The following is a 57,671-nucleotide window of genomic DNA, read 5'->3' as shown; positions in this document are numbered from 1 at the left end:
AAGAACATCGAGCCCTGGGGCGGGAACTACGACGAGTACGAGGACCCCGCGGACTTCCGGGCCATGACCGATGAGCTCGGCCTGAACGTGCCCTCCTCCCACTACAAGACGGACGAGGACACCTTCGACGAGACCCTCGAGTACGTCAAGACCGTCGGCCAGGAGTACGTGGGCTCGGGCGGCTTCGCCGCTCCCGGCGTCGACACCTACGAGAACACGCTCGCGACCGCCGCCACGATGGACCGGCTCGGCAAGCGCTCCGTCGACGCGGGGGTGGGCAAGTTCTTCGGCCACAACCACGCCGGCGAGATGCTCACGAAGTACGTGCACGAGGGCGAGCTGCTCTCCGCCTGGGAGATCCTCGTGCGCGAGACCAACCCCGAGTACGTGACCTTCGAGGTCGACGTCGCCTGGGCCACCCACGGCCGCATGGACGTTCCGGCGCTGCTGCGCGAGTACGGCGACCGGGTCTCGATGCTGCACATCAAGGACGGCGACGGCCTCGGCATCGCGGACCGGCCGTCGTTCACCAACCTCGGTGACGGCGACAACAACCTGCAGGCGATCCTCGCCGCCGCGCAGGACACCGCGGTCGAGTACTACATCATGGAGTACGACGTCGCGGCCGACGGCGAGAGCTTCGTGACCGAGGGGTACGAGTACCTCACCGGCCTCGACGCCTACGCCCCGACCGCCGTGACGCCCGCGGAGGTCACCTTCTCCGACGACGACGCGACCTTCACCATCCCCGCGTCCGAGGGCGTGGAGTACCTCGTGGACGGCACGGTCGTCGAGGCCGGCGTCCACGCCGGTGAGGGCAGCGTGACCGTCACGGCCCGTGCCCTCGAGGGCTTCGTGCTCGCCGACGGTGCGACCGCCGAGTGGACCCACACGTTCACCGCGCCCGACACCGACGGTGGCGACCAGGACACGTCCGGCGAGTCCGGCGCGTCCGGTGACTCCGGTGCGTCCGACGATGCGGCCGCCGGCGACGGCGGTTCGGGCAGCCTGCCCGAGACCGGTAGCGACGTCGGCGGAGTCGCCGCAGCCTCGGCGCTGCTGCTCCTCGTCGGTGCCGCCATCCTGGTGACGCGTCGCCGCCAGCTCGGCGTGAACGCCGGCTAGTTCGGCCCGAGCGGGCCCGGCCCGCACGAACCGCGATGGGCGGGATCCTTCCGAGGGTCCCGCCCATCGTCGTCCCGCCGGCGGCTACTCTAACGATCTACTCTCACATTCGCGTGAGAGTAGCCTGCCCAGGGAGGTCGGATCACCGGAGCCGCCAGGTCGCGCGCGGGTCCCGCGCCGACTGACCGTCCCAGCGAACGATTCCCTCGGCTCGGAGCCGTTGCAGGTGGCGTATGGCAGTGGGTCGTGCCATGCCGGCGAGGTCGGCGACCTGTCCGGTCCCGAGCGGGCGTCCCTCGAGACGAAGGACGTCGAGGAGGAGCCTGGCGCCGGCTGGGAGGGAGTCGATCAGGTCGGCCGGAAGGGCATCGGCCGCCGAGAGCGTCAAGCGAACAGTGGAGCCCGATTGGGTGTAGATCGGATCAGTGAGGCCGACGGAACGCATCTCGGCGAAGATCCGCTTGATACCTTCCCCCAGTTCACGAGCGATTCCGAGATCGGAACAGACACGGATGATGCGGGGGTTGCGTGCGTAGCGGCTGATCGTCAACGGGTCCGTGGGATCGGCGATCCCGGGAAATCGGCCCGGACTGCTGATCTCGAGCCGATTCGGAAAGATCTCCACGCGTATATGGTCGCCCATCATGGAGTAGGAGCGATGAAGGACTGCATTGACGAGACCCTCGAGCCAGACGTTCCGCGGGATGATCGGGCGTGATTCGAAGCGGCCGCTCACGGCGAGGGCCTGGACGCTCGGAATCCACTGGTCGATCACGTCCGAGGCCTCCGCGATCTGGTGCGGGACCGAGCCCTCACACCGCACGTCTCCTCCCGCCATGAGAGTCATCCGCGCGCCGACGCCGCGGTCATCGGATGCATACCTGAGGATGCGAACCTGGGCGCTCGGGAAGAGTACTTGTGGACGCTCCGCGAAGAGTAGGACGCCGGCGGCGGTCAGCCGTCCGTCGCGGGTGCGAAGGTCACGGGCGGTGAGCATGGATTCGGCCGACGTCGCCCCGATCAGCGCGGCGTAGGCCTCGACCTGAGCGGTGTCGAGATCCTCGATGTCGGCTGTAGCCGCGGTTCCGTCGAAGGGGGCGGATCCCCGATCGAACTCGAGTTCGCGGCGCAGGTGGAAGGGGAGTCGGCGCGTTTCGTCGCCGATCCGCAGAAAGCAGTCGCCCTTGGTCGTCTCGTGCACGCGCTCGCCGGGGTGGACTCTCAGAACGAGCAGCGTCTGCGAGTCGGCCAGGGAGACCTCGAACGCGTCGGTTCGAACGGTGGGCGACGTGAAGTCGATCGGGGCTTGTCGCAGTGAATTGAGCTGTTGGGGCGTGACACCGTCGATCTGTCCGTCGTGAATGCCGATGACGACGTGACCGCCCTCGGCGTTCGCGAACGCGACGAGGGTCGATGCCAGGTCCCGAGCGTTGATCCGCCCGGACTTCCGTTCGTACCACTGGCCCTCCGGGAGCGTGGCGAGCTGTTCGACCGCGGCATCCGGTGAGTGGGTGAGGAGGCGTTCTACCTGCGGATCCACCATGCGCACTACTCTAACATTGTTAGAGTACGTGCGAGTGGCGTGGGGCGTCGGCGCATCCTGGTGTCGGGCGTATGTCGCGCGACATACTCGGGTGGCGGGCAATCCAGCTCGAGAGCTTCGTCAGGCTGCGGGCCTGAGCCGGGCCGAACTTGCGCGACGGTCCGGAGTTACTCAGCCGAATATTGCGGCCTACGAGGAAGGGCGGCGCACCGCCTCGGCGGAGATGCTGGAGCGGCTGCAAGCGGCCACACGTCCGCTGCCGCACGATGCGCTCGTCGCGCACCGCGCCGACCTGGTGAGCCTCGCCGGTCGCCGGGGCCTACGCAACCTCCGCGTATTCGGCTCCGCGGCTCGTGGCGCCGATCGTCCGGGCAGTGACCTGGTCACCCGCGCGCCCGGCACCGGGCTGCTCGCGATCACGGCGTCCGCTGCTGACGCGAGTGAGCTGCTCGGCGTCGAGGTCGACGTGGTGACCGACGGCGGCCTACCTGCCGACCATGAGATCGTGGCAACGGCTGTCGCGGTATGAACGAGCGGGATGCCGTGGCGCTGCGGGCGATCGTGCGGCCATGCGGGGTCGGGGCGGATCGCGTCGAGCGTGGGGATGAATGGTACCTGGGCGATCCCGACAGCGTGCCGGGCACTGCCGCGGCGTCGCTGATCATCAAGATCGGGGAGCACGTCGCTTGAGTGAGTGTCGACACGACCGAGCGGCATCCCGAAGTGCCATGGTTGCCGATCGAGCGGATGCGCGACTGCCTGGCGCATGAGGGCACCGACTATGGGCGGTCTGGAAACGCGGGTCTTCGGTCTGCCGACGATCAGCAGTTACATCCGCTCATTCCAAGCGAAGTAGCTTCGCGCCTCACCTCCAGGGTACGGGATGATTTTGGGCGAGCTCGACTTTCGGCCAGCGGCTACGAATGGTGTTGGCGTCGCCGCCGATCCGTGCGAGATGCTTGAGAGCCTGGACCCCGCGGGCGGGCTTGAGGCTCGCGCTCGCGTGTACGTCGAACTGGATCCGGATCGCCGAGATCGTCGTGACCTGGCCACAGGAATTCGACTTCGCTGCGGCTCGCAGGCTGTGACTCGAGGGCGACCGAGGCTTCGATTTGGTCGTCAGCCGAGACATGACGAGGAGTGCGGCGGTAGGCGCTGAGCCCGCTCCATGCCTACCTGCTGAAGCGGGTACGCACGTTGACGAGGTGGTCGCCGAGGGCCGCCAGTGCACCATCGTGATTGCGTTCCTCGACCCGGTTAAGGATCTGCTCGTGCTCGTGGAGCGTTTCGTCCAGGTCGAAGTTCTCCCGGCCTCCGGCCCACGTCTGGCGCATGCGATGGGCGTGGGCGCCGAGCGACTCGTGCATCGTGGTCAAGAACTCGTTCTCCGAGAATGTGAAGAACGCCCGGTGGAACTGAATATCAGCGTCGAAGTACTCGCGCATCCGACCATAATCCATGACGGTACTTGAGCGGATCCGTTCGGCTGCTTGGCTGTGGGCACGTTGCGCGCCCCGTAGCGCCTGCACGAACTGCGGCCAATCGGCGGTGAATGCGCGTGTGAGAGCCGCCCGCTCCACCACGAGCCGAGCGTCGATGAGCTGGCCGATCTGGTGCGGGTCCAATGGCGGCGCAACGACATAGCCGCGCTGGGCGCGGTACTTGATGAGGCCGGAACGCTCAAGCGCCACCATCGCCTCCCGCACCGGGGTCGGCGAGACCTTGAGCTCGCGAGCCAGACCGTCGATGCTCAAGTGATCCCCGGGCGCCCAGTGATTCGTGGTAAGCCGGTCGAATAGGGCGGAGTGGATGTCGGCCCGCAACGCACGCGGCTCCCGCTTGGTCTGCCCGTCCCGATTCATCTATCGCACTCTTTCCACTTCGGATCTCGAGGATCCAAGCCAACAGTATTAGAAGGTCGCGTCGGTCGGCGGCCGTTCACCGCTCCGCGCCCGGGGGCCGATCGACGCGCAACTGCGTTGGCACGAATCGGCGCCCCTCTTGGGCCAACGTGTTCTGGCCGCCCTTCGGATGGGCCGAGCAGAGACGCAACAGCCGCAGGAAGCCGGTCAGTTCCCAGGCGGCCCGGCCGACGAAGAGGCCGTCCACCTGCTCGATCGAGAGCAGCTCGTTGGCATTGCCGTAGTCCACCGACCCACCGTAGAGCAGGGCCGCGATCCGGCCGCCGTAGGCCTCGCCGAGCGCACGCAGGGGCGTCTCGAGCTCGTCCCCACTCGCGCGCCGTCCGGCGGCGCCGATCGCCCAGACCGGCTCGTAGGCCAGCAGGACCGTCGACATTTCCGCGTCGGACAGCCCGTCGAGGGCGCTGGCCGCCTGCCGAAGCAGGTAGGGCGAGGGGTCGCCGTGACGGTCGCGGATCTCGGCTTGCTCCCCGATGCACAGCAGAGGAATGAGGCCATGGGCGACGACGGCATGCACCTTCGCTCGGATCATCTCCTCCGTCTCACCGAAGTGCTCGCGTCGCTCGGAGTGCCCGAGCTCGACGATCCGCCCACCGGTGTCGGCGATCTGTGGCACGGAGACCTCGCCCGTCCACGCACCTTCGTCCTGCCAGTGCGCGTTCTGCGCTCCGAGCAGGATCGGGCTCGTCGGCGGCAGCTGCCGGTGCGCCTCGGCCAGCGCCGTGAAGGACGGCAGCACGAACGGTTGGATGCCCGCGGGGCCCTCCTGCGACCACCATTCGTGCAGGCCCCGCACGTAGCGGCGCGCCTCGGCGAGTCGCTTGTGCATCTTCCAGCTCGTGCCCACCCAGAGCTGCCGCATTCCGCCGTCCCCTCTCGTTCGAATCAGACCGTCAGAGCGTGTCGACGACGGCCGCCGACCCGCGTGCGCCGGTGTCGCCGGCGACGAGATGGTCGCTCAGGGCGGCCATGAGCAGTGCGAAGGACGTCGCGCCCGGGTCGGGTGTACCGATCGACTTCTCGCCCAGCACCCGCGAGCGGCCGCGCTGAGCCGCGAAAGACGCCGTGGCCTCCGCGGCCTCGCGCGCGCGCCGAACGCCCTCTCGGAGCGCCGCATACGGCTCTACGCCGGGGCGGAGCAGTTCCTCCCGGAACGGCAGCGCGGCGTCGATGAGGGTCTTCTCGCCCGGCTCGGCACCGCCGAGGCGGTGCATCGCCTCCACCCCGGAGCACAGCGTGGCGACGACTCGCGCGACGTCGGCGCCCTCGTCGTCCGAGAAGCCGCCGCCGACGGCGGTGAGCGCCGCACCCCACAGCGCTCCGGAGGTTCCGCCCGCGGCGTCGGACCAGGCGCTGCCCGCGCGTAGCAGGAGTGTGCGCGCGCCGGCTCCCGCCTCGAGGGCCGCCGCGGCCGCGTCGCAGGCCCCGCGGGATCCGTAGACCATCGCGTTGCCGTGGTCGCCGTCGCCGGCCACGGCGTCGAGGCGGCCGAGCTCGTCCTCATGCTCGGCGCAGACCGCCCGCAACTCGGTGAGCGCGGCGTGGATTCGGGCCGCCAGGGCGCGGGACTCCACGCTGGCCCGGGGCACGGCCTCATCGGCGGCAGTCCAGAGGGAAGTGCGCCGCTCGCCGGGCGCCCGTATCGAGCGCTGATAGCCCGGCGCCGTCGCGGGGGCGAGCCAGAGGCGCTCGAGCTCCTCGTCGAGGAAGACCATGGTGAGGGAGAGGCCGGCCATGTCGAGGCTCGTCACGAACTCGCCGACCTCGGGCGCGACCACCGTGAGACCGCACCCGGCCAGTTCAGCGGCCACTCGCTCGTAGACCACGAAGAGCTCCTCGTATTTGACGGTGCCGAGGCCGTTGAGGATGACGGCCACCCTGCCGCCGTAGGAGCGGCCGTCGCGGGCCGGTTCCTCGGCGAGCACGCCATCGACGAGGAGCTCGGCGATCTCGGCGGCGCTGCCGATCGGCACGTCGCGCACGCCCGGCTCGCCGTGGATGCCGAGGCCGACGGCCATGGTGCCGGGCTCCACGTGGAAGAGCGCGTCGGTCGACCCGGGCATGGTGCAGCCGTCGAACGCGAGACCGACGGAGCGGGTCGCATCGTTCGCCTTGCGTGCGAGGCGAACGGCGTCGTCGAGCGTCGCACCGGCCGCGATGGCCGCGCCGGTCATCTTGAAGACCGCCAGGCCACCGGCGACGCCGCGGCGCTCGCGGTGCAGCTCGGGCGGGTTCGACATGATGTCGTCGCTGACGCGCAGGATCCGTACGTCGTGGCCCTCGTGGCGCAGCTTCTCGGCGGCGGCCCCGAAGTGGAGCACGTCACCGGCGTAGTTGCCGAATCCCAGGATGATCCCGCCACCGTTCTCGGCGTTGCGCGCCACCGAGTACACCTGTGAGGCCGAGGGGGAGGCGAAGACGTTTCCGCACACGGCGCCGTGCGCCATGCCGTCGCCGACCCAGCCGGCGAACGCCGGGTAGTGGCCCGATCCGCCGCCGACGATCAGTGCCGGCTGCCCGGCCGGTGTCCGATCGGCGCGCACCACTCCGCCGGGAACGTGCAGCAGCGCGTCCGGATTGGCCGCGGCGAGCCCGCGCACCGCCTCCGACGCGAAATCCGAGGGGGTGTTGAAGACATACGTCATTGGTCATCCTCTCCCACGAGGGGTCTGCGTCCAGTGGCCGGGGCCGGACACCGGAGGGGTCGTCCACGGAGCATAATCCTATAGGATTAACGTCACAAGCTGTGGCGTGCGACACGGCGCGGGTGGGCTCGTGAGCCCGTTTGTTGGTACAAAACCGCGAAAATATCCGGTTAGTGGCCGTGCTTGACACGAGGCGAAACCTATAGGAACCTGAGTGGACCGCGAAAAGGAGACAAGGATGTTGACAGCCGAGAACTGGCCGATCGCCGCCAACATGCTCACGTTCGGCAGCACCGCCCCGGGTGGGGGCCACATAAAGGATGCGCCGGCGAGCGTGTGGGCCGTCCAACTGGGGCAGGTCAAGGCCCTGGGCATCGACCAGATCGATCCCACCGACGCGTGGGTGCCGCTCGCCGAGCTCCCCGAGGAGCGCCTGGCGCAGTTCTCCTCCGTGCTGAACGACCTGGGCATGACGATTCCCTCGATCTCCATGACGCGCCGATCGATCGTCGACCTCAGATCGGGTGAGACACACCTCGAGCAGGCACACCGGCTCATCGACCTCGCCCCGCGCTTCGGAGCGACGATCGTCAACATCGGCTTCATGCAGGGGCTCACGGGTGAGCAGGAGGACGCGATCTGGTTCTGGCTCGCCGACGGGCACGTGGACTCCGCCGAGTACCGCGATCTGGCGATCGAGCGCACGCGCATCCTCGCCGATCATGCCGCCCGCAACGGAGTCCAGCTGAGCCTGGAGATGTACGAGGACACTTACGTGGGCACCCCGGACGATGCCCTGGAGTTCCTGCGCGATATCGATCACGAGGCCGTCGGGCTCAACCCCGACCTCGGCAACCTCATCCGCCTGCACCGACCGATCGAGGACTACCGCACGATGTTCGAGCGCCTGCTGCCGCGCACCAACTTCTGGCACATCAAGAACTACACCCGCGATTTCGACCCGGCCACCGGCGCCTACGCCACGTCGCCCGTGCCGCTCAAGTACGGCTACATCAACTATCGCCAGATCATCCGCCAGGCGATCGAGCTCGGGTTCACCGGCCCGTTCTGTTGCGAGCACTACGGCTCGGACTCCCTCGGCGTCATCGCCGAGAACCACGACTACATCCGCGAGGTGCTCCACTCAGCGCTGAGCCCGGAGGCCGCCGTGCCAGCCCTGGCCCTCGCCGGCGGACCCCGGTGACGACCGCGGCCGCTCGCCCCGAACATACACCATCGGAAGGAATGCACATGAACGACATCAGCCGCGTCACCGTCGTCGGCGGCGGATACATGGGCGGGGGGATCGCGCAGGTCTTCGCGCTCGCCGGATACCGGGTGAGGATCGCCGATGTCTCCGTCGAGGCCGCCGACAAGGCGCTTGCCCGGCTGTTGCTCGAAGCGAAGGAGTTCGAGTCCCAGGGGCTCTTCGCACCCGGCAGCGCCGAGACCATCGCCGCCAACCTCTCGGCCGGGCTCGACCTCGAGCAGGCCGTCGCGGACGCGGACTTCATCGAGGAAGCGGTCTTCGAGGTCCTCGACGTCAAGCGGGACGTCCTCGCGCGGATCTCCCGCGCCGCCGCCCCCGACGCCATCATCGGCACGAACACCTCGACCCTGCCGGTACGCGAGCTCATCGGCGCCGTCGTCGGACCCGAGCGGTTCCTGACGGTGCACTTCTCCAACCCGGCGCCCTTCATCCCCGGAGTCGAACTCGTCGCGGGTGAGGCGACCGCCCCGACGACCGTCGACGCCGTCAAGGAACTCCTGAGCGCCATCGGCCGGCACGGAGCACTGGTGGCCGACTCGCCGGGCATGGTGCTCAACCGCCTGCAGTACGCGCTGCTGCGGGAGGCGTTCCTGCTCGTCGAGGACGGCGTGGCGACGGTCGAGGACGTCGATGCCATCGTGCGCACGACGTTCGGGTTCCGCCTCGGCTTCTTCGGCCCGTTCGCCATCGCCGACCAGGCGGGACTCGACGTCTACGTCGAGGGCTTCAAGACGATCGAGGGCGCCTTCGGCGAGCGGTTCTCCACCCCGGCACTCTTGACCGAGGCCGTGGCCGCGGGCAAGCACGGGCTGAAGAACGGCCATGGCCTGCTGCGCGACTTCGACGAGTCCGACCGGGAGCGGCTCGTGGCATACCGCAATCGGGCCTACGCCCGCATGCTCGGCCTCGTCGAGGAGCTCGGCCCGGCGCCACTCGCAGCCGAGGCACCGGCGTGAGGGGATGGACGAGCGATGCATTATTCGAGTATTGACGACGTCGCCGCGGCGATCCGCGCGCGGGACCTCTCCCCGGTCGAGCTGATCGACGCGACTCTCGAGCGGATCGAGCGCCATGACCCGGTGCTGCAGGGCTACGCCCGCGTCAGCCCCCAGGTGGCCCGCGCGGCCGCCCGCGCAGCGGAGGATGAGATCCGTGCCGGTGCCTGGCGCGGCCCCCTGCACGGGGTGCCCGTCGCCGTCAAGGATCTGTACGGCACGACGGATGAGCCCACCACGTTCGGCTCGAGCCACCTGGCGCAGTACCGTCTGGCGGGGGACGCCGAGGCCGTGCAGGGTCTGCGCCGAGCGGGGGCCGTGATCGTCGGGACGCTCCGCATGTCGGAGGCGGCCCTGACCGATCACGGGGTCGGTCTGCCCGTGCCGCTCAATCCCTGGGATTCGGCCACATGGGTCGGCACCTCCTCGAGCGGGTGTGCCGCCGCGACGTCCGCTGGCCTGTGCTACGCATCCCTCGGCTCGGACACCGGCGGCTCGATCCGAGGGCCGGCCACCGCGACGGGCCTGACCGGCCTCAAGACCACGCGCGGTGCCGTGCCCGCCGGCGGCACCCTGCCGCTTTCGCGCACCCTCGACACGCTCGGCCCGTTCGCCCGCTCGGCCCGTGACTGCCGGATCGTCTTCGAGGCGATCGCGCGGGCCGGGGCCCGGCCCGGAGGCACCCGGGGTGAGGGCCGCGCGCAAGGCCGGCGGATCGGCATCGACCCGAACCTGCTCAAGACCGTCTCCGGCGAGACCCGCTCGATGATCGAACAGACCGCGGATACGTTCGCCGAACTCGGCGCCGCGGTCGTCGAGGTGGCCACTCCGGACGGGGCCCACCTGGCCGCGGACTGGGTCGCCTTCGTCGGGGCCGAGGCCGTCGCGGACCTCGCCGACCTCTATCCGCCCTCGGCCGCGGATCGGTACGGCCCAGAGATCGCCTATGTGCTGGAGCAGGGCCGGTCAACCACACCCGCCGACCTCGACCGGATCACGGCCTCGGCCGACCGGTACCGATCCGACCTGGACGCCGCCCTCGACGGACTGGACGCGCTCCTGCTCCCCACCGTGGGCACGCCCTCACCGACGGTCGCGGACGTCGATCGCATGCGGCTGAGCTATGAGGTGTGGAACCACGAGGTGATGCGGCTGACCTGCCCGATGAACTACTCCGGACATCCCAGCCTGACCCTGCCGACCGGATTCACCGGCCGGGGCACCCCCGAGGGTGCCCAGCTGGTCGGGCGCCACCACGATGAGAACCTCCTGCTGACGCTGGGGGAGGCCTTTCAGGAAGCGACGGATTTTCACCGCCGACATCCGGCTTCATATCCGTGAACCGGCCCGTGACACCCACGGGTGAGCCGACTCCCCACGAGCACGCAATGGAAAGGACGGTTATGTAGCGACGGGCCACCGGCCACTCGCAATCGAGAACCACCGCGACGAGGACGTCGCCTACCGGGCCCGTCCAACGGAGCCCAGCCACGAATCGAGACCGAGGTTCGGGGTTCCTTCGGGATCGCGCAGCCCAGCCGCGCTGCCCAACACGCATCCGGGCGACGATGCCGGCGCCTTCGACACGGCCGGGGCACGCCATGCCCCGCGCCCGTGAACCGGCCGATGCGACCGGCAATTACCGGCGATCCGACGGCGATGTCGGACGCGACCCACGTCTCACCGACGTGAGGATCACCTGAGAAGGAGAGTTCTGATGATGAGAAATAGGAAATGGGCCGCACTGACAGGTGTGACTGTGGCGTCCGTCTTGGTCCTCACGGCGTGCGGATCCGGTGGATTCGGTGCCTCCGCGAACGGCGGAGACGGTGGCGAGGCTGGAAACGACGGGGTGAGCATCGACGTCATCGCCGTGAACCTGCCGGCGCAGGAGGATCTGGTCACGCTGACCAAGGAGCACTTCACCGCCGAGACCGGCATCACGGTGAACTTCACGCTGCTGCCCGAGAACGACGTGCGGGCGAAGATCACCCAGGAGTTCTCCTCCCAGGCGGGCGTGTACGACGTCGCGAGCCTGTCGAACTACGAGATCCCCTTCTATGCCGATAACGGCTGGGTGGCCCCGATCGACGACTTCCTGGCTGCCGACGACGACTTCGACCTTCCGGACATGCTCCCGTCGATGATGGACTCGATGACCGGATCGGACGGGAAAACCTACGGGATGCCGTTCGAGGGACAGTCGTCCTTCACGATGTACCGCAAGAGCGTGTTCGAGGAGCACGGGCTGACGATGCCGGACAATCCGACGTGGGACGAGGTGGCAGACCTGGCCAAGACCCTCGATGAGGAGTCCGACATGGACGGCATCTGCCTGCGCGGACTGCCCGGCTGGGGCCAGCAGCTCGCGCCGCTGAACACGGTGATCAACACCTTCGGTGGCACGTGGTTCGATATGAACTGGGATGCCCAGCTCACCTCCGCCGAGACGGTCGAGGCGGTCGAGTTCTACGTCGACCTCATCCAGGAGCATGGCGAGCCCGGCGCTGCGCAGGCCGGTTACGCGGAGTGCCTCAACCGGTTCCTCCAGAGCGACTCCGCTATCTGGGTCGACGCGACGAACTCCGGCGGCCCGGTCGAGGCCGAGGACTCACCGATCGCCGGAGACGTCGGCTACGCCCAGTCCCCGGTGAAGGAGACCGACGCGTCCGGTTGGCTGTGGACCTGGGCCTGGGGCATCCAGGCGGCCTCCAAGAAGCAGGAGGCCGCTTGGGAGTTCGTCTCCTGGGCGAGCTCGCAGGAGTACGAGGAGCTCGTGGCCGAGACGTACGACTGGTCGCGCGTGCCCTACGGCAAGCGCCAGTCGACGTTCGACAACCCAGAGTTCCAAGAGGGAGCGCCGTTCTACGCCGCTGCCATGGAGGCTATTCTGGCCGCCGATCCGAATGATCCGGGCGTGCAGCCCCGCCCCTACAAGGGTGTGCAGTTCGTGGGAATCCCCGAGTTCATCTCGCTCGGTACCGCCGTCTCGGAGGACATTGCAGCCGCAATAGCCGGAAACACCACGGTGCAGGAGGCGCTTGAGAAGAGCCAGGCCGCGGCCCAAGAGGTCGGCGACAAGTACAAGTAGGTTTCGCTGCTGACGCACGGGTTCCGGTGGCTTCCCATCCGTGGGGAGCCACCGGGCCTGGCGGCAGCCGAGTGAATGGGAGATCCACCCGTGACTACGAACCTGCAGTCCGCACCCGAGACAACGGCTCGACCAGCGGCCCTGGTGCGGCCCGCGCCCGGCAGGTCCCGCGCTTGGGCCCGGCGGGCGCCACTCCTGCCCGCCCTCATCTTCACGATCGTGCTGACCCAGCTCCCGTTCGTCGGGACGATCATCGTTTCGTTCATGAACTGGAACAGCCTGCTGCCGAGCGAGCGGGGGTTCGCCGGCTTCGGCAATTACACCCAGGTGCTGACGAACGCCGAACTTCGCAGCACGATCAGTTTCACTGTCCAACTCACGGCGATCGTCGTCATCGCCAGCATGGTCCTTGGCTTCGCGATCGCGATGCTCGTGAATGAACGCTTCCTCGGCCGGGGCATCGTACGCACCCTGCTCGTGCTGCCGTTCCTCGTGGTGCCTGTGGCCGGCGCACTCTTCTGGAAGCACGCGATCCTCAATCCATCCTACGGGCTCATCAACGGCACGCTCACCGCGATCTGGAACCTGTTCGGCAGCGACAATCCGCCGCAGCCGGACATCCTCTCGACGGCGCCAACCCTGGGTATCGCACTCTCCCTCATCTGGCGGTGGACGCCGTTCATGATGCTTATCCTGCTCGCAGGGCTGCAGTCCCGGAAGCAGGACGTCATGGAGGCCGCGGCAGTCGATGGGGCCGGGCACTGGGCGATCTTCCGCTATATGACCCTTCCCCATATGCGCCGTTACCTCGAACTCGGAGGACTCTTCGGCAGTATCTACCTCGTGCAGGAGTTCGATGCGGTGTTCATGCTCACCGCCGGCGGGCTCGGCACGACCAACCTGCCTTACGCCGTCTACAAGACCTTCTACCTGGCGAACGACTATGGCCTGGCCTCCGCGCTCGGGGTCATGGTCGTGATCGGCACGATTGTCATCGCGCTATTCACTCTTCGCGTGCTGCTCTCCCTGTTCAAAGAGACCGCCAGATAGGCCTGAAAAGGAGTTCATGTCATGGCTACCCTGACCGTGTCCGCGCGCAGTGCGCAGCCAGGCACCCGGAAGAGGAGCGTTCCCAAACGGGTGCTGCTCGCCGCTTCGGCCTGGATCGTGGCGCTCGTGTTCGTGGCACCGATCCTGTGGATGGTGCTCACCTCCCTTCACGCAGAGACCGATGCGGCCACCAACCCGCCCTCGATCTTCGCCCCGCTCACCCTCGACGGCTTCCGCGCGTTCTTCGGCGGATCCGGTCTGAGTCCGTGGCCACCGATACTCAACTCGATGACAGCCTCGGTGCTCTCAGTGATCTTCGTGCTGCTGCTCGCCTTCCCGGCGGCGTTCGCCCTTTCGATACGGCCGGTGGAGAAGTGGCGCGACGTGATGTTCTTCTTTCTCACCACGAAGATGCTGCCGATAGTTGCCGCACTGTTGCCGCTCTACCTGTTCGCCAAGGCGATCGGCGGCCTCGACAACATCTACTTGCTCGCCGTCTTCTACACGGTAATGAATCTGCCGATCGCGGTGTGGATGTTGCAGTCCTTCCTTGCGGAGGTGCCGGTCGAACTAATGGAGGCTGCGCAACTCGATGGGGCAGGCCTGGCCACGATCCTGCGTAAGGTCATCCTTCCTGTCGCGATGCCCGGGATTGCCGCTACGGCGCTCATCTGCTTCATCTTCAGCTGGAACGACCTGCTTTTCGCCCGGGTGCTCACGGGCACGGCGGCCACCACGGCGCCGGTCTTCCTCACTGGCTTCGTCTCCAGCCAGGGCCTGTTCCTAGCGACGGTCTCTGCCGGCGCCCTCGTCGTCTCCCTGCCGGTCATCGCGGTCGGGATGGCGGCCCAGGACAAGCTCGTGCAGGGCCTGACGTTCGGAGCGGTGAAGTGATGGACTCGCTCATCGTCGTGGTCGGCTCCGATGACGCCGGATTCCAGTACAAGGAGGCGCTCAAGGCGGACCTAATGGCCCATTCCGAGGTCTCCGCGGTCATCGATGTCGGTGTCGACGCGAGCGCTCACACGCCGTATCCCGAGATTGCGATCGGGGCGGCCGAGGTGGTCGCGCGCGGCGAGGCCGACCGGGCGTTGCTCGTCTGCGGAACAGGTATGGGGATGGCGATGTCCGCCAATAAGGTGCCCGGCGTGCGAGCGAGTACCGCGCACGACAGCTTCTCCGTCGAACGCCTGGTCCTGAGCAACAACGCCCAGGTGCTCACCCTCGGTGAACGCGTCATCGGACTGGAACTGGCCCGCCGCCTCGTCGCCGAGTGGCTCACCTATCGGTTCGACGACACCTCGGCCTCGGCAGAGAAGGTCGGCGTGCTCACACGCTACGAGTCCCGCAGCGCGTGACGGGCGTCCGGTGACCTGGGCGCCGCTGACACGGTCAGGGAGGGCTGGGGGCGCCCAGGTCCGGCGGTGCCGGTGAGCTGGGTGCCGTCGGCACGGTCAAGCAGGGTCCGGGGCGCCCACAGGTGCGGCGACCAGGGCGCCGGGGCGAGCGACGCCGTCCCTAATCAGTGATCCTCTTCGAGGGCCACCACAGGCGATGCGCCAGCTCGTGGCCGAGGTCAGGTACGAGCACCGAGCGTACGAGAAGGGTGTCGATCAGTACCCCGAACGCCACGATGAACGCGATCTGGACGAGGAACAGGATCGGGATGACCGCCAGCGCCGCGAAGGTCGCCGCGAGCACGAGGCCCGCGGAGGTGATGACCCCGCCGGTGATCGCCAGCCCGCGGCCGAGCCCGGCGTGGGTGCCGTGGCGCACCGACTCCTCCCGCACCCGCGTCATGAGGAAGATGTTGTAGTCGATCCCGAGCGCCACGAGGAACACGAACCCGAACAGCGGCACGGCCGGATCGGCGCCGGGCATGTGGAACACGTGGTTGAACACGAGCGCCGCGATCCCGAGCGTGGCGGCGAAGGAGAGCGCCACGGTGCCGACTGGATCTCATCCGCACGGGCCTCGGCAGAGTCCGCAAGTTGACTCCTGGTGTGGATGCCGTCGGGTGGTCCCGCGAGCCTCATGAAGGAATAGCGCAGCCGGATGGCACGCTATTCTCACGGTTTACTCCAACAATCGTGTGAGAGTAGCCTGCGGGCGTCGGATGTCCGGTCGCCCACCGCGGGCCGCGCCGGCCGATCGGCAGAGGCGGGCTTCAAGGGGGGTCGAGTGCCTGGCCTCGGTGTCTGTCGAGTAAAATCAACGCGGCCGAGGCACCGGTCCCGCCGGGCGACACGACACGAGGAGGGTGCGGCGTTCCGTATGCCGCGATCATGGTGAAGCACCGACGAGAAGAGCGGCCGCGCGCCCTCCCGCGGCGCGAGGGACTGTCACTCAGGAGCAGGATCCTGGTCATAGTCGCCGTTGGCTTCCTGGCGCTGGGGCCGGTCGGGTTGCTGCTTTGGGGGGCCACGTGGACGGCGGATCGGCTCACCATGAAGGACATCACGTGCACTGTCACGGCCGTCGACTCCTGGCGCAACAGCGGGAGGCGCACGAGCCAGGGGCTGAGCATCTACAGCTCGAACTGCCCCACGATCGCCGCCAAGCCGCACGTGAGCAAGGAGGAGCAGGACGCCCTGGCAGCCGGCTTCGAGCTCGGTCGGGACTACACGTTCACGGTCGGTGGATTCGCCTACTTTCTGGCCGACGATCTCGGCTGGGGAGCAGTCGACCTGCTGGGCGAGCTTCCCACCGAACCCGCGAACTGACTCCGCCGCAGGGCCGAGGGTCGGCCGTAGCGCGGGGACCTGGGTGCGGTGGACACGCCCTGGCGGGCTGGACGCACCCAGGTGCGGCCCGTGTGCACGAGGCGACCGGACGCCGTCCCTAGTCCGTGATCTTCTTCGAGGGCCACCACAGGTGTCGGCCGAATTGGTGCCCGAGGGCGGGCACGAGGATCGAGCGCACGAGGAGCGTGTCGAGGAGGACCCCGAAGGCCACGATGAACGCGATCTGGACGAGGAACAGGATCGGGATCACCGAGAGCGCCGCGAACGTGGCCGCGAGCACGAGGCCCGCGGAGGTGATGACCCCGCCGGTGATCGCCAGCCCGCGGCCGATCCCGGCGTGGGTGCCGTGGCGCACCGACTCCTCCCGCACCCGGGTCATGAGGAAGATGTTGTAGTCGATCCCGAGCGCCACGAGGAACACGAACCCGAACAGCGGCACGGCCGGATCGGCGCCGGGCATGTGGAACACGTGGTTGAACACGAGCGCCGCGATCCCGAGCGTGGCGCCGAAGGAGAGCACCACGGTGCCGATGAGCATGAGCGGGGCCACCACGGAACGCAGCAGCAGCATGAGAATGCCCAGGATCACCACGAGCACGATCGGGATGATGAGCGTGCGGTCGCGGATCGAGGCGTCGTTGGAGTCCACGTCGGTGGCGCTCACGCCGCCGATCTGGGCCCGATCGCCCAGCTCGGCCCGCAGGTCGCGGACCACGTCGCCGGCGGCCGCGGAGTCTGCAGCCACCGTGAGCGTGGCCTGCAGCAGCACGTCGCCGTGCGAGACGGTCGGGTCCGGGGCGGGGGAGCCGGGAGGCCCGGCCGGTTGGACGCCGTCCGTGGTCACCGGAGCGGAACCGCTCGGCGATTCGGCGGCCGCCACCGAGACCGCCCCGATGTCGTCGTCGGTGAGCAACACCCCTGCCACCTCCTGCAGGTCGTCGGCGGAGGTGATGACGTAGACGGGGCTGCCCGAGCCGCCGGGGAAGTGCTCGGCCAGCGCCTCCTGCCCGGCACGGGCCTCGGAGGCGCCGAGCACGAGGTCGCTCTGCGGCACGCCCTCGGCCTTGAGCTGGCCCAGGCCCACGCACGCCCCGAGCAGGAGCACGACCACCGTGATCCACACCGGCCGGTGCCGCCGCTGCACGAACGCCGGGAGGCGTGCCCACACCCCCTTGGTGGGCAGATGCGCGTCGCTCTGCTCGCCCGCAGCCCCCGCGGCGAGCACGTGGGGTCGGCGCGGCCAGAACGCGGTCCGGCCGCAGGCCATGAGCAGCGCGGGCAGGAACGTGAGGGCGGCGAGCATCGCGAACACGATGCCGATCGCGGCGATCGGGCCCAGATCCCGGTTCGAGGCGAGCTCGCTCAGCAGCAGGCACAGCAGCCCGGCGATGACCGTGCTGCCGGAGGCCGTGATCGCTCCGACGGAGCCGCGCCAGGCCTCGCGCGTGGCCTCCCACCGGCCGTGGTGATCGCGCAGCGCCTCCCGGTAGCGCGAGACGTACAGCAGCGAGTAGTCCGTGGCCGCGCCGATCACGAGGATGAACAGGATGCCCTGGGTCTGGCCGCTGAGCAGCACGACGCCGGCCTTCGCGAGCCACCACACGGTCAGGAGCGCGACGCACAGCGCGAACAGGCTCGTCGACAGCACGATGAGCGGCAGCAGCGGGGACCGGTAGACGATCACGAGGATCACGAACACCGCCGCGATCGCCACGAGCAGCAGGAGCGTGTCGATGCCGCCGAACGCCTCGACCAGGTCGCCCAGGAATCCGGCCGGGCCCGTGACGTAGCTCGTCAGGTCGGCGGGAAGCGTGCTCGCCAGCTCGGAGCGCAGCGCCTCGACCGCGGCGTCGACGTCCGCATCCGCATCGAGGGGGACGAAGATCTCGACCGCGCGCCCGTCCTCGGAGGGGATCGGCGGGGAGACGGCGCCACTCACCTCGGGCAGGTCGCCCAGCCCGGTCGCCAGGTCGGCGAGCGTGTGCAGCTGCTCCTTGGTGAGCTTCTGCTCGCCCGTGATGACGACGACGGCCGGGATCGCGTCGTCGCCGAGGAACTCGGGCAGGCGGTTCTGCACCTGGGTGGCCTCGGCGCTCGTGGGCAGGTACGCGGTGGAGTCGTTCGAGGAGACCTCGCTCACCTTGCCGAAATAGGGCCCGCCGATCGCGGCGCCGACGAGCCACGCGACGATGACGAGCGCGGGGATGACCACGCGAGCCCACGCGGCGCCGCGGCGGGCCGAGGCCCGGTGCTCGGGCGGCGCGGAGGTGCCCGGCTGCCCGGGCGTGTCGGGCTCCGGCGAGCCGGACCTCCCGCGCCGGGCGGCGCCGTCCCCGCTATTCGGGTCGTTCGGCTCGTTCGGCGGCTGCAGATGAGACATCGTGACCTTCCTCGCGCGGCTCCGGCCAGGGTAGCGCCCGCCACCTCGGCCAGTGGGCAGGTTCCGGGCGACCTGGTGACCCCGATCCGGCCCGTCGGCGGAATCGGGGCCGTCCGCTCCCGAGGTTACCGAGTAACTGCTAGGGTCGACCCGATCGGTTACCGAGTAAGTGAGCCGGAGGCGAGATGTCGGTCAAGCAGGGAATCCTCGCGCTGCTGAGCGTGCAGCCCATGGGCGTGGCTCGGCTGCGCCGGGAGTTCGAGGCCCGCACGGGCGGCACCTGGCCGCTCAACATCGGGCAGGTGTACACCACGGCGCAGCGGCTCGAACGCGATGGGCTCATCACCCGGGTCGCCGCCGAACCGCCGGGCGGCGCCGATGCGGGCCCCGCTGCCGATACCGGCGCCGCCCCGGCCACAGGTGCGAATACGGGCCACGGCGCGCCCGGCGAACCGGAGGTCGAGCAGTACACGCTCACCCGGGCCGGTCGCTCGGCCGCAGCCGAGTGGTGGCACACCCCCGTGAACCGCGGCACGCCCGAGCGCGACGAACTCGTGATCAAGATCTCGCTCGCCGTCACGATGCCCGGGGTCGACGTCCGTGAGGTGGTGCAACGGCAACGCTCCGAGACCATGCGCGCACTGCGGGACCTGACGAGACTGGTCGCCCGAACCGATCCCGACAGCGACCCGGACCTGGCCTGGTCGCTCGTGCTCGACCATCACGTCTTCACCGCGGAGGCCGAACTCCGCTGGCTCGACCACATCGAATCCCGCGCCGAACGGGCCGCGAGCCGGCCACGCGTCGTCCATACGCCGGCGCCGAAGGCGACGAACACCCCCGACCGGAAGGCGACGAATCGATGACCGCCCCGGCCGAACCGATCGTGCTCACCCTGACCGACCTCGTGCGCGTGCACGGGCACGGCGCCCAGGAGGTGCGCGCCCTCGACGGCGTGAGCCTGACCGTGCGCATGGGCGAGCTCGTGGCCGTCATGGGGCCCTCGGGCTCGGGCAAGTCCACGCTGCTCAACCTCGCCGGCGGGCTCGACAGTCCCACCGCCGGCAGCGTGCGCGTGACCCGGGACGTCCTCTCCAGCCTGGACGCGAAGGGGCGGGCCGCGCTGCGGCGGCGGCGAATCGGCTACGTGTTCCAGGACTTCAACCTCATCCCCGCCCTCACCGCCGCCGAGAACGTCGCCCTGCCCCGCGAGCTCGACGGTCTGCGCGTGCGTCGGGCCCGCCGCGAGGCGCTCGACTCCCTCGCCGACGTCGGCCTGGCCGAGCTGGCCGACCGCTTCCCGGACGAGCTCTCGGGCGGGCAGCAGCAGCGGGTCGCGATCGCCCGGGCACTCGTGGGCCCGCGCCGGCTCATCCTCGCCGACGAACCGACCGGGGCGCTCGACTCCGCCACCGGGGAGGCGGTCATGCGGGTCGTCCGCGCCCGCGTCGACGCCGGCGCGGCCGGGCTGCTGGTGACCCACGAGCCGCGGTTCGCCGCCTGGGCCGATCGCACCGTGTTCCTCCGTGACGGCGTGATCGTCGACGCCACCGATGCCGACGATCCGGGGCAGCTGTTGACCGGCAGCGGACCGCGATGACGGCCCGGCTCGCGCGCTGGCGCGTGGCACTGCGGATCGCCCGCCGGGACGCGCTGCGCAGCAAGGGCCGCACCGCGCTCGTCGTGCTGCTCATGATGCTCCCGGTCGCCGCGGGCGCGTTCGTCGTGGGCGGGATCCGCACGAGCACGCCGACTACCGAGACCCGGATCTCCTGGCAGATGGGCTCGAGCGCCCAGGCCCGGCTGAGCGTGGGCTGTGGCGACGTGCGCGCGCCGATCGAGCAGGATCCGTTGGGCACCGCCGGCTGCGACAGCTCGGCCGCCGACCTCGGCGCGGTGGACCCGGGCGACCTCGCGTCGCTGCTGCCGCGTGGGGACGACGTCACCCCGGCCGGGCGGGTCGGCCTGCCCATCCGTAGTGGGCGGGCCCTCGTACGCTCGGCCGAGTTCCTCGTGCTCGACGCCGCGTCCGTGCCCGGGCTCCTCGGCGAGGTCGAGGGGAACGCCGGGCCGGGGCCCGGACAGATCGTGCTGCGGCGCCAGATCGCCGACCGGCTCGGCGTGGGAATCGGCGACCGCGTGGAACTCGACTCGGTGGAGGTCGAGGTGGTCGGCATCGGCGACTCGAGCTCACCCGTGGCCGGCCTCGTCGGCGCGTCCACGGTGGGTGGGAGCGAGCCGATCTGGTTCGTCGTCGGCGATGCGCCGGTGACGTGGGGCGACGTGCAGAACCTCAATGCCATCGGGATGGTGGTGACGAGTCGGGCCGTGTACGAGGATCCGCCGCCGCCGGAGCAGGTTCCGGCTGCTTCTTACGGCGACTCCGGTGACACGGCCCGGGTGGTCGGGGTGATCGCGGCCGTGGTCGCGCTGGGGCTGCTGGAGATCGTGTTGCTCGTGGGGCCCGCGTTCGCCGTGGGCGCCAAGCGCAACGCCCGCATGCTGGCACTGGTGGCGGCCTCGGGCGGGGCACCGGGCGATGTGCGCCGGATCGTGCTCGCCTCGGGACTCGTGGCCGGCGTGATCGCGGGCGTGGTCGGCCTGGCGGTCGGCAGCGCGGGAACGGTGGTCTGGTTCCTGACTCGGCAGGGCTCGACCTATCCGTTGCCGAACCTCGTGATCCCGGTGCTCGAGCCGGCCGGCATCGCCGCGATCGCGTTGCTGCTGGGGTTGGCCGCAGCGTGGTTCCCGGCCCGGAGCGCCGCGTCGGCCGACGTGGTGATGGCGCTCGCGGGGCGCCGCGGTGACGTACCGGCCCGTAGGCGGGTTGCCTGGACGGGGCTGAGCCTGGCGGGCGCCGGCGTGGCGATGGGGGTGGTGGCGGCAACCGTGAGCGAACCGGTGCTGCTCGCCGCCGGCGTGATCGTGATGGAGATCGGGCTCGTCATGGCCGCGGGGATGCTCGTGGAACTGGTCGGCCGGCTCGCTCCGATGATGCGCCTGCCCGCCCGGTTCGCGCTGCGTGATGCCCGTCGGCACCGCAGCCGGACGGCCCCCGCGGTGGCGGCCGTGTTGGCAGCCGTGGCCGCGGCGACCGTGGGGCTCGTGTGGATCGCGAGCGATGCCCGGGTGCAGGAGGCGATCTGGCGCCCGGTGGCCGCGGACCAGGTGGGACTGGTCAGCCTGAGCACGTGGGATCAGGACGCCGAGGGCCTGGTGGAACAGTACGACCGGGTCGAACGCGCGATCGGCGGCGTACTCCCGCAGGCCCGGATGGTCCCGGTGCGCCTGCTCGAGTCGACGACTCACACGGGACCGAACTCCTCCTGGTCGGCGGCGGCGCTGCCCGATCCGGCCACGGTGTGCCCGGAGGATCAGGAGTACTCGGAGGACGCCGCCGACGAACGGTGCCGGGTCGTGCCGTCCGCGTCGGCCGGCTTCACCTGGGGATCCGGCGCCCTCGTGGACGACGGCTCGATGGTCGGCGCGCTCGGTCTCGACGGGGCCGCGGCGGCCGCCGACGCGCTCTCGCGCGGGGAGGTGGTGGTCAACGACCCGGAGGCGATCTGGCCCGACGGACGGGTGCACATCACGGTCATGGACGACGACTACCAGCCGGCCACGGCGGAGGTGACCGCTCGTGGACACCTCGTGGAGTGGGCCTCGCAGGTATACGACCTCGTGGTGCCGCCGGCCCTCGCCGAGGATCTCGAGGGTGCGGCCCAGGTCGCCCTGGCCGATCGCGGGGAGCGGGCGGGGGATGCCGACCCGGGCGGTACCGATGCGGGCGATCCACTGTTCGGCATCCGTACCGTTGGAGCCGTGGTGACCGGTGTGGACCTCGACCAGGCCGATGTGGACTCGCTCAACCGGGACCTGTCCGATATCGATGCGAACGTGCGGCTGACCTATGAGGGGGAGATGGGCGGCAAGCGCAGCGACGCGGACCTGGCAGCCATCATCGTCGGTGCCGCCCTCGTGGTGGCGCTGCTCGCGACCGGGCTGAGCGTGGGGCTGGCCGTGACCGACTCCCGCGCCGACCTCGCCACGCTCTCGGCCGTGGGCGCGAGCCCGCGGGTTCGCCGGCGGATCACGAGCGCCCAGGCCGGGGTGGTCGCGATCGTCGGCACACTCGCGGGCGTGAGCACCGGGCTCCTGCTCGCCTTCGTGATCGGCCGATGGCAGCAGACGGACCGGTTCACCGGCTACCTCTGGGAGACGATCGTGCCGTGGCCTCATGTCGGCGCGCTGGCCATCGGGCTGCCGCTGCTCGCCGTCGCCGGCGGCTGGTTGCTGAGCCGCTCCCGCCTGCCGGTGCGGAGGCGCCTGGCGCAGTGACGTGGGTGGCCTGCGGGCTCCCGTGCAGGCCGGGCGAGCTGCGCCGGATCGGGGATCGCGGCTCTCCCGGGGTGCCGCTCGCACGGGGTCCGCGGTGGCTTCGAGATCGGATTGCGAGGGGGTGGTGCGGCGGTCGGTGCGCGTCGGTAGCGTGACAGACACGGCCTCGACCGGTGCGACCAGCGCCCGCGGGACGAATGGAGGAGGACCGATCATGTGGCTCACACTCATCATCGTCGGCATCGTGCTCGCGCTGCTCGGCGTCTTCATCGCGGCCGCGAAGTTCCTGATCTGGCTGGGCATCATCCTGCTGGTGATCTCGGTGATCATGTCGCTCGTCACGCGCGCCAGGAACCGCGCATAGCGTACGTCCGGCCCGGGTGGCGCCCGCACGGGGAGGGCGGTGCCCGGGCCGTCACATGTCTTGGGCCTGTGACGACGGGGTCGGTCCGCCTCAGCCGAGGAGGGCCGCGATGGCCGTCACGACGCCGATCGAGAGCGCCGTGGTCACGAGGATCGTCGAGCGCGCCGCGGCCGCTCCGCGTGGTGGACCGGGGTGTGTGGGTGTTGGGGAACAGTCGAGATTGCCTGCCGTAGTCAATACCGTACTAGAACTGGTACGGTATTGACGTGGAGGTGGCGCGTTGACGTATCGGCGTGATCTGTGGGAGGTCGCCGTATCCCACCACGGCGTGGTGACCGTTGCGTCCGCCGACGACGCCGGGGTGCCGCCGGTGGAGGTGCGCAAGCTCGCCTCCCGTGGTGCGCTTCGCCGCTACGGTCACGGGGTCTATGTGCATCGGGGAGCGCCCACGTCGCGACTGACGGAGCCTGCCGTGGCTGTGGCGCTTGGAGGCGCGGGGGCATTCCTTCAGCGTGAGTCCGTGTTCGACCTCCTGGGCATCGGCCAGTTCAATCCGAAGAGGATTCGGGTGGGGACGCGCCGTCGCGTCCGGCGGGCACTCCCCGAATGGATGGCGCTCGAGTCTCGTGTCGACGTGCCCGACGCGGACATCACGAGGTATGACGGCATTCCCGCGACGACAGTTCGGCGGGCACTCGAGGATCTCCGTCCTCGGATGCCGCACGAGCGCTGGCGGGCACTGCTCGACGAGGCGGAGCTACGAGGCCTGATCAGTGCCACGGAAGCACATGAATTGAAGGGAGGGTGGAATGGCAGGCGCGAGTCCGCCGCGGAATATCACGCAGCTCAATGAGCGACTGGCCGAGGTTGCGGAAGGGCTGGTGATACCGGTGGCCCGGGCTCGGGTCATGCTGTGCACGCTCGTCGTAGCGCAGATGCTCCCCGAGGCCGTTGCAGTCAAGGGAGGGATGGGCATCAAACTGAGACTTGGGGAATCGGGCACACGAGCAACGTCGGACCTCGATGTTTCTACGCGCGCTCGCGGGGAGGAATTCGCGCAGGCGTTTCGAATGCGACTCTCGGAGGGCTGGGGGAGGGTTCCGCCGTCGAAGCGTGAGGCTCGACGGAATCCCGGGGCGATGAGCCGGATCGCCTTCACAGCGACAGTGAGGGCGCGGCGGATCCACGATCCGGGACTCGCCCGGCCGGAATACGTCATGCACCCGTACCGGGTGTCGATCGCGTTTCTGGACGTCCCGTGGGGTGGGCTCGACGTCGAGGTCTCCGATCCCGAGATCGATCCGTACGCCTACAGTCGACGAGAGGTCGACCGCGACCTCACACAGTTCGGTGCGCATTTCGGATTCGGTGAGTTTCGGCCCGTCGCGGTGGTCGATCTCGAATACCAGATTGCGCAGAAGCTTCACGCCGTGACCGATCCCGCGTACATGCGCGCACACGACCTGGTCGATCTGCAGCTACTCTGGCAGGCGAAGCCGGATTTGCCGAGTCTCCACAGTCTCTGTGTGCGGACGTTTGCGTGGCGAGATCAGCAGCCGTGGCCGCCGCTTCCGTTGCGTCCGATGGATGGCTGGGCGTTGGGCTATGCCGACGCACGCGAAGAGACTCGAGTGGCCGGGCGCACTTCGATCCTGCCCGACGTCGCGGAAGCACGGCTGTGGCTCGCCGAGATCATCGACGTCATCGGAACAACCGGGATCGACGACTGACGGCTATCGGCGCCCTCAGCCGAGGAAGGCCGCGATGGCCGTCACGACGCCGATCGAGAGCGCCGTGGTCACGAGGATCGTCGAACGCGCGAGCGCGACCCCGGTGGAGTACCGGAGCGCGTACACGTAGACGTTCTGCGCCGTCGGGAGCGCCGCGAGCACGGTAAGGGCGAACAGGTCGGGCGCCTCGAGGTGCAGCACGAAGCGACCCAGACAGTAGGCGAACGCGGGATGCACGACTGCCTTGAGCGTCGTCCCCAATCCCATCTCGGCGGAGGGACGCACGCCGCGAAGCCCGCCCGAGCCCCACAGCGAGATGCCGTAGGTGAGCAGCGCGAGCGGCACGGCGGCCCCGGCCAGGAGCGAGATCGGATCGTGGATGACGGCGGGCAGGCGCCAGCCGGTCGCCCCGAGCGCGAGGCCCGCGGCGGAGGCGAGGATGATCGGATTGAGCAGCGGGCGCAGCCAGGAGCGCGGGGTGAGCGTGGCGGCCGTGGTCAGATCGAGGATCGTGAGCGAGATCGGCGCGAGCACGAGCAGCTGGGTGAACAGCACCGGGGCCACGTAGGAGGCGTCGCCGAGCACGTATGCCGCGATCGGGATGCCGAGGTTGCCGGCGTTGACGTAGGACGACGACAGTGCCCCGATGATGAGGTCGCCGAGCGGCTGCCTGCGGCGGAGGCGGGCGAGGAGCAGGTAGACCAGCGCCATCGCCAGGCTGCTCACCAGGATCCCCACGAGCAGCGGGGAGAACACCCGGGCGGGGTCGGCGTCCATGAGCGTGAGGAACAGCAGCGCGGGCATCGCGATGCTGAAGGAGATCCGGGCGAGGAGTCGGTCGCCGTCGCCGGGCACGATCCCGCGCCGGGCCGCGAGGTAGCCGACGGCGATGACCGCCACGATCGTGGCGAATCCCGTGACGACGCCATTCATGTGGCGGCGGGGATGGAGGTCGGGTGCACGGGCGGGTTCCGGGTGGGGAGCGGGTCGCTCGATCATCCCAGAGTCGGCGGGCGGCGGGCTCTCCTCGCGACCGGGGTCGACCCCGGCTTCCGGTCGCCGACCAGGGTCGAATCCGGCTTCGAGCCAGCGACCAGGGCCAAACCCGGCATCTGGTCGCCGACCAGGGTGGTTTCCGGGGAATCCGGCTCCGGAACCGGGGTTTCGCCCTGGTCGGCTGGGGGGTCGCCGGTAGGCCACCCGGATGCGCCGCCCGTGGCCGGGGCAGAACCCGGCATCCGGCCGTTGACCAGGGGCAGATCCGGCGTCTGGTCGTCGACCAGGATCCAACCGAGGTTTCGGCCGTCGACCAGGGCCAAACCCGGCGTCTGGTCGTCGACCAGGGTCGTTTCCGGGGAATCCGGCTCCGGAACCGGGGTTTCGCCCTGCTCGGCCGGAGGGGTGTCGGTCGGCCACCCGGATGCGCCGCCCGTGGCTGGGGCAGAACCCGGCATCCGGCCGTTGACCAGGGGCAGATCCGGCGTCTGGTCGTCGACCAGGGTCCAACCGAGCTTCCGGCCGGCGACCAGGGCCAAACCCGGCTTCTGGTCGTCGACCAGGGTGGTTTCCGGGGAATCCGGCTCTGGAACCGGGGTTTCGCCCTGCTCGGCCGGAGGGTTGTCGGTCGGCCATCCGGAGGCGTCGACCGTGGCCGGGCCAGACCCGGCTTCCGGCCGGCGACCAGGGCCAAACCCGGCTTCCGGCCGGCGACCAGGGTCGTTTCCGGGGAATCGGGCTCCGGAACCGGGGTTTCGCCCTGCTCGGCCGGAGGGTCGCCGGTCGGCCACCCGGATGCGCCGCCCGTGGCCGGGTCAGAACCCGGCATCCAGCCGGCGACCAGGGCCAAACCCGGCTTCCGGTCGCCGACCAGGGTGGTTTCCGGGGAATCCGGCTCTGGAACCGGGGTTTCGCCCTGCTCGGCTGGGTGGCGCCGGGCCGAGACACAACGGTGCGGTCGCGATCCGGATCGCGACCGCACCGTTGTACCGGAGGCAGTGCCGAACGGAGTGGCTCAGCCCACCAGGTGGCGCAGCGCGAGCTGGTGCAGGCGCACGAGGCCGTAGTCCCGCTCGGCCGCGGCGTCGACGTCGAAGGTCTCCCGCGTGGTCGGGTCGGCGAGGAACTGCTCGAAGGTCTCCCCGGCGCCGAGCGTGGACTCGCCCAGCTCGAACACGCCCGCGTGGGCGAGGGCCTCCTGCACCTCGGGGTCGGCCCGGTACTGCTTCGACTTCGCCGCGAGCATCGAGTACATCTCCATGTTCGCCTTGGCCGATTCCCACACGCCCTCGGAGCCCTCGGTGCGGGAGGGCTTGTAGTCGAAGTGGCGGGTGCCCTCGAACGCGGGCCCGCCGCCGGGGGAGCCGTTCTCGAGCAGGTCCACCGTGAAGAACGCCGAGAGCAGGTTGCCGTGGCCGAACACGAGGTCCTGGTCGAACTTCGGCCCGTTCTGGCCGTTCAGGTCGATGTGGAACAGCTTGCCGGCGTACAGCGCGAGCGCGAGCCCGTGCGTGTAGTTGAGGTTCGACATCTGCTCGTGCCCGGTCTCGGGGTTGAGGCCCACGATGTCCTGGTGGTCGAGGGTGGCGATGAGCCCGAGTGCGTGCCCGATCGTGGGCAGGAAGATGTCGCCGCGGGGCTCGTTCGGCTTCGGCTCGATCGCGATCCGCAGCGAGTAGCCGCGCTCCTTGATGTACGCCGCGACCGTGTCGATCCCCTCGGCGTAGCGGGCGTGGGCGGCGTGCAGGTCCTTCGAGTTGTCGTACTCGGTGCCCTCGCGCCCGCCCCACATGACGAACGTCTTCGCGCCGAGCTCGGCCGCCAGGTCGACGTTGCGCAGCACCTTGCGCAGCCCGAAGCGTCGTACGCCGCGGTTGTTCGAGGTGAACGCGCCGTCCTTGAACATCGGGTGGGTGAACGTGTTCGTGGTGACCATCTCGATCGAGAGCCCGGTCTCCTCGGCGGCCCTGCGCACCGAGTCGATCCGCGCCCGGCGGTCGGCGTCGTCCGCGTCGAACGGGAACACGTCGTTGTCGTGGAAGGTGAACCCGTACGCCCCGATCTCGGCGAGCTTGCGCACCGAGTCGGCCGGGTCGAGCGGGGGCCGGGTCGCCTCGCCGAACGGGTCGACGGCCTGCCAGCCGACCGTCCAGAGGCCGAAGGAGTACTTGATGTCGTCGGTCATGGGTGAAGCTCCTCGTCGAGTCGGACAACGCGATTAGTTGTACGGATTAACATACTCATGCGGCGCTGCTAGGGTCAAGGCGTGACTACGACCACCGCCGCCGGGCAGCACAGCCTGCGTGAACTCAACCTCGCCGCGGTGGTCGATGTGATTTATGACGACGCAGCCCCGCCCTCGCGTGCGGGCGTCGCCGCCCGCACGGGGTTGACGAGGGCGACGGTCTCCACCCTCGTGGATCGGCTCATCTCCGCCCGCATCGTGCGCGAGCTCCCGTTGCCCGCGGCCCGCGGGGTGGGCCGGCCGGGGGTTCCCCTGGCCCCTGCGCCCCGATCGCTCGTGGGCCTGGGCCTCGAGGTGAACCTCGGCTACGTCGGGGCGCGGATACTCGACCTCACCGGCGAGGTCGTGGCGCAGGAGATCCTCAGCGGCGACTTCGCCGGCTCCGAGCCCGGCCAGGTGCTCGGGCAGCTCGGGCACCTGGCGCGCGAGCTCGTCCGCGGGGTCGAGGCCGGCGGAATGACCGTGGCGGGCGCCCGGCTCGCGCTGCCCGGACTCGTGCGCGCGAGCGCCGGGCGGCTCGAGATCGCCCCGAACCTGGGCTGGCGCGACCTCGACCCGCTCGCACCGCTCGGCCTGTCCAGCATGGACGTGGGGGTGCGCAACGAGGCCAAGCTCGCCGGCCTCGCCCAGACCCCGATGCGGGCCGCGGCGCGCACCCGGGGCGAGGTCGAGCTCCCCGGATCGTTCGTCTACGTCTCCGGCGGGGTCGGGATCGGCTCGGCGATCCTGTTCGACCGCGAGCTGTTCGAGGGCCGGCACGGGTGGAGCGGCGAGATCGGCCACGTGGTCGTGCACCGGAGCGGGCCGGTGTGCCGGTGCGGCAACCACGGCTGCCTCGAGCAGTACGCGGGCCAGGGGGCGATCCTCGCCGCTGCCGGACTCGCACCCGCTGCCGGAATCGAAGCCGCCGCCGGACTCGCACCCGCTGCCGGACTCGCACCCGCTGCCGGACTCGCACCCGCTGCCGGACTCGCACCCAGTGCCGGACTCGCACCCGGTTCCGGACTCGCACCCGGTGCCGGACTCGCACCCGGTGCCGGACTCGCACCCGCCGCCGGACTCGACGACCTCACCGCGGCCCTGCGGTCCGCGGGGGAGCAGGGGGCGCGGGCCAGGTCCGCCGTGGCCACGGCCGCCGATGCGCTCGGGCGGGCCCTGGCCGACTACGTCAACATCGTCGACGTCGAGGCCGTCGTGCTCGGCGGGATCTACGCCCCGCTGTTCGAGCAGCTGCGGCCCGCCATCCGGGAATGGCTCGACCGCGGGGTCCTCTACGCCCCGCACGAACCGGTCGACCTGCTCATCGCCCCGGTCCGAGACTTCGCCGCGCTCACCGGCGGGGCCCGCGAGGTGCTGCGGGGAGTGCTCGCAGACCCGAGCCCCTGGGTCAACGGCGCCGCCTAGTCGGCTCGGCCCGCCGAGGATCCGCCGGCCCCACGGCAGTGCGGTGGCCGGCGAGCCCTCGGCGAGCGCGGCGATCGGCCGCCCCTGGGAGAGGCGAGCCCCTGAGTCCCTGGGAGAGGCGAGCCCCTGAGTCCCTGGGAGAGGCGAGCCCCTGGGAGAGGCGAGCGGGCGCCGTCCATACGCCGGGGCGGATACGCCGGGGCGGATACGCCGGCACGGATACGCAGGGCCGGATACGCCGGGATGGGCGGGTCGTGCGGACCGGACGGGCCGGCACGACCCGCGTGGACGGGCCTCAGCCGGCGCGGCCGCCGACGAGGTCGAGCAACAGGTCGCGCACCTCGACGGCCCGCACCTGGGTGCGCGGCGCGGCCGGGTCCGAGCACAGCAGCACCGGCCCGTCGAGCGGGTCGGCCGGGAGCCTGCCGTGGCTGCCGCGCAGCGGCGCGGGATCGAGGGGGACGACGTCCATCATGTAACGCATCCCGAGCTTCTTCCGCGCGAGGGCCGCACCCGCCCGGAGCTTGACCCAGCGATCCTGCGGATCCATGAACAGCTCGACCGGGTCGTAGCCGGGCTTCTTGTGGATCTCCACGAGCCGGGCGAAGTCGGGGGCGTTCGCGTCGTCGAGCCAGTAATAATAGGTGAACCACGAATCCGGCTCGGCCACGAGCACGAGCTCGCCCGAACGGGGATGGTCGAGCCCCTGCTCCCGCTTGCCCTCGGCGTCGAGCACCTGCCCGACCCCGGGAACGTCGGCGAGGAGGTCGCGCACCCGGGGGATGTCGTCCTCGTCGCGCACGTAGACGTGGGCGACCTGATGATCGGCGACCGCGAAGGCCGGTGAGGTCCAGGTGTCGAGGATCTCGCCCGTCTCGTTGTGGTGCACGTGCAGCAGTCCGGCCCGGCGCAGCACCCGGTTGACGTCGACCGCGCGGGAGACGTCGGTGATCCCGTATTCGCTCAGCACCACGACCCGGGCGCCGAGCCGGTCGGCGTCGTCGAGCAGCGGGGCGAGCGCCCGGTCGACCTCGCGCGCGGCCCGGATCGCCTCCGGTCCGGAGGGCCCGAAGCGCTGCAGGTCGTAGTCGAGGTGGGGCACGTAGGACAGGGTGAGGTCGTGCTCGGGCATGAGCATGCGGGTCGCGCCGATGATCCACTCCGAGCTGGCGATCGAGGCGCCCGGGCCCCAGAACGTGAACAGCGGGAACGGGCCGAGTTCGGCCACGAGCCGGTCGTGGACCGAGGGGGGCCAGGTCCAGCAGTCGGGTTCCTTGCGCCCGTCCGCGTAGTAGGCCGGTCGGGGCGTGACGGTCGTGTCGACGGTCGCGCCCATGGCGTACCACCAGCAGATATTCGCCACGGTCAGGTCCGGACGGGTCGCCTGGGCGGTCTCCCACAGCTTCTCGCCCTCGACGAGGCCGTTGTGCTGGCGCCACAGGAGCACATCGCCCAGGTCGCGGAACAGCCAGCCGTTGCCCACGATGCCGTGGTCGGTGGGCAGCAGCCCGGTGAGGAACGTCGACTGGGCGGAGCACGTGACCGCCGGCAGCACGGTCTCGAGGGTGGCCTGGTAGCCGCGGTCGGCGACCCGGCGCAGTCGGGGCATGTGCTCGAGCAGGCGGGGGGTCAGCCCCACGACGTCGAGCACCAGCAGCTTGGTCATGCGTTCTCCAGTCCGAGGTCGTGGGCGTGGCTGCGGGCCTGGGCGAGCTCGGCGGCGATGCCGGCCACGAGGCCCGCGTCGTCGGTCGGGCGCTGCCCCTCGGGCAGCACGGTCCAGGTATAGGTCTCCACCTCGAGGTGGTCGGTCAGGGGCCGGTCGCCGCCGACGAGTGCACGCATGGTCTCGACGAGTTCGGCGCCGGTTCCTGCCAGCGGCGCGCTCGGGGCGGCGTGCAGCGGCAGGTGGAAGTGGATCCGCCAGGGTTCGCTCGCCGGCAGGGCGTCGCCGGCGAGCGCGTCCGGCAGGTCGTCGCGGTGCAGCAGGCCCCCGCCCGGGGCCGGCTCGCGCACCTGGTGCAGGAAGCGCTCCTCCACGAACTCCTCGAGCAGCTCCCGGGTCGCGGCCGCGGCCGGGTCGGCCACGTGCAGCGCCGCGGACAGCTGGGCCTTGACCACGGGCAGCCCGGCCGAGGCCAGGGCCGCGACCGCCGTCCCGGCGTCCTCGAACGCGGTGGCGAGGTGGCAGGCGTCGACGCACACCCCCAGATGGGTGGTGTCGACCCCGGCGAGTTCGGCGATCGCCTCCTCCGTCGTCTCGATCACGCAGCCCGGCTCCGGCTCGAAGCCGACGCGGATGTGCCGGCCGGTGCGCTCGCGCAGCCGCTCCAGGCCGACGGCGAGGGCGTCCAGATTGGCCCGGGCGAGGCCGCGGGCGTCGTCGGACCAGGGCGTGTGCCAGGCGAGCGGGAGCGTGGAGATGCTCCCGCGGGCCGCATCGCCGGGCAGCAGCCCGGCGAGCACGGTGGCCGCGTCGAGGGTGAAGGCGAGCCGCTCCGGCTCGGTCCAGTCCGGCCGGTACACGCGGTGCTTGACCACCCGGTCGTGGAATCCGCCGTAGGGGAACGCGTTCAGGGTGACGACCTCGAGGCCCTGCTCGTCGAGCACGGCCCGGAGCGCGTCGAGCTTGCGGGCGTCGGCGGCGAGGAGGGCGGCGGTGGCGGCGGGCAGCCACAGCCCCACGCCGAGCCGGTCCACGCCGAGGCGCTCGCGCACCGGCCCGGCGAAGCGCCGCAGCTGGGCGTGGATCCCCTCCGGATCCTCGGCGGGGTGGACGTTGCTGCAGTAGGCCAGGTGGATGAGGGAGCCGTCCGGGTGTCGAAGGCGCATCCGGTCAGTCCTCGTCGCTCTTGCGCTCGCCGCGCAGGATCGAGTTGCCCTCGAACGCGGCCGCGGGCTCCTCGACGCGGTCGAGCATGAGCCGCCCGCTCTGGGCGAAGAACTCCACGGGGTTGCGCCAGAGCAGCCGGTCCACGTCGTCCTCGCTGAAGCCGCCCGCGAGCATCGCCCGACCGGTCTTGAGGGGCTTGAGCACGTCGGCGCGGCCCCAGTCGGCCGCCGAGTTGATCATCACCTTCTCGAGGCCGTGCTCGCGCAGGATCGCGACCATCCGATCCTCGTCCATCTTCGTGTCGGGGTAGATGGAGAACGCGAGCCAGCAGCCGGCGTCGGCGACCATGTCCACGGTCGTCTCGTTCAGGTGGTCGACCACGACCATGCCGGGGTCGATCCCCGACTCCTCGACCAGGTCGAGGGTGCGCCGGGTGCCCACGGCCTTGTCGCGGTGCGGGGTGTGCACCATCGCGGGCAGGCCGTGCTCGATCGCGAGCTCGAGCTGGCGGGCGAAGGCGAACTCCTCGGCCGTCGTCATCGAGTCGAACCCGACCTCCCCGACGGCGACCACGCCGTCCTTGGCCAGGTAGCGGGGGAGGAGATCGAGCACGCCGACGCAGCGGGGGTCGTTCGCCTCCTTCGGGTTGAGCGCGATGGTCGCGTGGTGGGCGATGCCGAACTGCGAGGCCCGGAACCGCTCCCAGCCCAGGAGCGAGTCGAAATAGTCCACGAAGGACTCGACGCTCGTGCGCGGCTGCCCGAGCCAGAACGCCGGTTCCACCAGGCCCCGGACCCCGGCGGCGTGGAGGGTCTCGTAGTCGTCGGTCGTGCGGGCGGACATGTGGATGTGCGGGTCGAAGATGCGCATGGGTGCTGCTCCTGGTTCAGGCTGGTGCCGGCGGATCGGGGGTGATCGGACAGGTCAGGGCGCCGGGACGGTCGGCAGGGCCGCCGCGACGTCGGGGAAGCGGGCCGCGACCTCGGGGAAGTGGTCGAGTACGAGGCGCGAGTCCGGGGGGATGGGCCGGCCCGCGGCGCAGCGCTCGTGCCCGAAGGCCGCGACCATCCGCGCGAGCTCGGCGTCCGCCCGCTCGCGCAGGCGCTGGACGGCCGCGAGCGGCACCCCGATGAACAGGCACTTGAGCACGCCCTGGCGCCACGCGTCGTCGTCGAGGTGCTCCCCGGCCCAGGCGCCCATCGCCGCGCCCACGAGGCGCAGGTCGTTCGTGCGCAGGGCATCGGTCACGAGCGCCCGGGCGCCCTCGCCGACGTCGAGGGCGGGCAGGGAGCGCAGGATCGCGCGCTTCTCGTCGCCGTCGCCGTATCGGTACAGCGCCGCCACCTCGGCGGCGCGCTGCTCGTCCGGCTGCGCCGAGGCGAGGGTCTCGAGCAGAACCGCACGGACGGCGTCGTCGAGGGTCGGGCCGGTGATGCCGGTCGGATCCGCCTCGTCGAGCGGTCCGCGGGCGACCTCGCGGGCCGCCGCCGGGAACAGGCGCCCGATCGCGGCCGGATCGGCGGCGATCGCCGCGGTCATCTCGGTGAGTCGGTCGGCGGCGGCGGGCGTGAGCCGCCCGTCGAGTGCGGCTCGGGCTCGCTGGGTCATGATGCCTCCTCGGTGGCGGGGGATGGGGAGCGGGGGAGCCGGTCGAGCGCGTCGCGCAGGGCCCGCATCGATCGGGCCGCGGTGGCGGGGGCCGTGGGGCTGTGCCGGGCGAGCTCGACCGAGACGAGGCCGCGGTAGTCGATCTCGAGCAGCGCGCCGAGCGCGGCCGGCAGGTCGAGTTCGCCCTCGCCGAACTCGAGGTGCTCGTGCACGCCGCGGCGCATGTCCTCGATCTGGACGTGCAGCACGTCGCCGGCGGCGCCGCGGATGCAGTCGGCCGGCGACTCGTCCTCGATGCACACGAGATGGCCCACGTCGACCGTGGCCCCCAGGGTGGGCGGTGAGCCGAGCCGGCGGCGCAGCTCTCGCAGGTCGGCGAGGGTCTCGATGAACATCCCCGGTTCCGGCTCGAACGCGAGCCGGACCCCCGCGGCCTCGGCGTGGGGCACGAGCTCCGACATCCCGGCGAGCAGCCGCTCCCAGCCGGCCCCGGGGGAGTCTGCGGCGGGGAGGATCCCCGACCAGAGGTGCACGACGTCGGCGCCGAGGTCCCGCGCGATCTCGACCGCCCGGCGGGTCAGCTCGAGCCGCGGCTCGCGCCCGGCGGCCGAGACGAGGGTCGGCTCGTGCTTGCGCCAGGGGTCGAGTAGGTACCGGGCGCCGGTCTCGACGACCACGCCGAGGCCGCGTTCGGTGAGCATGGCCCGGGCGGCGTCGACCCGGGCGGGCAGGCCCGGCGCGAACGGGTCGAGGTGCTGGTGGTCGAGGGTGAGGGCGACCCCGTCGTAGCCGAGGCCGGCGATGACGTCGAGCGCGGCGGGCAGCGGGTGGTCGCCGAAGCCGTTCGTGCCGTAGGACAGCCGCAGGCTCATGTCGGCGACACCAGCTTCGCGCCGGCGCGCAGCGCGGGCCCGGCAGCCAGGAGGGCCGCGGCCGCCGCGACCGCGCCCCGGCCGGCCATGAGCGCCGCCTGGAGCGGGACGAGGCCGTGGATCCCGCTGCGGGTCGCCCGCCGCACGGTGCCGGCGTCCGGGCTGCGGACGGCGGCGGCCTGGGCGCGTCCGACGCTCGCCGCGTATCCCGCGGCGCACCCCGCCGCGGCCAGCCGCGCCGGCGGCCGGCCCGAGCGCAGGGACGACGCGGCGACCGTGGCCGTGACGGCGGCGGTCACCGAGAGCGCGGCTCGGGCGGTCGCCGGGGACGAGCCGTGCACCTCGCCGCGGCTCAGCGCGGTGACGGCCGTGACGTGGGTGCCGACCGCGAGTGCGGCCGGCAGGCCCGAGCGCCGGCCGCGCGGGGCGGTGGACGCGCCGAGGAGCACGTTGAGGAACCGGGCCGAGCCCATGACGAGCGGGCCCGCCGGGGTCGGCTTCGCCAGCAGGTCGTATGCCCAGACGGCGCCGGCGAGCGGGATCGCGGTGGCGAGCGGGCGCCGTCCACTCGCAGCCGCCAGGGCGAGGCCGGTGGCGGTGAGCCCGCCGGCGAGCCGCAGCGCGGTGGCCGGGGTCACCCGGCCGGAGGGGATCGGCCGCTCCGGGCGCTCGACGGCGTCCAGGTCTCGGTCCGCGTAGTCGTTCAGGGCCATCCCGGCCCAGTAGAGGCAGACGGAGGAGGCCGCGAGGGCGGCGGGCCGCCAGCCCCGCAGGGCCCCGGCCGCCGCCGCTCCCGAGAACACGTCCCCGGGAGCGGTGAGCGCGGCCGGGAGCCGCACGAGTTCGGCGAGGTCGCGCAGCGAGGTCATGCGGGCAGCGCGAGCTTCGCGCACCAGTCGGTCAGGGCGGTCCACTGTGCGGAGATCGAGTGCTCACCGCTGCCCATCGGCTCCTTGAAGAAGAACGACAGCGCGCCGATGACGCCGACCTGTCCGGCCTCGTGCGCCCGGGCCACGAGCCGCACGAGGTCGAGCACGAGGGGCGCGGCCAGGGCGGAGTCGCAGCCCTGCCAGGTGAACTGCATAGTCATCCGGGTGCCGAGGAATCCCTCGAAGGAGACGTGGTCCCACGCGGTCTTCCAGTCGCCGAGGTCCTCGACGTAGTCGATGCGCAGGGGGCCGTCGACGTGGTGTCCGAGGATCGCGTCGACGCCGGCGCCCTTCGTGGCGGTCTTGCTCGCCACGGCCACCGGGTCGGCGAGTGCCTGGCCGTCGCCGCCCCCGAGGAGGTTGTAGGACGCCCACGACCGCACGGCGAGGTTGCGGGTCGCGAACATCGGGGCCAGGGTCGTCTTGACGAGGGTCTCCCCGGTCTTGCCGTCCCGGCCGGCCCACGGCAGGCCCTGCTGCTCCGCCAGTTCCCCGAGCGCCGCCGGGGCCGGGCCGGGGCTCGGGGTGAAGGCGACGAGCGGGCAGCCGGCCCGGTAGGCGGCGTAGGCGTAGGCCGAGCTCTGCGGCAGGGGGGCGGCGCCGGCGTCCAGCGCGCTCTCGAGCGCCGCGAGGCTGTCGAGTTCGGGCGTGGAGGCGGCCGGGGCCTCGGTGTTGCTCACGTCCACGACGATGACCCGGGCGAGGTCGTTGTCCCGCTGGAAGGCGCGGATGTCGGCCTCGATCGCGTCGAGGACGGCGCGCTGGGTCGCCTGCTGCGGGGCGAGCCGGATGCGGGCGTCGGCGGCGCCGAGCTCGGCGTCCAGGGCCCGCACGAGCGCGGTCGGGAAGACTCCGGAATCGGCGAGCAGCTGCGCGCGTTCGGTCAGTGGGGTGCTGCTGACGTCGTGGCCGCCGGTCACGAGGGTGCCGACGTCGAGGAGGCCCGCGGCCGCGACCGGCTCGAGCTCGGAGACCAGTCCGGTCCGGTCCGAGAGCCCGGCGCTCACGGCGAGGGTTCCGATCGTCGCGGTCGTGGCCACCGAGCCCCGGGCTCCGACGAACCAGATGCCTGTCCGGGCCGTGCCTGCCTGCGTGCCCACGTTGTCACGTGCCTGGCTTGTCGTCATATCTCTCACCTCTGTGATGTGACCGTCGCGCCGTGGCAGCGGCGATCGGCTGTGATCTATCTGTATCGACGAGGGTGCAACGAAGTGTCCGACTTACGTTAGTCGCGGCTTCGCGTTCGTAAGTGCGGCAACTTGCGTCACTCTCTCAGGTCAGGTTATATGAAAGTCGTCACTATGCAAGCCACCCCGGTGAAGCCGCCGGCAGGCGCCGACGGTCGCCGGGGGCTCCTCCGAACGGAGACCGTGGGCCCAGACCGTGGGCCCGGAGTGCGTGAGGATCGGGAAGGTGCCGAGATGAACAACGATGCGTACCCGCAGGGCCCCGCTCCCGAGGTCGGGGCGGTGCTCGAGGGGCTCATGGCCGAGAACCGGCGCCGAGCGGCCGGCCACGGCGCGGCCTGCGACCTGCTGTGGCGGGAGTTGCGACGCGCGGTCGCCGGCGGCAAGCACTTCCGCGGCCGGCTCGTGATCGACGTGCACCGCGGCCTCGGCGGCGGCGATCATCCGGCGGCCGCGCGGCTCGGCGCGGCCTTCGAACTCCTGCACGCCGGCTTCCTCGTGCACGATGACCTCATCGATCACGACACCGTGCGCCGCGGGGTGCCGAACCTCGCCGCCGGCATGCATGCGGCCGCGGCGGCCGCCGGCGCGGGGAGCGCACCGGCACAGCACTTCGCGGAGGCCTCCGCCGTGCTCGCGGGCGATCTCGCGATCGGGCTGGCCCACCGGCTCGTGGCGGAGGTGGACGGCCCGGCCCGGCTCCGAGGGGAGCTCGCCGAGCTGCTGTGGGACACGATCTTCGTGAGCGTGGCCGGTGAGCTCGACGACGTCGCGGCGGGCCACGGGCTGTGGGAGGTCTCGCACGAGAAGGCGATGTCGATCGCCGCGGAGAAGACCGCCTTCTACTCCTTCCAGGCCCCGGTGCGGGCCGCGGCGATCCTGGCGGACGCCCCCGCCGGCGCGCGCGAGCTGCTCGACGAGATCGGGCACGGCCTCGGGGTCGCGTTCCAGCTGGCCGACGACCTGGTCGGGCTGTTCGCGCCCGAGGAGGTGACGGGCAAGAGCTCGCTGTCCGATCTGCGGGAGGGCAAGGCGACCTCGCTCATGCTGCACGCGCGCACCCTGCCGGTGTGGTCGAGCCTGCGCGATCACCTCGGACGCGCGGACCTCGACATGGCCACCGCCGAGGCGATGCGCACGGAGCTGGCCCGATCGGGTGCGCCGGTGGAGGTCGACCGGCAGGCGCGGGAGGTGCTCGCGCGCCTCCGCGAGACGCTGGCCGGCGCGGCGCTCGGGCCGGCGGTGACCCGGGTACTCCTCGGCGCCGCCGGGATGATCGAGGCCTCCCTCGACGGCGCCGCCGAGTATGTGGCCCGCACGGCCCGCACGGCCCGCACGGCACCGGCGGCCGGCACGGCCCAGGGCGCCCAGGACGCGGAGGTCACGCAGGGCGCCCAGGACACACGGGACGCTCAGGACACACGGGACGCTCAGGACACACGGGACGCTCAGGACACACGGGACGCTCAGGACACACGGGACGCTCAGGACACACGGGACGCTCAGGACACACGGGACGCTCAGGACACACGGGGCGCCCAGGACACACGGGGCGCTGAGGACGCCCAGGCCCGCCCGGCCCGGTGTGAGCGCTGAGTCGGCGCTGCGGATCGTGTCGGTCGTCGGGAGGCGACGGACGCCGCGTGGCCGGTCCGTGTCGGCGCGCTCCGGGCCACGGGTGGTGAATGGCCGAGGAATTCGATTCGACGAAAGTGACTTCGGGATAAGCCGATAGTCTATTAACGGGAATGCGGATCGACATATGGCCCGAGGCTTTGGGTGATGTCGTACGTGCGGTCGGTCGGATCATCCGAATGGTCGTCACCGATCGGGAGGTTCGGCGTTCGACCGGAGGATGGCGTTCGATGCTCGTTTTCGGCGCAGAACGCGCGCTCGTCGATCGGCATGACGCTCGTTTTCGTTCATCACGCACCGGAACGCGACTTCTCTGTGCAGAAGTGTGACATTTGAGCGAGTCTGCACTCCAGACTTCATGGTTGACGATTACAAAACTGCGACTAGGGTGGGACACATCACGGTAATCAGGGCCGGTGGCCCGCCGCATGTGGTGTCCACGCCGCCCCCGTGACCAACCGACGCTGCTCACGTCGCCGTGCTGCTGTGCCATCTCGCGATCTGGGCGCGCAATTTCGAGGAGGAAATGTGGTCAGAAGGAGAAGGGCCGGCCGATGGTCGGCCCGAGGCGCGGCGGCGGTCATGGCCGCCGGCTTGGTGTTGCCGCTCGCGATCAGCGGGGCGAGTGCTCATCCTGGGCACGACGGCGACACCGACCCGGCCGGTACCGCCGCCCTCGCAGCGGAGGATCCCGCACTCGAGTGGGACAACTACGAGAAGATCCTGCTCACCAAGAACACCGGTGAGCCGATCGACCTGGCGGTGCTGCCCGACTCGCGCGTGCTGCACACGGCGCGCGACGGCGTCGTCCGCCTGACGGACCCGTCGACGGGCCTCACCCGTGAGGTCGCAGACATCGACGTCTACAACAACTCCGAAGACGGCCTCCAGGGCATCGCCCTCGACCCGGACTTCGAGGAGAACAACTGGGTCTACCTCGTCTACGCCCCGCGCGTCATGGCGGGGACCTCGCCGACCGGGGTCGCCTACCCGGAGACGACACCGCAGGGGAGCGCCCCCGAGCAGCTCCCGGACGGAGCCGACGCGGACACGTACTGGGACCAGTGGCTCGGCTACAACGTGCTGTCCCGGTTCCAGTGGGACGGCGCCTCGAACACCCTCGACCTGACGAGCGAGCAGGAGATCATCAAGATCACCGCCCAGCGCGGTCAGTGCTGCCACGTCGGTGCCGACATCGCCTTCGACGGGGACGGCAACCTCTATCTGTCCTCGGGCGACAACACCCCCGCGGGCACGCCCGGTGCGAACGGGTTCACCCCGATCAACAACGCCCCGGGCATGAACCCGGGCTTCGACTCCCGCCGCGGCGCGGGCAACAGCAACGACCTGCGCGGGTCGATCCTGCGGATCGACGTTCTGGACCAGATCGCGCAGGGCGCCGAGCCCGGTCCCGGGAGCACGTACGACATCCCGGCCGGGAACCTCTTCGACTCACCCGAGTACGACCCGGACCTCGTGCGCGAGGAGATCTACGTCACGGGTCTGCGCAATCCGTTCCGGATGGACTACGACCTCGAGTCCGGCGCGCTCATGTGGGGCGACTACGGCCCCGACTCCGGTTCGGCCCAGGCCGACCGCGGCCCCATGGGGTATGTCGAGTGGCAGGTGACGACCGAGCCGATGAACGGCGGCTGGCCCTATTGCCACGGGCCGAACGACGGCGGCGCCTACAACGAGTGGGACTACGAGACCGGCACCCCCGGTGAGTTCTTCGACTGCGCCGCCCCGGTGAACAACTCCACCTGGAACACCGGCCTGACCGAGCTCCCGGCGGTCACGCAGCCGCAGATCTGGTACGGCGACAACGCCGGGGACCAGCCCTGGGACGAGTTCGTGACCTTCTCGAGCCGCGGCGGTCAGGCCCCGATGGGCGGGCCCGTCTTCCGCTACGACGAGACCAACCCCTCACCGACTCAGTTCCCGGAGTACTGGGACGGCAAGGCCTTCATGGCCGAGTTCTCCCAGGACTACGTCGCGGCCATCGAGATGGACGAGCTCTCGAGCGCCGGGGAGGTCACCGGCGTGACCAACTTCCTGCCGAGCTCGGCTCTCTACGAGCAGGCGGCACCCGAGTGGTCGGGAATCATGGACATGGAGTTCGGGCCGGACGGCTCCCTCTATGTGCTCGAGTACGGCAAGGGCTTCTTCCGGCAGAACCCGGAGGCGGGCATCTACCGCATCGACTACAACCCGGAGAACAAGACCCCCCGGCCGGCGATCTCGGTCGACAAGGTCTCCGGCAGTGACGCCCCGCTCGACGTGACCTTCGACGCCTCCGGCTCCTTCGATCCGGAGGGCGAGGCACTCACCTACGAGTGGGACTTCGACGGCGACGGCGTCATCGACGACCAGGGCGAGACGATCACCCACACCTACTCCGAGCTCGGCCAGTACAAGGCGATCCTGCGCGTGACGGATCCGGAGGGCCTCTTCGGCCTGGCCGTCCAGCAGATCACGGTCGGCAACACCGCGCCGGAGATCACCCTCGACGTCGACGACGGTTCGTTCTTCGACTGGGGCGACAGCGTCGACATCACCGTGTCCGTCACGGACGCGGAGGACGGCGACACACCGGACTGCGCGCGGGTCGGGCACACCTTCGGGCTCGGCCACGACCAGCACGCCCACCCCGAGGTCACCGGCACCGGGTGCGAGTTCACGATCCAGACGAGCGAGAGCGCGAAGGACCACGGGGCGGGAGAGAAGATCTTCGGAACCCTCGTGGTGAGCTACACCGACGACGCCCAGGGCGACGTCCCGGCGACGACCGGGGAGGCCACGCTCATCCTCACGCCGACGCTGCAGGAGGCCGAGTGGTACGACACGGCCGAGGGCATCACGGTGGTCAACGACGCCGGCGCCAGCGGTGGCTCGTACGTGACCGAGTTCGACGACGGCGATTCGCTCACCTTCTCGCCGATCGCGTTCACGCACGCTCCCAGCGGTGAGGTCATGGACTCCGTGACCGCCACGGGCACGGGCACGGGCACGATCTCGCTGGGCTGGAACGACGAGCCGGCACCGTTCGCCGAACTGGCGTTCACCGGAGCCGACGGCTGGCAGAGCGTCGAGGCGGCCCTCGAGACCGTCCCCGCGGGTTCCGGTTCGCTCGTGGTGACCAGCACCGGGGGAGTCGACCTCGACTCGCTCGCCTTCCACTCGGACGCGGGGCAGGGCCCCGCGGCTCCCGTGTGCGCGAACCCCGGTGCCGAGATCTCGGCGGACGACGAGTTCGACGGTGATGAGGTCGACGCCTGCCGTTGGGACATCATCGACTACGACCCGGCCCTGGCAGGGGTCAGCGACGGCGCCTACCGGGTGACCACGGTCGATGCCGACATCAACGGCACGGTGAACGAGCCCGTTCCGAACATCCTGCGTTCGACCGTCGTCGAGGGCGACGAGTGGACCGTGGAGACCAAGTTCAACTCGGGCTTCTCGAGCCAGTGGCACCAGGCCGGGATCATGGTCTACGCCGACCCCGACAACTACGTCAAGGTCGACCCGGTCTTCGCCGCCGACACGGCGGGCAACGAGGCGCCCCTGCGCCTGGAGATCCGTTCCGAGGTGAACGGGCAGTTCCAGCAGCCCGAGCAGGCCGACATCGCCGACCTGCCGCTCTCCGAGAACGGCGACTACTACGTCCGGCTCAGCCGCTCCGGCGATACGTTCACGGGAGCGTTCTCCTATGACGGCCAGGAGTGGACGGATCTGCCCGGCTCGGTGACGCACAGCGGACTCGGCGACGCCGGGCCCGGCCTGTTCACGGTCGGCAAGAGCCAGTCCGAGCCGACCGAGGTCGCCTTCGACTACTTCCGGGTGGTCGATGAGGTGCCGGTCGAGCCGGTGGTGGTACCGGTCGACCGGGTGTCGATTCAGCTGTATTCGTTGATCCCATGGGTGAATGCGGATGGGCTGGAGTCGGTGCTGGGCCGGTTGGGTTCGATCGGTTTGGAGAATATCGAACCGTATGGCGGGAACTACAGCGGCTATACGGCCGGGGAGTTCCGTGCACTGGCGGATGCGAATGGATTGAGCGTGCCGTCCTCTCACTACAATGTGAGCGAGGGCAGCTTCGATCAGACGCTGGCGTATGTTTCGACCGTGGGTCAGGAGTACGTGGGTTCGGGCGGATTCCCCAGTCCGGGAATCGGCACGTACGAGAACACGCTGGCCACGGCCGAGGCGATGAACCGGCTGGGTCAGCGGTCCGTCGAGGCGGGTGTGGGCAAGTTCTTCGGCCACAACCATGCCGGCGAGTTCACCACGACCTATGAGCACGAGGGCGAGGTGCTCTCGGCATGGGAGATCCTCGTGCGCGAGACCGATCCCGAGTTCGTGACGTTCCAGGTGGACGTCGGTTGGGCGGCCCATGCCGGTGTGGATGTGCCGACGCTGCTCGAGACCTACGGCGACCGGATCGATCTGCTCCACATCAAGGACGCCATCAACCTGGGCGGTCCCGGAAGTCCGCAGTTCACGAACCTCGGTGAGGGCGATGTGCCGTTGCAGGCGATCCTGGCGGCGGCGCTCGAGGCCGATATCGCGTACTACGTGATGGAGTACGACCTGGCCCCTCAGGGTGAGGAGTTCGTGACGACCGGGTTCGAGTACCTCACCGGGCTCGAGGCCGGTGAGCCGGAGCCGCCGGCGGAGGTGCTGACGGAGACGTCGGTGACGACTCGGTGTGTGGCCGGTCGGCAGGTGTTGGTGGCGTCGGTGACGAATGTGGCCGGTGTCCCGCTCGATGTGAGTGTGGAGACGGCCTTCGGTACCAGGTCTGTTGTGGGTCTGGCCGATGGTGCGACGAAGTCGCTCGCGTTCACGACGCGGTCGGTCGCGATCGACGGCGGTGAGCTCACCGTCGATGCGACGGGCGGCGACGGGCTGGATGGGCAGGAGGTGCTCGCCTACGAGGCGGTGTCCTGCTCGTAGGTCGAGTGGGTCGGTGGTCGGTCCGTTCCCCGGGGGTGTGTGTTCCCGGGGGCGGGCCGGCCCCGGCCGGCCACCCGCGGGTGGCCGGGTCGTTGTTGTGATGTGTGGTTCGCGGGCCCGGTGGGCCTGTGTCGTATCGATCGGTTCGGTGTTGAGCCGGAATGGGAGAAGAAGATGGTCAAGCGCAGTGTGGTTCAGCGCGGTGTGGTCGGGCGTGCCGTGGTCGGTGCGGTCGGTGGTGTGATGCTCGTGGGTGTGGGGACGGCGGCGATGGCCGCGCATCCGGATGCCGAGGACACCAGTGCGGTCGAGATCGGTGTCGAGATCGAGTCGGTGGGTGCGTTGACGATGACGGTCGATGGCACGGAGTCGACGCTGGTCGAGGACGGGTCGACCGAGGAGTTCCGTCAGTTCACCGGGGAGTTGCCGAATGTGACCGTGACCGATGATCGCAGTGACGCGCCCGAGGGCGTGTACTGGTATGTGGTGGGTCAGGCGAGTGACTTCGTGGGTGATGCGGGGCAGGCCTCGATCGGTCCGGAGCACCTGGGGTGGACGCCGGCGATGGTGACCGAGAGTTCGAGCGGGGCCGTGGGTGAGGGGCAGGAGGTCGGTACCGTGCTCGACGCGGTCGGCGAGGGTCCCGGGTTGGCGGGTGAGGAGTTGTTCCTGCTGACGCTCGACTCCCAGGAGGCGCAGGCGGAGAACGGCAGTTGGACGGCGAATGCGGACCTGGTGCTGCGTACCGAGACCGATGTGGCCCCGGGCAGCTATTCCTCGGTGCTGACCCTCTCGCTCTTCGAAGACGGACAGTGACCCGACCCTGACCGAGCACGCCGACCGGACGGAGAGGCTCCGGTGCTCGGAATCCGTCGAGTGACCGTGACCGGGTCCTGTTCGCAGGACCCGGTCACGGTTCGCCCGTGCGTTACCGCGCACCGTTGGACGGGTAATGCAATTCGATATCGATGCAGATCGCCGCTATGCTCGGAGCGGGCCCGGGGGTATGGGCTACAGAACGCATCTCGAGGGCATGAGGGCACGACGACAGGAGTATGGACTAATGGCTCGTAACCGACGCTGGAATAGTATTTCGGCCCGATTCTTTGCGGGTGGTATTGCGGCTCTTTCGGTCATGGGGGCCTCGACCGACGGCGCGTCGAGCGAGACCATGGACGCCGACAGTGGCGTGCACGTCGACGTGGAGATCACGTCGACCGAGACGCCGACCGAGGCGCCGACCGAGCCTCCGACCGAGACGGCGACACCGACGGCGACACCGACCGGCGGGCCGACCTCGACGGAGGGGCCCACCTCGCCGGAGGGTCCGACGTCGAGCGCGTCGCCCAGTGATGACGGGGCGTTGTCGACGACCGGATTCGACCTCGGCGAACCCCTGCTCATCGCGGCGATCGCACTCGTCGCCGTCGGCGTCGTGGTGTACCTCGCCGTCCGCCGGCGCGCACGCAGCAGGTGAGCTGAGCTGAGCAGAGAGGCCTGCTCAGCCCGACTGAGGCCTGCTGAGGCCTGCTGAGCCCGACTGCGGCCTGCCGGGCCCGGCAGGCCCCAGGTCGGCAGGCCGTGGGACGGCGTCCGGGGGTCGGGCGCCGTCCCCGGCGTGACGCCGCGCGTTGCCGCTTTCGTCGATGAAAGTGGCACGGTTGCTCACGTTTCCGTCGGTTCGACGACCGCCAAACCGTGCCGCTTCACAGATGTCGCGCCACAGCAACCGCACTTTTGGTTGACAGGTTCTAGAAGTTCCTCTACGGTCTCCCCATGGCTGTAACTGACGTCACTGTCGACAAGAGAGCGCGCGCTGTCGCGGCAACGACCACATACCGGGCCGGGATCATCGGCGCCGGTTTCATGGGCGGTGTCCATGCTCGTGCGATCCGTGTCAACGGGGGCGAGGTGGTCGGCGTCGTCGCGTCCAATCCCGAGCGTTCCGCCGAGGCGAGCGAGGCGCTCCTGGCGACCCGTACGATCGCAAACGTCGACGAGCTGCTCAGCGCAGACGACGTGGACGTCGTGCACGTGTGCACCCCCAACTACCTGCACCACCCGCTCGTCATGCGCGCCATCGAGGCCGGCAAGCACATCGTGTGCGAGAAGCCGCTCGCCACGAACCCCGGCGATGCCCACGACATGTGGCAGGCCATCGAACAGACCGGCGCCGTCGGCACCGTCCCCTTCGTCTACCGGTTCCACCCGATGGTCCGCGAGGCCCGCGACCGGGTGCGCCGCGGCGAGCTCGGTCGGCTGCTGCTCGCCCACGGCGCCTACCTGCAGGACTGGCTCTGCGCCGCCACGGACGACAACTGGCGGGTGGATGCGCGCCAGGGCGGCCAGACGCGCGCGTTCGGTGACATCGGCTCCCACTGGTGCGACCTGCTCGAATTCGTCAGCGGCGACACGATCACCTCGCTGAGCGCCCGGAGCAACACCGTGAATGCGACCCGTGGCGTCGACTCCCGGCACGCGGTGGACACCGAGGACCTCGTGGTCATGCAGTTCGAGACCCGGGGCGGCGTGCTCGGCACCGCGACCATCTCCCAGGTCTCGCCCGGCCGGAAGAACCGGCTGCTGCTCGAGGTCTCGGGCACCGAGTCGACCCTGGCCTTCGACCAGGAGGAGTCGGAGAAGCTGTGGGTCGGCCGGCGCGAGGGCTCCCAGCTCCTCGTCCGCGACCCCGAGACGCTCTCCCCGGCCGCCGCCCGCTACACCACGGTCCCCGCCGGGCACCCACAGGGGTACCAGGAGTGCTTCGCGGGCTTCGTCGCGGACACCGCGAGCGCGATCGCGGGCGAGGCGCCGGACGGACTGCCGACCTTCGCCGACGGCCTCCGGGCCGCCCGGCTCGCCGACGCGGTCGTTCGGTCCGCGGCATCACAGACATGGGTGGAGGTCGACCGGTGACGAAGACGACAGGGGCGCCGTTGCTCCGAATGAGCGGGATCACGAAGTCGTTCTTCGGCGTCGAGGTCCTGCACGGCATCGACCTCGAGGTCCGCGCCGGTGAGGTGCATGCCCTCGTCGGCGAGAACGGCGCCGGCAAGTCCACGGTCATGAAGATCCTCGCGGGGGTCCACCAGGCCGACGGCGGCACGATCACCCTCGACGGCCGCGAGGTCGCCTTCTCCCATCCCCTCGAGGCTCAGGCCGCCGGGGTGACCACGGTCTTCCAGGAGTTCAACCTGCTCCCCGAGCGCACCGTGGCCGAGAACGTCTACCTGGGCCGCGAGCCCCGTAAGCACGGCCTGGTCGACCGGGCGCGGATGGTGCGCGAGACGACCGCCCTGTTCGACGACCTGGGCATCGACGGCATCTCCGCCCACACGAGGGTGCGCAGCCTCTCCGTCGCCGAGCAGCAGGTCGTCGAGATCGTCAAGGCGATGAGCTTCGACGCCCGCATCATCTCGATGGACGAGCCGACCGCCGCGCTCGCCGACCACGAGGTCGAGCTCCTCTACGGCCTCGTGCACCGGTTGCAGGAGCGCGGGGTGGCCGTGCTCTACGTCTCCCACCGGCTCAAGGAGATCTTCGACCTCTGCGACCGCATCACCATCCTCAAGGACGGCGCCCTGGTCGACTCGGTCGACGCGGCCGACATCACCACCGACGAACTCGTGCGCAAGATGGTGGGCCGCTCGATGAGCGCGATGTTCCCGGAGAAGCGCGAGGGCACGAGTGTCGGTGACGTCCGCCTGAGCGTGCGCGGCGCCGGCAACGGGATGGTCCGCGGCATCGACTTCGACGTCCACGGCGGCGAGATCGTGGCCCTCGCGGGCCTGCAGGGCAGTGGCCGCACCGAGATCGCCCACGGGATCTTCGGCGTCGAGCGGTTCGTCACCGGCGAGATCGCCGTCGACGGCACCCGCATCGACCCGCGCAGTCCGCGCGACGCCGTCCGCGCCGGGCTCGCCCTCGTGACCGAGGACCGCAAGGCCGAGGGGCTCGCCCTCAACCAGTCGGTCGCGGCCAACGTCCGGCTCGTGCTCGACGCCGTCATGCCGCGCAAGGCCAAGGCCGGCGCCCGCCGTGCCCCCGGGGTCCTCTCGTCGCTCGAACTCGCCGCCCGCAGCGGCGGCCACGAGGTCCGGTTCCTCTCCGGCGGCAACCAGCAGAAGGTCGTCCTCGCCAAGTGGTTGCTGACCGACCCGGGCGTCATCATCATGGACGAGCCCACCCGCGGCATCGACGTCGGCGCCAAGCACGCGGTGTACGAACTCATGCGCGACCTGGCGGCCCGGGGGGTGGCGATCGTGCTCATCTCCTCGGAACTGCCCGAGGTCATCGGCATGGCCGACCGCATCATCGTGCTGGGCGACGGCGAGATCAGCGGCGAACTGCCCGGTGGCGCCGACGAGGAGGAAGTCATGGCCCTGGCCATCCGCACCGACGCAATCGAGGAACTCGCATGACCGCCCCGACCGAATCGCGCGCCGCCGCGCCGGCGTCCCGAACGGGCACCGGGAGCTCCTCCCTGCAGTCGAGGCTGCGCTCGTTCCCGCTCATCTACGTCGCCCTCGTCATCGTCGTCGCCGTCGGCGCCGTGCTGCTCGCCACCGAGGGCGAGAACCTCTTCAGCGGCGGGTCGATCGTCGACATCCTCACCCGATCGAGCCTGCTCGGCTTCATCGCCATTGGGCAGACGTTCGTCATCCTGTGCCGCTCGCTCGACCTCTCGGTCGGCTACGTCGCCGCGCTGTCGAGTATCGTCGCGGCCGTCGTCATGAACGGACAGGAGTCCCGGGTCGTCCTCGGGATCGTCGCGGCGCTCGCCGTCTCCGCCGCCGTCGGGTTCTTCAACGGCGTGGTCACCACGAAGCTCGGAGTCCACGCCTTCATCACCACCCTCGGCGCCGGCCTCATGATCAAGGGCTTCCTCGACACCCAGTACCCCGGCCCGTCCGGCTCCGTGCCGAACTCGTTCGTGGCGTTCGGCTACACGCGCATCGGCATCCTGCCGCTCTCGACGATCATCATGCTCGTCATCGCCGTCGTCGGGATCATCGTGCTGCAGCGCACGCGCACCGGCCACAGCATGTTCGCCGTCGGCGGGAACATCGACGTCGCGCGCCTGTCCGGCATCCGCACGGACCGCACCCTCATCCTCGCCCACGTGGCCAGCTCGCTCATGGCGGGCCTGGCCGGCCTGCTCCTCGCGGCCCGGTTCAGCACCGGGGTGGGGGCGCAGATCTACAGCGCCGGCTACGACCTCGACTCGATCGCCGCGGTCGTCCTCGGCGGCACGCTCCTGCTCGGCGGCCGGGGCGGCATCGGCGGCACGATCGCCGCCGTGTTCATCCTCGGCGTGCTCGACAGCGTGTTCAACGAGCTGCAGATCGATCCGTTCGCCCGCGACGTGCTCCGCGGCGTCATCATCATCGCGGCCGTCGCGCTCTACGCCCGCCGTCAGATCGACCCGAACAAGGCGAGGACGAGGTTCCGTGAACTGACCTCGCGTGGCCGGAGAGCCGCCGCCCGCGCAGCCCAAGGAGGACGCTCATGACCGCCGCACCCACGCAGCTGCCCAGGCCCGCCCTGCTGGAGCGCCTCAAGCACAACGGCAGCGCCCCCGTGTTCGTCGTGCTCGTCGCCCTCGCGCTCGTCATGGTCTTCCTCAACCCGGGCTTCTACGAGCCGCCCTCGCTCATGGCGTTCCTGCGCTCCGCGGCGCCGCTCGTCATCCTGGCGATCGGCCAGTACTTCGTCATCGTCTCCGGGGAGTTCGACCTGTCGGTCGGCAGCCTCGTGGGCGCCCAGGTCGTCATCGCGGCGCGCCTGATCGACGGCGAGGAGAGCCGCACGTGGCCCGTCATCGCCCTCATGATCGGCTTCGGGCTCGTCGTCGGTCTCGTCAACGGCCTTGCGACGACGCTGCTGCGGGTCCCGTCGTTCATCACGACGCTCGGCACGATGCTCATGCTCTACGGGGCGATCCGGATGTGGACGGGCGGTTCCCCCACGGGCGCCCTCTCGGAGAGCTTCCGGCAGTGGGGCCGCATGGGCATCGAGATGCCGGTGCTGCGCCAGCTGCCGTACGCGGCGATCATCATGGTGGTCATCGCGGTCGTCGGGATCTACGTCATGCGCTCCTCCTACGGCCAGGTGCTCGTGGTGACCGGCGACAACGACACCGCCGCCACGTTCGCCGGCGGGCGGGTCTGGCTCGTGCGCACGGGCGCGTTCGTCCTCTCCTCGCTCATGGCGACCGTGGCGGGCATCCTCATCGGCGGCTTCGCCGGCGTCACCGCCCAGGTCGGGCAGGGCATGGAGTTCACGGCGATCACCGCCGTCGTGCTCGGTGGCGTGCTCCTCGGCGGCGGTCGCGGCTGGATCGTCGGCGCCATCGCCGGTGCGCTCACCTATCAGCTGCTCGAGCGGCTGCTCGTGCAGCTGGCGATGCCCTCGACCCTCAATCCGCTGATCCAGGGGGTCATCATCATCGCGGCCGTCGCCTTCGCCGCGAATCAGTCCCGCACCCGGCGCACGAAGGTCGCGGCCCAGGCCCCGGCCGAGCCGAGCCCCGTGGGAGTCGGATGACCTGACCTCGCGCCGCCACCCGGACTCCCCGTACCCGTCCCTTCGACCAACCCAACCCATCTCTCATCTCATACCAAGGAGGGTAAAGATGAAGCATAAGCTTCGAATGACCGCCGGATTCCTCAGCCTCGGCCTCGTGCTCGTCGCCTGTACGACCGATGCCTCGAACGAGACGCCGGAGGCCGCCGAGACGACTCAGGGCACCGACGGCGAGACCGACGCCGGCACCGCCGAGGGCGGCACGCCCGAGGGCGAGTTCTTCGTGCGCGCCGACTACGAGACCGAGCTCGCGCAGCGCGACATGACGCCCGAGGGCGACCCGGCCACGCCGTGGCTGCAGATGATCGAGCCGATCGAGATGGTCGACACCTCCGAGTTCGCCACCGAGGGCGGCGACGCGACCCTGTGCTTCTCCAACGCCTCGGTCTCGAACCCGTGGCGAGTCACCGGCTTCACCACGATGCAGCAGCAGGTCAAGGTCCTCCAGGAGGAGGGCGTCATCGGTGAGTTCCGCGTCGCGGACGCGGCCGACGACGACAACAAGCAGATCTCGGACATCCAGTCCTTCATCTCCGACGGCGACTGCGACGCGATCGTCATCTCGCCGTCGACGACCGCCACCCTCACCCCGGCCGTCGAGGCGGCCTGCGAGAGCGGCGCGCCGGTCATCGTCTTCGACCGCGGCGTGAACACCGACTGCGCGGTCACCTACATCCACCCGATCGGCGGCTACGCCTACGGCGCCACCGGTGCGGAGTTCCTCGTCGACAACCTCGAGCCCGGCTCGAAGGTGCTCGCGCTGCGCATCCTGCCCGGCGTCGACGTGCTCGAGCACCGCTGGGGTGCGGCGAACGACATCTTCGCGAACAGCGAGCTCGAGGTCGTCGGCGTCGAGTTCACCGAGGGCGACGCCGCCAAGATCAAGGACATCGTCACGCAGTACCTCCAGCGCGGCGACGTCGACGGCATCTGGATGGACGCCGGTGACGGCGCCGTCGCGGCCGTCGAGGCCTTCGAGGACATGGGCGTCGACTACCCCGTCTTCGTGGGTGAGGACGAGCTGAGCTTCATGCGCAAGTGGCAGGACACCGGCATGACCGCGGTCGGCATGAGCTACTCGAACTTCCAGTGGCGCACCCCGGTGCTCGCGGCCGAGATGATCTGGAACGGCGAGGAGGTCCCGGCCGAATGGGTGCTCCCGCAGGCCCCGATCACCGGTGACGACCTCGGCGACTACCTCGAGCGGAACGCGGACATGCCCTCGCTCCACTACGCCAAGTTCGGCGGCGAGGACCTTCCCGGCTTCCCGGAGGCCTGGCAGGGTCGCTGAGCCGACTCAGCCGACACCAGCCGGCACCGGCCGGCACCGGCCTGACACCGGTTGACGACTCGGCCGACCGGTCCCGGTGACCCGGCCGAGTCACCCCGATCCGTGGGGCGCGGCGCGTCCAGCACGCAGCACGCGCCGCGCCCCGCGATCTCCCGCCGCGATCACGCGGCCCTTTCTCCCCGACGAAGTGGATCGACGATGCCGTCCCGTATTCGACGCGCCCTGGGCGTCAACACCTGGGTGTGGACCTCCCCCCTGACCGACGAGTCCCTGCGCCGGCTCGCGCCGACCATCAAGGACTGGGGCTTCGACCTCATCGAGCTGCCGGTCGAGAACCTCGGCGACTGGGACCCCGTCGCGGCCGCGGCGCTGCTGGCCGACCTCGGCCTGGGCGCGACCGTCACCCTCGTCATGGGGCCGGGCCGTGAGCTCGTGGCCACGGACCCCGCGACCGTGCGAGTGACCCAGGACTACCTGCGCGGCGTGATCGATGCCGCCCACACCGTCGGCGCGTCCGTCATCGCCGGGCCCGCCTACGCCTCGGTCGGGCGCACCTGGCGGATGAGCGAGGCCGAACGCGCCGGCTGCTACGACGAGCTGGCCGCCCACCTCGCGCCGGTCGCAGCCCACGGCCGCGAGGCCGGGGTGAGCATCGCCGTCGAACCGCTCAACCGCTACGAGACCTCGCTCATCAACACGGTCGACCAGGCGCTCACGGCGCTGGCGGACGTGCCCGAGGTCGGCCTGCTGCTCGACGTCTATCACATGAACATCGAGGAGACCGACGTGCCGGCCGCGATCCGGCGGGCCGGCTCCCGGATCGCGCACGTGCAGGTCTGCGCGAATGATCGCGGGGCCCCCGGCGCCGACCACCTGCCGTGGCCCGAGATCGTGGCCGCGCTCGACGATGCGGAATACACCGGGCCGGTGTGCATCGAGTCCTTCACCGCGGAGAACGCGACCATCGCCACCGCCGCCTCGATCTGGCGCCCGCTCGCAGCGAGCCAGGACGCCATCGCGGTCGACGGTCTCGCCCACCTCCAGGCGGTGATGCCCCCCGCGTGACGTAGCCCGAGGCGCCGCGCGCGCCCCACCAGTGTCGGTGGCCGAGCGCCGCCGAGTTCGAGCTTTCTCATCTGGAAGGAACCCGATGTTCAACGCTCTGGGAAAGAGTTTGAAACGGGGTGCCGTCGCGGTCAGCGCCGGTGCCCTGGGCGTCACCTTGCTGACGACGCTGCCGGCGGCGGCGGCGGTGGACCCGCCCATTCCGGACCTGGACACCCCCCAGGTCCTCATCTTCACCGAGACCACGCAGTACCGGCACACGAGCGCGATCGACGAGGGCACCCCGGTGCTCATCGACGCCTTCGCCGACGTCGGGATCTCCTCGGTCCACACCGAGGACTCGAGCGTGTTCAACGACGAGGACCTCGCGAAGTTCGACGCCCTCGTCATGTTCCAGGCCTCGGGCGACCCGTGGACGGCCGACGAGAAGGCCGCGATGGAACGCTACCAGCAGGCCGGCGGCGGGATCGTCGCGATCCACAACGCCACCGACATGCGCGGAGACTACAAGTGGTGGGATGACCTGGTCGGCTCGACCATGCCCGGCCACGCCGCCGGCGGCCAGACCGGCACGGTCCGGGTCGAGGACCGGACCCACCCCTCGACCGCTCACCTCCCGGAGCGCTGGGAGCGCGAGGACGAGTGGTACAACTACGCGACGAACGTCCGCGGTGAGGCGCACGTGCTCGCCACGCTCGACGAGACGACCTACGCGCCGGGCGGCAACGCCATGGGCTACGACCACCCGATCACCTGGTGCAAGAAGTACGACGGCGGGCGCGCCTGGGTCACCGGTATGGGCCACGAGGGCTCCTACTACCAGGAGGCGAACCTGGTCCAGCACATGGTCGGCGGCGTCGAATGGGCCGCCGGCCTCGTCGAGGGCGACTGCGGCGGCACCGACTGGGGCATGTACGAGCGCATCCCGCTCGACGAGAACACCTCGGCGCCCTTCGGTATGGACGTGGCCGACGACGGCCGGGTCTTCTACACCGAGCTCGTGCGCGGCCAGGTGCAGGTCTACGACCCCGCCTCCCGCACCACGACCACGGCCCTCGAGCTGGACGTCTACTCCGGCGGTGAGGACGGCCTCCTCGGCATCGCCCTGGACCGGGACTTCCTCGAGAACGGGCACCTGTACGTCTACCGTTCCCCGAACAGCCCGGACAACTCCGACCCCGCGAACTTCTTCAGCGTGCTCTCCCGGTTCACGATGGACCAGGAGACCGGCCTGATCGACCCGGCCAGTGAGCGCGAGATCCTCGAGGTCCCCGCCCGGCGCGAGCCGGACGAGCCGGGGCACACCGGCGGCGTCGTCGAGATCGGCCCCGACGGCAACCTCTTCCTCGGGGTGGGCGACGACGTCAACCCGCACTCGGAGCCGTCCGGCGGCTACGCCCCGCTCTCCGAGCGGGAGGGCACGTTCCACGACGCCCGCGCCACCTCGGCCAACACGAACGACCTGCGCGGGAAGATCCTGCGGATCACCCCGATCCAGGACATCCCGGCGGGCACCGAGCCCGGCCTCGGGAGCACGTACACGATCCCCGAGGGCAACATGTTCCCGGAGACCGAGGACTCGGGCGACAAGACGCTGCCCGAGATCTACGCGATGGGCTTCCGCAACCCGTTCCAGTTCGCGATCGACGAGAAGACCGGCAACATCTCCCTGGCCGACTACTCCCCGGACAACGGCAGCGACAACCCCGCCGACCGCGGTCCCGCCGGGATCGCCGAGTGGATGCTCATCGAGGAGCCCGGCTTCTACGGGTGGCCGCTGTGCATGGGCGACAACGAGCCCTTCCGCGACGTCGACTACACGACCAGCCCGGTCACGGTCGGGGACTACTTCGACTGCGACGCCCCGGTGAACGACTCGATCCACAACACCGGCCTGACCGAGCTCCCGGCGGCCGTGCCGGCCGACATGTGGTACGGCTACCAGCGGGCCTCGCACCCGGAGATCATCACGCAGGGCGGCGGCCTGGCCCCGATGGGCGGCCCGTTCTACAACTACGACGCCGACAGCGAGTCCGACACCAAGTTCCCCGAGTACTTCGACGGCCAGCCCTTCTTCTTCGAGTGGGCCCGGAACAAGATGTACTCCTTCCTCCTGACCGAGGACGGCACGGGCCTGGAGAAGGTCAACTCCTTCCTGCCCTCCGAGCCGTTCATGGCCCCGATCGAGGCGAAGTTCGGCCCCGACGGCTCCATGTACGTACTCGACTGGGGTGGCGGCTTCGGCCGGCACAACCCGGACTCGGGCCTGCACCGGATCGACTACGTCTCCGGTTCGCGGTCGCCCTCGGCGGTCGCCGTCGCGACCCCGGACAGCGGCCAGGCGCCGCTCGAGGTCGCCTTCGACGGCTCGGACAGCAGCGACCCCGAGAACGAGGAACTGCTCTACGAGTGGGACTTCGACGACGACGGGGTGGTCGACTCGACCGATCTCACCGCGGAGTGGACCTACACCGAGAACGGCGTGTACGACGCGCGGCTGACGGTCACCGACCCGTTCGGCAAGACCGGTACGACCACGGTGCCGATCACGGTCGGCAACACCCGCCCGGAGATCCAGTTCAACCTGCCTCCGACGGGCGCGTTCTTCGACTTCGGTGACACCGTGAGCTGGGACATCGACGCGAGCGACGCCGAGGACGAGATCAGCGACTCCAACCTCATCGTGCAGCCCGCCCTCGGCCACGACAGCCACGCCCACCCGGCCGTGGCGTCCTCGGGCCGGACCGGATCGGTCGCCACGAGCCTCGGCGGCGGACACAGCGACGACATGAACGTGTTCTACGTTCTCGACGCCCGCTACGAGGACTCCGGCGGCACCGGAGACGTCCCCAGCCTCACCGGCTCGGACACGTCGCTGCTGTTCGCCAAGACCCGTGAGGCGGAGTTCTACGCCGAGTCCGAGGGGGTGACGGCGAGCGACTCCCGCGACGTCGAGGGCCACGGCACCTCGATCAGCGGACAGGACGGCGCATGGGCCTCCTACGAGCCGGTCAACCTCGTCGGCATCGACCGCCTGCTGCTGCGAGTGGCCTCGGCCACCGGCGGGGACATCGAGCTGCGGCGCGACAGCGCCGACGGCGAGCTGCTCGCCACGGCACAGGTTCCCCCGACCGGCGGCCTGACGAGCTACATCGACGTTCCGGTCGTGATCGAGGACCCGGGTGAGTCCTTCACCCTCGTCGCGGTCTTCCCCGGTGAGGGCGAGCGGCGCCTCAACTTCATCGAGGCCGACGGCAAGGGCGTCTCGCCCACGACCAAGCCCGATGTCGCGATCACCGCTCCGACCGTCACCGACGATCTCGAGCTCGGTGAGATCACCGTGACGGCGGAGGCGAGCGACGCCGAGAACACGATCACCCAGGTCGAGTTCTTCGTCGGCGAGGCGTCCCTCGGAGTCGACACTGAGGCGCCCTACAGCGCCACGTGGACGCCGGCGGAGGAGTCCTTCTTCCAGCTCACCGCGGTGGCGACGAACGACAACGGGGTCTCGACCACCTCGCGGATCGTGCCCGTCACGATCGGTGCGCCGTTCGGCGACTTCAGCACGTTCTCCAACGTCGGCGGCGAGTTCAGCCGGGGCCAGGACGGATCCTTCGTCATCGACTCCGGCGGCGCCAACATGTGGCAGGGGGTCGACGAGTACAGCTCGCTCTACCTGCCCGCCGGCGCCGACGAGGACTGGTCCGCCACGGTGAAGATCGCCAGCCAGGGCAACAGCGCCGGCAGCGCCAAGGCCGGACTGTTCGTGCGCAACGACGTGACCGCCCCCGGCACGTCCGCCGGCTACGGTGCGCTCGGCATCCGCCCCAGCGGCGGCTTCGAGTGGCTCCGGTCGAGTGACGGCTCGGGGCAGCTCAACGCCTCCGACTCCGGTGGCTCGACGAGCTACCCGGCGTGGGTGCGCCTCGAGCGCAACGGCGAGGACTACCAGGCGTACTGGAGCACCGACGGGGAGACCTTCGCCCCGATCGGCGGCCCGGTCGCACTGCCCGGTGCCGCGTCCGTCCAGGACCTCGGGCTGTTCGTCACGGCGCACAACTCCACCGAGACGAGCGAGGTCGTCTTCTCCGACTTCGTGTTCGACGACGATCCGGACTTCCCGGATCCGGAGGAGCCCGGTCCGGTGCCGGTGTGCGACGGCCCGATGAGCGATGAGTTCGGCGGCAGCACCCTCAACGCCGCCCGCTGGACCACGGTGCGCAACGACCCGGCCCTGCCGATCACGGTGTCCGACGGCGTGCTCCGCCTCCCGGTCACCGGTGCCGACATCGACGGCTCGAACACCGGGCCGATCAGCTACATCGGGCAGCCCGTTCCGGGCGGTGAGTGGCAGGTCGACACGAAGGTCACCATCGAGCAGACCCACGAATGGCAGTACAGCGGCCTGCTCGTGCACTCCGGCGACGACGACTACCGCAAGCTGGCCCTCACCAAGGGTCAGGACGGCGGCCGGTTCATCGAATTCTGGGGTGAGGACTCCGGTTCGCGCACGAACTACGCCGACAACGTCCAGCTCTCCGCCGGTGATCCGGAGACCGTGTTCCTGCGACTGACCAGTGACGGGGACAGCCTCGAGGCCGCCTACTCCTTCGACGGTGAGAGCTACACCACCCTGAGCGGTGCGCCCTCGTACGGCCCCGATGCGACCTTCGGCCTCATCGCCGCCGGCGACACGGGCACACCGGAGACGGTCGCGAACATCGACTACTTCCGGGTGACCCCGGAGAGCGGTGACACCGGCGAGCGTGAGCCCGGCGACGAGTTCGAGGGCGACGCCCTCGACGGCTGCCGCTGGGACAGCACCGTCCGCTACAACCCGGACAACCTGTCCGTGCACGACGGCAAGC

General features: G+C 70.3%; 45 protein-coding genes and 1 pseudogene (2 of these 46 only partly in view). 29 read left to right on the top strand and 17 right to left on the bottom strand.

What is annotated here, in order from left to right; all coding sequences use genetic code 11:
* On the top strand, window positions 1-1,125 hold the 3' portion of the coding sequence (locus GCE65_RS11540) for a sugar phosphate isomerase/epimerase (protein WP_194928688.1). The gene continues 1,251 nt to the left of window position 1, outside the view; 1,125 of the gene's 2,376 nt are visible here — the last part of the coding sequence; the start codon falls outside the window, past its left edge; it ends in the stop codon at window positions 1,123-1,125.
* 142 nt (window positions 1,126-1,267) lie between these two features.
* Here the strand turns inward: GCE65_RS11540 and GCE65_RS11535 are convergent, their stop codons facing one another.
* Window positions 1,268-2,770: an ATP-binding protein gene (locus GCE65_RS11535; protein ID WP_228759920.1), complete on the bottom strand. Its 1,503-nt coding sequence runs from the start codon at window positions 2,768-2,770 to the stop codon at window positions 1,268-1,270.
* On the opposite strand from GCE65_RS11535, the gene GCE65_RS11530 reads away from it, so the two are divergent.
* Both GCE65_RS11530 and GCE65_RS11525 read left to right on the top strand, forming a co-directional pair.
* The gene (locus GCE65_RS11530) at window positions 2,667-3,197 is read left to right on the top strand and encodes a helix-turn-helix domain-containing protein (protein ID WP_153878498.1); all 531 of its coding nucleotides are present in this window, start codon (window positions 2,667-2,669) and stop codon (window positions 3,195-3,197) included. The genes GCE65_RS11535 and GCE65_RS11530 overlap by 104 nt on opposite strands.
* Window positions 3,194-3,358, top strand: coding sequence for a hypothetical protein (locus GCE65_RS11525; protein WP_153878497.1), 165 nt, complete (start codon window positions 3,194-3,196; stop codon window positions 3,356-3,358). The genes GCE65_RS11530 and GCE65_RS11525 overlap by 4 nt, the downstream gene beginning before the upstream one ends.
* A 482-nt stretch (window positions 3,359-3,840) precedes the next feature.
* Here the strand turns inward: GCE65_RS11525 and GCE65_RS11520 are convergent, their stop codons facing one another.
* From GCE65_RS11520 to GCE65_RS11510, 3 genes are all read right to left on the bottom strand, one after another.
* Complete coding sequence (locus GCE65_RS11520; RefSeq protein ID WP_153878496.1) at window positions 3,841-4,530, bottom strand: GntR family transcriptional regulator; 690 nt, start codon at window positions 4,528-4,530, stop codon at window positions 3,841-3,843.
* A 76-nt stretch (window positions 4,531-4,606) separates the two neighbouring features.
* The gene (locus GCE65_RS11515; RefSeq protein WP_153878495.1) at window positions 4,607-5,452 is read right to left on the bottom strand and encodes a triose-phosphate isomerase; all 846 of its coding nucleotides are present in this window, start codon (window positions 5,450-5,452) and stop codon (window positions 4,607-4,609) included.
* Window positions 5,453-5,483: 31 nt separating this feature from the next.
* Window positions 5,484-7,235, bottom strand: a complete 1,752-nt coding sequence (locus GCE65_RS11510) for a dihydroxyacetone kinase family protein (protein WP_153878494.1) — start codon at window positions 7,233-7,235, stop codon at window positions 5,484-5,486.
* A 238-nt stretch (window positions 7,236-7,473) separates the two neighbouring features.
* Between GCE65_RS11510 and GCE65_RS11505 the strand changes: the two genes are divergently transcribed.
* From GCE65_RS11505 to GCE65_RS11475, 7 genes are all read left to right on the top strand, one after another.
* Window positions 7,474-8,439: a sugar phosphate isomerase/epimerase gene (locus GCE65_RS11505; RefSeq protein WP_153878493.1), complete on the top strand. Its 966-nt coding sequence runs from the start codon at window positions 7,474-7,476 to the stop codon at window positions 8,437-8,439.
* Between the two features lie 41 nt (window positions 8,440-8,480).
* Complete coding sequence (locus GCE65_RS11500; RefSeq protein ID WP_228759919.1) at window positions 8,481-9,461, top strand: 3-hydroxyacyl-CoA dehydrogenase family protein; 981 nt, start codon at window positions 8,481-8,483, stop codon at window positions 9,459-9,461.
* A gap of 15 nt (window positions 9,462-9,476) precedes the next feature.
* Window positions 9,477-10,841 (top strand): amidase, encoded by a 1,365-nt coding sequence (locus GCE65_RS11495; RefSeq protein ID WP_153878491.1) that lies wholly within the window; start codon window positions 9,477-9,479, stop codon window positions 10,839-10,841.
* 511 nt (window positions 10,842-11,352) lie between these two features.
* The gene (locus GCE65_RS11490) at window positions 11,353-12,591 is read left to right on the top strand and encodes a sugar ABC transporter substrate-binding protein (protein ID WP_228759918.1); all 1,239 of its coding nucleotides are present in this window, start codon (window positions 11,353-11,355) and stop codon (window positions 12,589-12,591) included.
* A 90-nt stretch (window positions 12,592-12,681) separates the two neighbouring features.
* Complete coding sequence (locus GCE65_RS11485; protein WP_228759917.1) at window positions 12,682-13,641, top strand: carbohydrate ABC transporter permease; 960 nt, start codon at window positions 12,682-12,684, stop codon at window positions 13,639-13,641.
* Between the two features lie 21 nt (window positions 13,642-13,662).
* Window positions 13,663-14,535 (top strand): carbohydrate ABC transporter permease, encoded by an 873-nt coding sequence (locus GCE65_RS11480; RefSeq protein ID WP_153878488.1) that lies wholly within the window; start codon window positions 13,663-13,665, stop codon window positions 14,533-14,535.
* The gene (locus GCE65_RS11475; protein WP_194928687.1) at window positions 14,535-14,999 is read left to right on the top strand and encodes a ribose-5-phosphate isomerase; all 465 of its coding nucleotides are present in this window, start codon (window positions 14,535-14,537) and stop codon (window positions 14,997-14,999) included. The genes GCE65_RS11480 and GCE65_RS11475 overlap by 1 nt, the downstream gene beginning before the upstream one ends.
* A gap of 160 nt (window positions 15,000-15,159) precedes the next feature.
* Here the strand turns inward: GCE65_RS11475 and GCE65_RS11470 are convergent.
* A pseudogene (locus GCE65_RS11470) lies at window positions 15,160-15,594 on the bottom strand (MMPL family transporter); the annotation flags it as partial.
* A 494-nt stretch (window positions 15,595-16,088) separates the two neighbouring features.
* Between GCE65_RS11470 and GCE65_RS11465 the strand changes: the two are divergent.
* Entirely contained in the window at window positions 16,089-16,364 is a 276-nt protein-coding gene (locus GCE65_RS11465; protein ID WP_152909907.1) for a hypothetical protein, read from the top strand.
* 118 nt (window positions 16,365-16,482) lie between these two features.
* On the opposite strand, the gene GCE65_RS11460 is transcribed toward GCE65_RS11465, so the two are convergent.
* A complete protein-coding gene (locus GCE65_RS11460) occupies window positions 16,483-18,765 on the bottom strand; it encodes an efflux RND transporter permease subunit (protein WP_153878486.1) in 2,283 nt (760 codons plus the stop codon).
* Between the two features lie 185 nt (window positions 18,766-18,950).
* Here GCE65_RS11460 and GCE65_RS11455 point away from each other — a divergent pair, with 185 nt between their 5' ends.
* From GCE65_RS11455 to GCE65_RS11435, 6 genes are all read left to right on the top strand, one after another.
* Window positions 18,951-19,631: a PadR family transcriptional regulator gene (locus GCE65_RS11455; RefSeq protein ID WP_153878485.1), complete on the top strand. Its 681-nt coding sequence runs from the start codon at window positions 18,951-18,953 to the stop codon at window positions 19,629-19,631.
* On the top strand, window positions 19,628-20,365 hold the full coding sequence (locus GCE65_RS11450; RefSeq protein ID WP_153878484.1) for an ABC transporter ATP-binding protein: 738 nt from the start codon (window positions 19,628-19,630) through the stop codon (window positions 20,363-20,365). The genes GCE65_RS11455 and GCE65_RS11450 overlap by 4 nt, the downstream gene beginning before the upstream one ends.
* On the top strand, window positions 20,362-23,103 hold the full coding sequence (locus GCE65_RS11445; RefSeq protein ID WP_153878483.1) for an ABC transporter permease: 2,742 nt from the start codon (window positions 20,362-20,364) through the stop codon (window positions 23,101-23,103). Before GCE65_RS11450 ends, GCE65_RS11445 begins: the two co-directional genes overlap by 4 nt.
* Window positions 23,104-23,317: 214 nt before the next feature.
* Window positions 23,318-23,467: a hypothetical protein gene (locus GCE65_RS16305; RefSeq protein WP_194165067.1), complete on the top strand. Its 150-nt coding sequence runs from the start codon at window positions 23,318-23,320 to the stop codon at window positions 23,465-23,467.
* Window positions 23,468-23,747: 280 nt separating this feature from the next.
* A complete protein-coding gene (locus GCE65_RS11440) occupies window positions 23,748-24,320 on the top strand; it encodes a type IV toxin-antitoxin system AbiEi family antitoxin domain-containing protein (RefSeq protein ID WP_152909902.1) in 573 nt (190 codons plus the stop codon).
* Entirely contained in the window at window positions 24,277-25,197 is a 921-nt protein-coding gene (locus GCE65_RS11435; protein ID WP_228759916.1) for a nucleotidyl transferase AbiEii/AbiGii toxin family protein, read from the top strand. The genes GCE65_RS11440 and GCE65_RS11435 overlap by 44 nt, the downstream gene beginning before the upstream one ends.
* A 15-nt stretch (window positions 25,198-25,212) precedes the next feature.
* Here GCE65_RS11435 and GCE65_RS16300 read toward each other — a convergent pair whose 3' ends face one another.
* From GCE65_RS16300 to xylA, 3 genes are all read right to left on the bottom strand, one after another.
* A complete protein-coding gene (locus tag GCE65_RS16300; RefSeq protein ID WP_194165146.1) occupies window positions 25,213-26,130 on the bottom strand; it encodes an AEC family transporter in 918 nt (305 codons plus the stop codon).
* Window positions 26,131-26,192: 62 nt separating this feature from the next.
* Entirely contained in the window at window positions 26,193-26,732 is a 540-nt protein-coding gene (locus GCE65_RS16295; RefSeq protein ID WP_194928686.1) for a hypothetical protein, read from the bottom strand.
* Between the two features lie 476 nt (window positions 26,733-27,208).
* The gene (gene xylA, locus GCE65_RS11425) at window positions 27,209-28,378 is read right to left on the bottom strand and encodes a xylose isomerase (RefSeq protein ID WP_153878481.1); all 1,170 of its coding nucleotides are present in this window, start codon (window positions 28,376-28,378) and stop codon (window positions 27,209-27,211) included.
* A gap of 81 nt (window positions 28,379-28,459) precedes the next feature.
* On the opposite strand from xylA, the gene GCE65_RS11420 reads away from it, so the two are divergent.
* The gene (locus GCE65_RS11420) at window positions 28,460-29,842 is read left to right on the top strand and encodes an ROK family protein (protein ID WP_153878480.1); all 1,383 of its coding nucleotides are present in this window, start codon (window positions 28,460-28,462) and stop codon (window positions 29,840-29,842) included.
* A 295-nt stretch (window positions 29,843-30,137) separates the two neighbouring features.
* Here GCE65_RS11420 and GCE65_RS11415 read toward each other — a convergent pair whose 3' ends face one another.
* The 7 genes from GCE65_RS11415 to GCE65_RS11385 are packed head-to-tail and all read right to left on the bottom strand — an operon-like array spanning window position 30,138 to window position 37,211.
* A complete protein-coding gene (locus GCE65_RS11415) occupies window positions 30,138-31,508 on the bottom strand; it encodes an alkaline phosphatase family protein (RefSeq protein WP_153878479.1) in 1,371 nt (456 codons plus the stop codon).
* Window positions 31,505-32,674, bottom strand: a complete 1,170-nt coding sequence (gene eboE, locus GCE65_RS11410) for a metabolite traffic protein EboE (RefSeq protein WP_153878478.1) — start codon at window positions 32,672-32,674, stop codon at window positions 31,505-31,507. The genes GCE65_RS11415 and eboE overlap by 4 nt, the downstream gene beginning before the upstream one ends.
* 4 nt (window positions 32,675-32,678) lie before the next feature.
* Entirely contained in the window at window positions 32,679-33,545 is an 867-nt protein-coding gene (locus GCE65_RS11405; RefSeq protein WP_152910647.1) for a TatD family hydrolase, read from the bottom strand.
* Between the two features lie 54 nt (window positions 33,546-33,599).
* A complete protein-coding gene (locus tag GCE65_RS11400) occupies window positions 33,600-34,283 on the bottom strand; it encodes an EboA domain-containing protein (RefSeq protein WP_228759915.1) in 684 nt (227 codons plus the stop codon).
* Window positions 34,280-35,155 (bottom strand): sugar phosphate isomerase/epimerase, encoded by an 876-nt coding sequence (locus tag GCE65_RS11395; RefSeq protein ID WP_153878477.1) that lies wholly within the window; start codon window positions 35,153-35,155, stop codon window positions 34,280-34,282. Before GCE65_RS11395 ends, GCE65_RS11400 begins: the two co-directional genes overlap by 4 nt.
* Complete coding sequence (locus GCE65_RS11390; protein ID WP_153878476.1) at window positions 35,152-36,024, bottom strand: SCO3242 family prenyltransferase; 873 nt, start codon at window positions 36,022-36,024, stop codon at window positions 35,152-35,154. Before GCE65_RS11390 ends, GCE65_RS11395 begins: the two co-directional genes overlap by 4 nt.
* The gene (locus GCE65_RS11385) at window positions 36,021-37,211 is read right to left on the bottom strand and encodes an inositol-3-phosphate synthase (protein ID WP_152910650.1); all 1,191 of its coding nucleotides are present in this window, start codon (window positions 37,209-37,211) and stop codon (window positions 36,021-36,023) included. The genes GCE65_RS11390 and GCE65_RS11385 overlap by 4 nt, the downstream gene beginning before the upstream one ends.
* Window positions 37,212-37,505: 294 nt before the next feature.
* Here GCE65_RS11385 and GCE65_RS11380 point away from each other — a divergent pair, with 294 nt between their 5' ends.
* Window positions 37,506-38,867: a polyprenyl synthetase family protein gene (locus GCE65_RS11380; RefSeq protein WP_194928685.1), complete on the top strand. Its 1,362-nt coding sequence runs from the start codon at window positions 37,506-37,508 to the stop codon at window positions 38,865-38,867.
* 143 nt (window positions 38,868-39,010) lie between these two features.
* Here GCE65_RS11380 and GCE65_RS11375 read toward each other — a convergent pair whose 3' ends face one another.
* Window positions 39,011-39,178 (bottom strand): hypothetical protein, encoded by a 168-nt coding sequence (locus GCE65_RS11375; RefSeq protein WP_153878474.1) that lies wholly within the window; start codon window positions 39,176-39,178, stop codon window positions 39,011-39,013.
* A gap of 310 nt (window positions 39,179-39,488) precedes the next feature.
* On the opposite strand from GCE65_RS11375, the gene GCE65_RS11370 reads away from it, so the two are divergent.
* The 10 genes from GCE65_RS11370 to GCE65_RS11325 form a co-directional block, all read left to right on the top strand.
* Window positions 39,489-43,862 (top strand): PQQ-dependent sugar dehydrogenase, encoded by a 4,374-nt coding sequence (locus GCE65_RS11370; protein WP_153878473.1) that lies wholly within the window; start codon window positions 39,489-39,491, stop codon window positions 43,860-43,862.
* A gap of 174 nt (window positions 43,863-44,036) precedes the next feature.
* Window positions 44,037-44,678: a hypothetical protein gene (locus GCE65_RS11365; RefSeq protein WP_228759914.1), complete on the top strand. Its 642-nt coding sequence runs from the start codon at window positions 44,037-44,039 to the stop codon at window positions 44,676-44,678.
* Between the two features lie 247 nt (window positions 44,679-44,925).
* Window positions 44,926-45,339, top strand: coding sequence for a hypothetical protein (locus tag GCE65_RS11360; protein WP_153878472.1), 414 nt, complete (start codon window positions 44,926-44,928; stop codon window positions 45,337-45,339).
* Window positions 45,340-45,638: 299 nt separating this feature from the next.
* Window positions 45,639-46,778, top strand: coding sequence for a Gfo/Idh/MocA family protein (locus GCE65_RS11355; protein WP_153878471.1), 1,140 nt, complete (start codon window positions 45,639-45,641; stop codon window positions 46,776-46,778).
* Window positions 46,775-48,283: a sugar ABC transporter ATP-binding protein gene (locus GCE65_RS11350; protein WP_370460112.1), complete on the top strand. Its 1,509-nt coding sequence runs from the start codon at window positions 46,775-46,777 to the stop codon at window positions 48,281-48,283. Before GCE65_RS11355 ends, GCE65_RS11350 begins: the two co-directional genes overlap by 4 nt.
* Window positions 48,280-49,374 (top strand): ABC transporter permease, encoded by a 1,095-nt coding sequence (locus GCE65_RS11345; RefSeq protein WP_153878469.1) that lies wholly within the window; start codon window positions 48,280-48,282, stop codon window positions 49,372-49,374. The genes GCE65_RS11350 and GCE65_RS11345 overlap by 4 nt, the downstream gene beginning before the upstream one ends.
* Window positions 49,371-50,408, top strand: coding sequence for an ABC transporter permease (locus GCE65_RS11340; protein WP_153878468.1), 1,038 nt, complete (start codon window positions 49,371-49,373; stop codon window positions 50,406-50,408). Before GCE65_RS11345 ends, GCE65_RS11340 begins: the two co-directional genes overlap by 4 nt.
* A gap of 88 nt (window positions 50,409-50,496) precedes the next feature.
* Window positions 50,497-51,738 carry a substrate-binding domain-containing protein gene (locus tag GCE65_RS11335; protein WP_153878467.1) on the top strand — a complete coding sequence of 414 codons (1,242 nt, stop codon included), beginning with the start codon at window positions 50,497-50,499 and terminating at the stop codon, window positions 51,736-51,738.
* A gap of 198 nt (window positions 51,739-51,936) precedes the next feature.
* Window positions 51,937-52,803: a sugar phosphate isomerase/epimerase gene (locus GCE65_RS11330; protein WP_194928684.1), complete on the top strand. Its 867-nt coding sequence runs from the start codon at window positions 51,937-51,939 to the stop codon at window positions 52,801-52,803.
* An 85-nt stretch (window positions 52,804-52,888) separates the two neighbouring features.
* A protein-coding gene (locus GCE65_RS11325) for a ThuA domain-containing protein (protein ID WP_153878466.1) crosses the window boundary here: on the top strand, window positions 52,889-57,671 show its 5' portion. 1,475 nt of this gene lie beyond the right edge of the window; only the first 4,783 of its 6,258 coding nucleotides appear in the window; it begins with the start codon at window positions 52,889-52,891; the stop codon falls past the right edge of the window.

This window comes from Pseudactinotalea sp. HY158 (assembly GCF_009660225.1).
Lineage (GTDB): Bacteria > Actinomycetota > Actinomycetes > Actinomycetales > Beutenbergiaceae > HY158.
Note: the sequence above shows the minus strand (reverse complement) of the source record. Positions and strands in the feature narration are given on the sequence as shown.

Bases quoted from the DNA above. Each gene is read 5' to 3' on its own strand.
- GCE65_RS11475 (WP_194928687.1), top strand. From the start codon at position 14,535: ATGGACTCGCTCATCGTCGTGGTCGGCTCCGATGACGCCGGATTCCAG.
- GCE65_RS11515 (WP_153878495.1), bottom strand. From the start codon at position 5,452: ATGCGGCAGCTCTGGGTGGGCACGAGCTGGAAGATGCACAAGCGACTC.
- GCE65_RS16300 (WP_194165146.1), bottom strand. From the start codon at position 26,130: ATGAATGGCGTCGTCACGGGATTCGCCACGATCGTGGCGGTCATCGCC.
- GCE65_RS11335 (WP_153878467.1), top strand. From the start codon at position 50,497: ATGAAGCATAAGCTTCGAATGACCGCCGGATTCCTCAGCCTCGGCCTC.
- eboE (WP_153878478.1), bottom strand. From the start codon at position 32,674: ATGCGCCTTCGACACCCGGACGGCTCCCTCATCCACCTGGCCTACTGC.
- GCE65_RS11385 (WP_152910650.1), bottom strand. From the start codon at position 37,211: ATGACGACAAGCCAGGCACGTGACAACGTGGGCACGCAGGCAGGCACG.
- GCE65_RS11340 (WP_153878468.1), top strand. From the start codon at position 49,371: ATGACCGCCGCACCCACGCAGCTGCCCAGGCCCGCCCTGCTGGAGCGC.
- GCE65_RS11370 (WP_153878473.1), top strand. From the start codon at position 39,489: ATGGCCGCCGGCTTGGTGTTGCCGCTCGCGATCAGCGGGGCGAGTGCT.
- GCE65_RS11530 (WP_153878498.1), top strand. From the start codon at position 2,667: ATGCGCACTACTCTAACATTGTTAGAGTACGTGCGAGTGGCGTGGGGC.
- GCE65_RS11445 (WP_153878483.1), top strand. From the start codon at position 20,362: ATGACGGCCCGGCTCGCGCGCTGGCGCGTGGCACTGCGGATCGCCCGC.
- GCE65_RS11360 (WP_153878472.1), top strand. From the start codon at position 44,926: ATGGCTCGTAACCGACGCTGGAATAGTATTTCGGCCCGATTCTTTGCG.
- GCE65_RS11415 (WP_153878479.1), bottom strand. From the start codon at position 31,508: ATGACCAAGCTGCTGGTGCTCGACGTCGTGGGGCTGACCCCCCGCCTG.
- GCE65_RS11500 (WP_228759919.1), top strand. From the start codon at position 8,481: ATGCACATGAACGACATCAGCCGCGTCACCGTCGTCGGCGGCGGATAC.
- GCE65_RS11380 (WP_194928685.1), top strand. From the start codon at position 37,506: ATGAACAACGATGCGTACCCGCAGGGCCCCGCTCCCGAGGTCGGGGCG.
- GCE65_RS11345 (WP_153878469.1), top strand. From the start codon at position 48,280: ATGACCGCCCCGACCGAATCGCGCGCCGCCGCGCCGGCGTCCCGAACG.
- GCE65_RS11405 (WP_152910647.1), bottom strand. From the start codon at position 33,545: ATGCGCATCTTCGACCCGCACATCCACATGTCCGCCCGCACGACCGAC.
- GCE65_RS11395 (WP_153878477.1), bottom strand. From the start codon at position 35,155: ATGAGCCTGCGGCTGTCCTACGGCACGAACGGCTTCGGCGACCACCCG.
- GCE65_RS11520 (WP_153878496.1), bottom strand. From the start codon at position 4,530: ATGAATCGGGACGGGCAGACCAAGCGGGAGCCGCGTGCGTTGCGGGCC.
- GCE65_RS11375 (WP_153878474.1), bottom strand. From the start codon at position 39,178: ATGCCGATCGACGAGCGCGCGTTCTGCGCCGAAAACGAGCATCGAACG.
- GCE65_RS11510 (WP_153878494.1), bottom strand. From the start codon at position 7,235: ATGACGTATGTCTTCAACACCCCCTCGGATTTCGCGTCGGAGGCGGTG.
- GCE65_RS11435 (WP_228759916.1), top strand. From the start codon at position 24,277: ATGGCAGGCGCGAGTCCGCCGCGGAATATCACGCAGCTCAATGAGCGA.
- GCE65_RS11330 (WP_194928684.1), top strand. From the start codon at position 51,937: ATGCCGTCCCGTATTCGACGCGCCCTGGGCGTCAACACCTGGGTGTGG.
- GCE65_RS11465 (WP_152909907.1), top strand. From the start codon at position 16,089: ATGAAGGACATCACGTGCACTGTCACGGCCGTCGACTCCTGGCGCAAC.
- GCE65_RS11355 (WP_153878471.1), top strand. From the start codon at position 45,639: ATGGCTGTAACTGACGTCACTGTCGACAAGAGAGCGCGCGCTGTCGCG.
- GCE65_RS11460 (WP_153878486.1), bottom strand. From the start codon at position 18,765: ATGTCTCATCTGCAGCCGCCGAACGAGCCGAACGACCCGAATAGCGGG.
- GCE65_RS11525 (WP_153878497.1), top strand. From the start codon at position 3,194: ATGAACGAGCGGGATGCCGTGGCGCTGCGGGCGATCGTGCGGCCATGC.
- GCE65_RS11450 (WP_153878484.1), top strand. From the start codon at position 19,628: ATGACCGCCCCGGCCGAACCGATCGTGCTCACCCTGACCGACCTCGTG.
- GCE65_RS11480 (WP_153878488.1), top strand. From the start codon at position 13,663: ATGGCTACCCTGACCGTGTCCGCGCGCAGTGCGCAGCCAGGCACCCGG.
- GCE65_RS11505 (WP_153878493.1), top strand. From the start codon at position 7,474: ATGTTGACAGCCGAGAACTGGCCGATCGCCGCCAACATGCTCACGTTC.
- GCE65_RS11400 (WP_228759915.1), bottom strand. From the start codon at position 34,283: ATGACCCAGCGAGCCCGAGCCGCACTCGACGGGCGGCTCACGCCCGCC.
- GCE65_RS16305 (WP_194165067.1), top strand. From the start codon at position 23,318: ATGTGGCTCACACTCATCATCGTCGGCATCGTGCTCGCGCTGCTCGGC.
- GCE65_RS11495 (WP_153878491.1), top strand. From the start codon at position 9,477: ATGCATTATTCGAGTATTGACGACGTCGCCGCGGCGATCCGCGCGCGG.
- GCE65_RS11390 (WP_153878476.1), bottom strand. From the start codon at position 36,024: ATGACCTCGCTGCGCGACCTCGCCGAACTCGTGCGGCTCCCGGCCGCG.
- GCE65_RS11365 (WP_228759914.1), top strand. From the start codon at position 44,037: ATGGTCAAGCGCAGTGTGGTTCAGCGCGGTGTGGTCGGGCGTGCCGTG.
- GCE65_RS11455 (WP_153878485.1), top strand. From the start codon at position 18,951: ATGTCGGTCAAGCAGGGAATCCTCGCGCTGCTGAGCGTGCAGCCCATG.
- xylA (WP_153878481.1), bottom strand. From the start codon at position 28,378: ATGACCGACGACATCAAGTACTCCTTCGGCCTCTGGACGGTCGGCTGG.